At 59.3% G+C, this 55,331-nt stretch carries 56 protein-coding genes and 1 pseudogene (1 of these 57 cut by a window edge); 34 read left to right on the forward strand and 23 right to left on the reverse strand.

Annotated elements, in window-relative coordinates; all coding sequences use genetic code 11:
- The 4 genes in view from dapF to AC3IUA_RS29685 are tightly spaced (at most 13 nt apart) and all read left to right on the forward strand, a layout consistent with a single transcriptional unit that may run on beyond the window.
- On the forward strand, positions 1-70 hold the 3' portion of the coding sequence (gene dapF / locus AC3IUA_RS29670) for a diaminopimelate epimerase (protein ID WP_489358331.1). 761 nt of this gene lie to the left of the window's left edge; the window shows 70 of its 831 coding nt (coding positions 762-831); the start codon falls outside the window, past its left edge; it ends in the stop codon at positions 68-70.
- A 13-nt stretch (positions 71-83) separates the two neighbouring features.
- Positions 84-809 (forward strand): DUF484 family protein, encoded by a 726-nt coding sequence (locus AC3IUA_RS29675; protein WP_489358332.1) that lies wholly within the window; start codon positions 84-86, stop codon positions 807-809.
- 2 nt (positions 810-811) lie between these two features.
- Entirely contained in the window at positions 812-1,708 is an 897-nt protein-coding gene (gene xerC / locus AC3IUA_RS29680) for a tyrosine recombinase XerC (protein WP_489358333.1), read from the forward strand.
- Complete coding sequence (locus AC3IUA_RS29685) at positions 1,708-2,415, forward strand: HAD family hydrolase (protein WP_489358334.1); 708 nt, start codon at positions 1,708-1,710, stop codon at positions 2,413-2,415. The genes xerC and AC3IUA_RS29685 overlap by 1 nt, the downstream gene beginning before the upstream one ends.
- Positions 2,416-2,579: 164 nt before the next feature.
- Here AC3IUA_RS29685 and sutA read toward each other — a convergent pair whose 3' ends face one another.
- The 4 genes from sutA to glnK all read right to left on the reverse strand — a co-directional run bounded on the left by sutA (position 2,580) and on the right by glnK (position 5,364).
- The gene (gene sutA / locus AC3IUA_RS29690) at positions 2,580-2,903 is read right to left on the reverse strand and encodes a transcriptional regulator SutA (RefSeq protein ID WP_489358335.1); all 324 of its coding nucleotides are present in this window, start codon (positions 2,901-2,903) and stop codon (positions 2,580-2,582) included.
- 102 nt (positions 2,904-3,005) lie between these two features.
- Positions 3,006-3,431, reverse strand: a complete 426-nt coding sequence (locus AC3IUA_RS29695; protein ID WP_489358336.1) for a secondary thiamine-phosphate synthase enzyme YjbQ — start codon at positions 3,429-3,431, stop codon at positions 3,006-3,008.
- 222 nt (positions 3,432-3,653) lie between these two features.
- Positions 3,654-4,991 carry an ammonium transporter gene (locus AC3IUA_RS29700; RefSeq protein WP_489358337.1) on the reverse strand — a complete coding sequence of 446 codons (1,338 nt, stop codon included), beginning with the start codon at positions 4,989-4,991 and terminating at the stop codon, positions 3,654-3,656.
- Between the two features lie 34 nt (positions 4,992-5,025).
- Positions 5,026-5,364, reverse strand: a complete 339-nt coding sequence (gene glnK, locus AC3IUA_RS29705; RefSeq protein WP_002555808.1) for a P-II family nitrogen regulator — start codon at positions 5,362-5,364, stop codon at positions 5,026-5,028.
- A gap of 422 nt (positions 5,365-5,786) precedes the next feature.
- On the opposite strand from glnK, the gene AC3IUA_RS29710 reads away from it, so the two are divergent.
- The 6 genes from AC3IUA_RS29710 to AC3IUA_RS29735 all read left to right on the forward strand — a co-directional run bounded on the left by AC3IUA_RS29710 (position 5,787) and on the right by AC3IUA_RS29735 (position 10,914).
- A complete protein-coding gene (locus AC3IUA_RS29710; RefSeq protein ID WP_489358338.1) occupies positions 5,787-6,047 on the forward strand; it encodes an accessory factor UbiK family protein in 261 nt (86 codons plus the stop codon).
- 407 nt (positions 6,048-6,454) lie between these two features.
- Positions 6,455-6,982, forward strand: coding sequence for a BRO-N domain-containing protein (locus tag AC3IUA_RS29715; RefSeq protein ID WP_489358339.1), 528 nt, complete (start codon positions 6,455-6,457; stop codon positions 6,980-6,982).
- A 136-nt stretch (positions 6,983-7,118) separates the two neighbouring features.
- The gene (locus tag AC3IUA_RS29720) at positions 7,119-7,457 is read left to right on the forward strand and encodes a DUF6694 family lipoprotein (RefSeq protein WP_489358340.1); all 339 of its coding nucleotides are present in this window, start codon (positions 7,119-7,121) and stop codon (positions 7,455-7,457) included.
- Between the two features lie 75 nt (positions 7,458-7,532).
- The gene (locus tag AC3IUA_RS29725; RefSeq protein ID WP_489358341.1) at positions 7,533-8,510 is read left to right on the forward strand and encodes a hypothetical protein; all 978 of its coding nucleotides are present in this window, start codon (positions 7,533-7,535) and stop codon (positions 8,508-8,510) included.
- 157 nt (positions 8,511-8,667) lie between these two features.
- Positions 8,668-9,102 (forward strand): hypothetical protein, encoded by a 435-nt coding sequence (locus tag AC3IUA_RS29730; protein WP_489358342.1) that lies wholly within the window; start codon positions 8,668-8,670, stop codon positions 9,100-9,102.
- A 318-nt stretch (positions 9,103-9,420) separates the two neighbouring features.
- Positions 9,421-10,914, forward strand: a complete 1,494-nt coding sequence (locus AC3IUA_RS29735) for a YifB family Mg chelatase-like AAA ATPase (RefSeq protein ID WP_489358343.1) — start codon at positions 9,421-9,423, stop codon at positions 10,912-10,914.
- Between the two features lie 265 nt (positions 10,915-11,179).
- On the opposite strand, the gene AC3IUA_RS29740 is transcribed toward AC3IUA_RS29735, so the two are convergent.
- Positions 11,180-12,100 (reverse strand): LysR substrate-binding domain-containing protein, encoded by a 921-nt coding sequence (locus AC3IUA_RS29740; protein WP_489358344.1) that lies wholly within the window; start codon positions 12,098-12,100, stop codon positions 11,180-11,182.
- A 158-nt stretch (positions 12,101-12,258) separates the two neighbouring features.
- Here AC3IUA_RS29740 and AC3IUA_RS29745 point away from each other — a divergent pair, with 158 nt between their 5' ends.
- Positions 12,259-13,659: a NorM family multidrug efflux MATE transporter gene (locus tag AC3IUA_RS29745; RefSeq protein WP_489358345.1), complete on the forward strand. Its 1,401-nt coding sequence runs from the start codon at positions 12,259-12,261 to the stop codon at positions 13,657-13,659.
- A 60-nt stretch (positions 13,660-13,719) separates the two neighbouring features.
- Here the strand turns inward: AC3IUA_RS29745 and AC3IUA_RS29750 are convergent, their stop codons facing one another.
- Positions 13,720-15,387, reverse strand: coding sequence for a putative bifunctional diguanylate cyclase/phosphodiesterase (locus tag AC3IUA_RS29750; RefSeq protein WP_489358346.1), 1,668 nt, complete (start codon positions 15,385-15,387; stop codon positions 13,720-13,722).
- A 265-nt stretch (positions 15,388-15,652) separates the two neighbouring features.
- On the opposite strand from AC3IUA_RS29750, the gene rep reads away from it, so the two are divergent.
- The gene (gene rep / locus AC3IUA_RS29755; RefSeq protein WP_489358347.1) at positions 15,653-17,662 is read left to right on the forward strand and encodes a DNA helicase Rep; all 2,010 of its coding nucleotides are present in this window, start codon (positions 15,653-15,655) and stop codon (positions 17,660-17,662) included.
- A 64-nt stretch (positions 17,663-17,726) separates the two neighbouring features.
- Complete coding sequence (locus tag AC3IUA_RS29760; RefSeq protein WP_489358348.1) at positions 17,727-18,299, forward strand: xanthine phosphoribosyltransferase; 573 nt, start codon at positions 17,727-17,729, stop codon at positions 18,297-18,299.
- 653 nt (positions 18,300-18,952) lie between these two features.
- On the opposite strand, the gene AC3IUA_RS29765 is transcribed toward AC3IUA_RS29760, so the two are convergent.
- The 6 genes from AC3IUA_RS29765 to dadA form a co-directional block, all read right to left on the reverse strand.
- Positions 18,953-20,875, reverse strand: a complete 1,923-nt coding sequence (locus AC3IUA_RS29765; protein WP_489358349.1) for an acetyl-CoA hydrolase/transferase C-terminal domain-containing protein — start codon at positions 20,873-20,875, stop codon at positions 18,953-18,955.
- A gap of 136 nt (positions 20,876-21,011) precedes the next feature.
- A complete protein-coding gene (locus tag AC3IUA_RS29770) occupies positions 21,012-21,422 on the reverse strand; it encodes a c-type cytochrome (RefSeq protein WP_489362521.1) in 411 nt (136 codons plus the stop codon).
- Between the two features lie 181 nt (positions 21,423-21,603).
- The gene (locus tag AC3IUA_RS29775; protein WP_150640739.1) at positions 21,604-22,152 is read right to left on the reverse strand and encodes a cupin domain-containing protein; all 549 of its coding nucleotides are present in this window, start codon (positions 22,150-22,152) and stop codon (positions 21,604-21,606) included.
- Positions 22,153-22,280: 128 nt separating this feature from the next.
- Complete coding sequence (gene alr, locus AC3IUA_RS29780; RefSeq protein WP_489358350.1) at positions 22,281-23,357, reverse strand: alanine racemase; 1,077 nt, start codon at positions 23,355-23,357, stop codon at positions 22,281-22,283.
- 93 nt (positions 23,358-23,450) lie between these two features.
- The gene (locus AC3IUA_RS29785) at positions 23,451-23,804 is read right to left on the reverse strand and encodes a RidA family protein (protein ID WP_489358351.1); all 354 of its coding nucleotides are present in this window, start codon (positions 23,802-23,804) and stop codon (positions 23,451-23,453) included.
- A complete protein-coding gene (dadA, locus tag AC3IUA_RS29790; RefSeq protein WP_489358352.1) occupies positions 23,776-25,080 on the reverse strand; it encodes a D-amino acid dehydrogenase in 1,305 nt (434 codons plus the stop codon). Before dadA ends, AC3IUA_RS29785 begins: the two co-directional genes overlap by 29 nt.
- Before the next feature lie 156 nt (positions 25,081-25,236).
- On the opposite strand from dadA, the gene AC3IUA_RS29795 reads away from it, so the two are divergent.
- Entirely contained in the window at positions 25,237-25,725 is a 489-nt protein-coding gene (locus tag AC3IUA_RS29795; RefSeq protein WP_003206849.1) for an Lrp/AsnC ligand binding domain-containing protein, read from the forward strand.
- 91 nt (positions 25,726-25,816) lie between these two features.
- Here AC3IUA_RS29795 and AC3IUA_RS29800 read toward each other — a convergent pair whose 3' ends face one another.
- Positions 25,817-26,170: a YkgJ family cysteine cluster protein gene (locus AC3IUA_RS29800; protein WP_489358353.1), complete on the reverse strand. Its 354-nt coding sequence runs from the start codon at positions 26,168-26,170 to the stop codon at positions 25,817-25,819.
- A 147-nt stretch (positions 26,171-26,317) separates the two neighbouring features.
- Between AC3IUA_RS29800 and AC3IUA_RS29805 the strand changes: the two genes are divergently transcribed.
- Positions 26,318-27,631 (forward strand): NAD(P)/FAD-dependent oxidoreductase, encoded by a 1,314-nt coding sequence (locus AC3IUA_RS29805; RefSeq protein WP_489358355.1) that lies wholly within the window; start codon positions 26,318-26,320, stop codon positions 27,629-27,631.
- A 177-nt stretch (positions 27,632-27,808) separates the two neighbouring features.
- Here AC3IUA_RS29805 and AC3IUA_RS29810 read toward each other — a convergent pair whose 3' ends face one another.
- On the reverse strand, positions 27,809-28,054 hold the full coding sequence (locus AC3IUA_RS29810; RefSeq protein ID WP_489358356.1) for a DUF1127 domain-containing protein: 246 nt from the start codon (positions 28,052-28,054) through the stop codon (positions 27,809-27,811).
- Positions 28,055-28,235: 181 nt separating this feature from the next.
- On the opposite strand from AC3IUA_RS29810, the gene AC3IUA_RS29815 reads away from it, so the two are divergent.
- Together AC3IUA_RS29815 and AC3IUA_RS29820 are read left to right on the forward strand one after the other, a co-directional pair.
- Positions 28,236-29,669: an aminotransferase-like domain-containing protein gene (locus AC3IUA_RS29815; protein ID WP_489358357.1), complete on the forward strand. Its 1,434-nt coding sequence runs from the start codon at positions 28,236-28,238 to the stop codon at positions 29,667-29,669.
- A 57-nt stretch (positions 29,670-29,726) separates the two neighbouring features.
- Positions 29,727-31,295 (forward strand): phospholipase D family protein, encoded by a 1,569-nt coding sequence (locus AC3IUA_RS29820; protein ID WP_489358358.1) that lies wholly within the window; start codon positions 29,727-29,729, stop codon positions 31,293-31,295.
- On the opposite strand, the gene AC3IUA_RS29825 is transcribed toward AC3IUA_RS29820, so the two are convergent.
- Together AC3IUA_RS29825 and AC3IUA_RS29830 are read right to left on the reverse strand one after the other, a co-directional pair.
- On the reverse strand, positions 31,292-32,437 hold the full coding sequence (locus AC3IUA_RS29825) for an MFS transporter (protein WP_489358359.1): 1,146 nt from the start codon (positions 32,435-32,437) through the stop codon (positions 31,292-31,294). The two genes, AC3IUA_RS29820 and AC3IUA_RS29825, sit on opposite strands and share 4 nt — an antisense overlap.
- 194 nt (positions 32,438-32,631) lie before the next feature.
- The gene (locus AC3IUA_RS29830) at positions 32,632-34,125 is read right to left on the reverse strand and encodes an aldehyde dehydrogenase (protein ID WP_489358360.1); all 1,494 of its coding nucleotides are present in this window, start codon (positions 34,123-34,125) and stop codon (positions 32,632-32,634) included.
- Positions 34,126-34,360: 235 nt separating this feature from the next.
- Between AC3IUA_RS29830 and AC3IUA_RS29835 the strand changes: the two genes are divergently transcribed.
- A complete protein-coding gene (locus tag AC3IUA_RS29835; protein ID WP_489358361.1) occupies positions 34,361-34,723 on the forward strand; it encodes a cupin domain-containing protein in 363 nt (120 codons plus the stop codon).
- Positions 34,724-35,057: 334 nt separating this feature from the next.
- Here the strand turns inward: AC3IUA_RS29835 and rpmG are convergent, their stop codons facing one another.
- Both rpmG and rpmB read right to left on the reverse strand, forming a co-directional pair.
- Positions 35,058-35,213: a 50S ribosomal protein L33 gene (rpmG, locus tag AC3IUA_RS29840; RefSeq protein ID WP_003437824.1), complete on the reverse strand. Its 156-nt coding sequence runs from the start codon at positions 35,211-35,213 to the stop codon at positions 35,058-35,060.
- Positions 35,214-35,224: 11 nt separating this feature from the next.
- Positions 35,225-35,461 carry a 50S ribosomal protein L28 gene (gene rpmB / locus AC3IUA_RS29845; RefSeq protein WP_150803776.1) on the reverse strand — a complete coding sequence of 79 codons (237 nt, stop codon included), beginning with the start codon at positions 35,459-35,461 and terminating at the stop codon, positions 35,225-35,227.
- A 545-nt stretch (positions 35,462-36,006) separates the two neighbouring features.
- Between rpmB and AC3IUA_RS29850 the strand changes: the two genes are divergently transcribed.
- Positions 36,007-37,593 (forward strand): ABC transporter substrate-binding protein, encoded by a 1,587-nt coding sequence (locus tag AC3IUA_RS29850; RefSeq protein ID WP_489358362.1) that lies wholly within the window; start codon positions 36,007-36,009, stop codon positions 37,591-37,593.
- A 12-nt stretch (positions 37,594-37,605) separates the two neighbouring features.
- Here the strand turns inward: AC3IUA_RS29850 and radC are convergent, their stop codons facing one another.
- Complete coding sequence (radC, locus tag AC3IUA_RS29855; RefSeq protein ID WP_489358363.1) at positions 37,606-38,280, reverse strand: RadC family protein; 675 nt, start codon at positions 38,278-38,280, stop codon at positions 37,606-37,608.
- A gap of 132 nt (positions 38,281-38,412) precedes the next feature.
- Between radC and coaBC the strand changes: the two genes are divergently transcribed.
- From coaBC to argB, 4 genes and pseudogenes are all read left to right on the forward strand, one after another.
- Positions 38,413-39,621: a bifunctional phosphopantothenoylcysteine decarboxylase/phosphopantothenate--cysteine ligase CoaBC gene (coaBC, locus tag AC3IUA_RS29860; RefSeq protein WP_489358364.1), complete on the forward strand. Its 1,209-nt coding sequence runs from the start codon at positions 38,413-38,415 to the stop codon at positions 39,619-39,621.
- Positions 39,622-39,626: 5 nt separating this feature from the next.
- Positions 39,627-40,082, forward strand: a complete 456-nt coding sequence (gene dut / locus AC3IUA_RS29865; protein WP_489358365.1) for a dUTP diphosphatase — start codon at positions 39,627-39,629, stop codon at positions 40,080-40,082.
- A 256-nt stretch (positions 40,083-40,338) separates the two neighbouring features.
- Positions 40,339-41,742, forward strand: a pseudogene (locus AC3IUA_RS29870) (phosphomannomutase/phosphoglucomutase); the annotation flags it as partial.
- 29 nt (positions 41,743-41,771) lie between these two features.
- On the forward strand, positions 41,772-42,677 hold the full coding sequence (argB, locus tag AC3IUA_RS29875) for an acetylglutamate kinase (RefSeq protein WP_489358366.1): 906 nt from the start codon (positions 41,772-41,774) through the stop codon (positions 42,675-42,677).
- Between the two features lie 77 nt (positions 42,678-42,754).
- On the opposite strand, the gene pyrE is transcribed toward argB, so the two are convergent.
- Entirely contained in the window at positions 42,755-43,399 is a 645-nt protein-coding gene (pyrE, locus tag AC3IUA_RS29880; RefSeq protein ID WP_489358368.1) for an orotate phosphoribosyltransferase, read from the reverse strand.
- An 81-nt stretch (positions 43,400-43,480) separates the two neighbouring features.
- Between pyrE and crc the strand changes: the two genes are divergently transcribed.
- Positions 43,481-44,260: a catabolite repression control protein Crc gene (gene crc / locus AC3IUA_RS29885; protein ID WP_007934608.1), complete on the forward strand. Its 780-nt coding sequence runs from the start codon at positions 43,481-43,483 to the stop codon at positions 44,258-44,260.
- A gap of 127 nt (positions 44,261-44,387) precedes the next feature.
- Here crc and AC3IUA_RS29890 read toward each other — a convergent pair whose 3' ends face one another.
- Both AC3IUA_RS29890 and rph read right to left on the reverse strand, forming a co-directional pair.
- Positions 44,388-44,756, reverse strand: coding sequence for a DUF4870 domain-containing protein (locus tag AC3IUA_RS29890; RefSeq protein WP_489358369.1), 369 nt, complete (start codon positions 44,754-44,756; stop codon positions 44,388-44,390).
- Positions 44,757-44,788: 32 nt separating this feature from the next.
- Positions 44,789-45,511: a ribonuclease PH gene (gene rph, locus AC3IUA_RS29895; RefSeq protein ID WP_489358370.1), complete on the reverse strand. Its 723-nt coding sequence runs from the start codon at positions 45,509-45,511 to the stop codon at positions 44,789-44,791.
- Positions 45,512-45,791: 280 nt separating this feature from the next.
- On the opposite strand from rph, the gene AC3IUA_RS29900 reads away from it, so the two are divergent.
- From AC3IUA_RS29900 to AC3IUA_RS29930, 7 genes are all read left to right on the forward strand, one after another.
- A complete protein-coding gene (locus tag AC3IUA_RS29900) occupies positions 45,792-46,655 on the forward strand; it encodes a YicC/YloC family endoribonuclease (RefSeq protein ID WP_489358371.1) in 864 nt (287 codons plus the stop codon).
- A gap of 11 nt (positions 46,656-46,666) precedes the next feature.
- A complete protein-coding gene (gene gmk / locus AC3IUA_RS29905) occupies positions 46,667-47,287 on the forward strand; it encodes a guanylate kinase (RefSeq protein ID WP_489358372.1) in 621 nt (206 codons plus the stop codon).
- A 166-nt stretch (positions 47,288-47,453) separates the two neighbouring features.
- Entirely contained in the window at positions 47,454-47,717 is a 264-nt protein-coding gene (gene rpoZ / locus AC3IUA_RS29910) for a DNA-directed RNA polymerase subunit omega (RefSeq protein ID WP_150640823.1), read from the forward strand.
- 57 nt (positions 47,718-47,774) lie between these two features.
- Entirely contained in the window at positions 47,775-49,880 is a 2,106-nt protein-coding gene (gene spoT, locus AC3IUA_RS29915) for a bifunctional GTP diphosphokinase/guanosine-3',5'-bis pyrophosphate 3'-pyrophosphohydrolase (protein ID WP_489358373.1), read from the forward strand.
- Positions 49,881-49,918: 38 nt separating this feature from the next.
- On the forward strand, positions 49,919-50,299 hold the full coding sequence (locus tag AC3IUA_RS29920; RefSeq protein WP_003229509.1) for a RidA family protein: 381 nt from the start codon (positions 49,919-49,921) through the stop codon (positions 50,297-50,299).
- Between the two features lie 63 nt (positions 50,300-50,362).
- Complete coding sequence (locus AC3IUA_RS29925) at positions 50,363-51,103, forward strand: hypothetical protein (RefSeq protein ID WP_489358374.1); 741 nt, start codon at positions 50,363-50,365, stop codon at positions 51,101-51,103.
- 204 nt (positions 51,104-51,307) lie between these two features.
- Positions 51,308-52,054, forward strand: coding sequence for a hypothetical protein (locus tag AC3IUA_RS29930; RefSeq protein WP_489358375.1), 747 nt, complete (start codon positions 51,308-51,310; stop codon positions 52,052-52,054).
- 57 nt (positions 52,055-52,111) lie between these two features.
- Here the strand turns inward: AC3IUA_RS29930 and AC3IUA_RS29935 are convergent, their stop codons facing one another.
- Entirely contained in the window at positions 52,112-52,969 is an 858-nt protein-coding gene (locus tag AC3IUA_RS29935; protein WP_489358376.1) for an SDR family oxidoreductase, read from the reverse strand.
- A gap of 189 nt (positions 52,970-53,158) precedes the next feature.
- Here AC3IUA_RS29935 and exbB point away from each other — a divergent pair, with 189 nt between their 5' ends.
- From exbB to AC3IUA_RS29950, 3 genes are read left to right on the forward strand one after another with little or no spacing between them, the layout of a single operon-like run.
- Positions 53,159-54,139, forward strand: a complete 981-nt coding sequence (exbB, locus tag AC3IUA_RS29940; protein WP_489358377.1) for a tonB-system energizer ExbB — start codon at positions 53,159-53,161, stop codon at positions 54,137-54,139.
- A gap of 6 nt (positions 54,140-54,145) precedes the next feature.
- Entirely contained in the window at positions 54,146-54,574 is a 429-nt protein-coding gene (exbD, locus tag AC3IUA_RS29945) for a TonB system transport protein ExbD (protein ID WP_007894651.1), read from the forward strand.
- Positions 54,571-55,320: a TonB family protein gene (locus tag AC3IUA_RS29950; RefSeq protein ID WP_489358378.1), complete on the forward strand. Its 750-nt coding sequence runs from the start codon at positions 54,571-54,573 to the stop codon at positions 55,318-55,320. Before exbD ends, AC3IUA_RS29950 begins: the two co-directional genes overlap by 4 nt.
- The last annotated feature ends 11 nt before the right edge of the window (positions 55,321-55,331 follow it).

A 55,331-nucleotide genomic window follows, 5' to 3' on the forward strand; every position in this document is an offset into this window, starting at 1 on the left:
GGGCCCTGGCGAACCGGTAATGATGACCGGCCCGGCAGTGCGCGTTTACGAAGGACAGGTGCGTCTATGAGCGAGCGAAATCCATGACCGATCAGCCCCAGGTTCCAGCCCGACAGCCCGACGAATCCCCTTCCGAAAGCCTTGAGGCGGCGGCCATTGCCGCGTACCTGGAGGCTCATCCGGATTTCTTCGTCGAGCACGAAGAACTGCTCCCGGCCCTGCGCATCCCCCATCAGCGCGGCGACACCATCTCCCTGGTCGAGCGTCAGCTGAAACTGCTGCGTGAACGCAATATCGAGATGCGCCATCGCCTTTCGCAACTGATGGACGTGGCTCGCGACAATGACCGGCTGTTCGACAAGACCCGCCGGCTGGTGCTCGCGCTAATGGACGCCAGCAGCCTGGAAGACGTGGTGATCAGCGTCGAAGACAGCCTGCGCCAAGACTTCCAGGTGCCTTTTGTCAGCCTGATTCTGTTCAGCGACAGTGCCTTGCCGGTAGGCCGCTGGGTTACCACGGCGCAAGCCCAGCAAGCCATCGGCGGGTTGTTGTCGGAAGGCAAAACCGTCAGCGGCAGTTTGCGCGAACACGAACTGGACTTCCTGTTCGGCGAAGAGCAGCGCAAGGAAATCGGCTCCACGGCGGTCGTCGCCCTCAGCCATCAAGGCCTGCATGGCGTCCTGGCCATCGCCAGCCGCGATCCGCAGCACTACAAAAGCTCGGTGGGCACGCTGTTCCTCAGCTACATCGCCGAAGTCATGGGCCGCGTACTGCCGCGCATCAACAACTCCCTACGCTCGGTGCGCTGACCATGGAACGACAACTGGACGCCTACTGCGCTCACCTGCGCAGTGAGCGCCAAGTGTCACCCCATACCCTGGAAGCCTACCGCCGCGACCTGAACAAGGTACTGGCGTACTGCGAAAAACAGCAGATTTCCAGCTGGTCCGCCCTGGACATCCAACGCTTGCGCAGCCTGATCGCCCGCCTGCATTCACAAGGCCAGTCCTCGCGCAGCCTGGCGCGACTGCTCTCGGCGGTTCGTGGGCTCTACCATTACTTGAACCGCGAAGGCCTCTGCGACCACGACCCGGCCAATGGCCTGGCACCGCCCAAAGGCGAACGCCGGCTACCCAAGGCTCTCGATACCGACCGTGCACTGCAATTGCTCGACGGCGCGGTCGAGGACGACTTCCTGGCCCATCGTGATCAGGCGATTCTAGAGCTGTTCTACTCCTCCGGCCTGCGACTTTCAGAGCTGACCGGGCTCAATCTAGACCAGCTGGATCTGGCCGATGGCCTGGTTCAAGTGCTCGGCAAAGGCAGCAAGACCCGGGTTCTGCCAGTTGGCCAGAAGGCCCGCGAAGCACTGCAACTGTGGCTGCCCCTGCGCACCCTGGCCAACCCGGCAGACGACGCGGTGTTTGTCAGCCAGCAAGGTCGACGCCTTGGCCCGCGGGCGATCCAGTTGCGGGTCAAGGCCGCCGGCGAGCGCGAGCTGGGGCAGAACCTGCATCCACACATGCTGCGGCACTCCTTCGCCAGCCACTTGCTGGAATCTTCCCAGGACCTGCGCGCCGTCCAGGAGTTGCTCGGCCACTCGGACATCAAGACCACGCAGATTTACACTCATCTGGATTTCCAGCATCTGGCGTCGGTCTACGACAGTGCCCATCCACGGGCTAAACGCACCAAAGGCGGTGAGTAATGACGATCAAACTGATCACTTTCGACCTCGACGACACCCTGTGGGACACCGCCCCGGTCATCGTCAGCGCGGAAGCGGTACTGCGCCAGTGGCTGGCGGAACACGCATCGGACCTCGGTGGTGTGCCTGTCGAGCACCTCTGGGCGATTCGTGAGCGCGTTCTGAGCAACGAGCCCGGGCTCAAGCACCGGATCAGCGCCCTGCGACGCAAAGTGCTGTTCCACGCCCTGGAAGAAGCCGGCTACACACAATCGCACGCGTCGGATCTGGCCGAGCAGGCCTTTGAAGTGTTTCTGCATGCGCGGCATCAGCTCGAAATCTTTCCGGAGGTGCAACCGACCCTGGAAGTGCTGGCGCGGCACTACACCCTGGGAGTGGTCACCAATGGCAATGCCGATGTGCGTCGACTGGGGTTGGCGGACTACTTCAAGTTTGCCCTTTGCGCGGAAGATATCGGGGTTGGCAAGCCGGATTCGCGGTTGTTTCAGGAAGCCTTGCAGCGAGGAGGCGTCAGCGCTGAAGCCGCCGTGCATATCGGCGATCACCCGGGCGACGACATCGCCGGGGCTCAGCAGGCGGGGTTGCGGGCAATCTGGTTCAACCCTGGCAGCAAAGCCTGGGAAGCCGAAAAACAACCGGATGCCGAGATTCGCAGTTTGAGCGAGTTGCCTGAGCTGTTGGCGCGGTGGAACGCAACGAAGTCCTGAGGCGCTCCGAAAAGATCGCAGCCTGCGGCAGCTCCTACAGGATTTGCGCCCAGTCGGCGTAGGAGCTGCCGCAGGCTGCGATCTTTTGACTTTGCTTTCACCCGCCCATGAAAAAGCCCGCAGCGACGGCGGGCTTTTTCAGCAAGCAAGCAAGTAGCAGGAGCTCAGATAGGCCGGCTGCCGTACTTGTTGTCAGGCTTTTTTGGTGGATCGGCCACCACGTTGGCCTCGACTTCCTGCACCTTGCCGCCTTTGGCAAGGAACTCTTCCATAGCGCGAGCCAGAGCATCACGCTCTTTGTTCTTGGCCTCGACACTCGGCAGCTCATCGACCGAAACAGCAGCCTTGGCCTTGCCTTTGGCGGTCGGAACAGGCACATCGCCGCCATCGTCGTCAGCGACGTCTTCGGCCGCTGCTTCAAGACCTTCTTCGGTCTCGTCTTCGTCACCTACTTCGAGGTCGTCGTTTTCCAGATCATCGTCGCTCATGTTCTACCTCATGACTTGCGAAAAGCAGATTAGTTATAGCCCAGCTTCGCCGACTGTCGAAGGCCGCCGGAGAAAAATCATCATCCGCTGGTAACCAGCGGCTTATGCCCCACCACCGTGCAAGGTGGCGAGGACTTTACGGGCACCGCCATGATCACGATGCTCGCCCAGATAAACACCTTGCCAGCTACCCAGCGCCAGTCGACCTGCCGTGACCGGCAAACTCAACTGACAGCCCAGCAAACTGGCCTTGAAGTGCGCCGGGAGATCGTCCGCGCCTTCGTCCTCGTGTTCATATCCGGCCAGGCCTTGTGGGACCAGCCGATTGAAAAACCGTTCGAAGTCACGACGTACCGCCGGATCGGCGTTCTCGTTGATGGTCAACGACGCCGAGGTGTGCTGCAGCCACAAATGCAACAGACCGACCCGACATGCCTTCAGTTCAGGCAGGCCGGCGAGTAACTCGTCCGTTACCAGATGAAAGCCCCGGGGCCTCGCCCGCAGGGTAATCAAAGTCTGTTGCCACATACAGTTCTCCGCACCTACGGCGCGCATTCTAGCGCGCTCTGGGAAAAAACAAAGGGCCTAATATTCCTTCAATGCTGTAAGCCATTGGCCCGAAAAAAATAGCAGCAAAGAACACACCCACAACTGCAAGAAAAAACCTTTCAGCTGTTCCATTACAGACAAAAGCCAGACAAAAAAATGCCCGGCAAGCCGGGCAATTTTTTATTCGTATTTGCCGAATGCTTACAAGTTGTAGCCCCGTTCGTTATGTAGCGCCAGATCGATGCCGACCGCCTCTTCCTCTTCGGCGATACGCAGCCCCATCACGGCGTCCAGCACCTTGAGAATGATGAAGGTCACGATCGCGGTGTAGATCACCGTGAAACCGACGCCTTTGCACTGAATCCAGACTTGGGCCGCGATATCAGTCACAGTGCCGAAACCGCCCAGCGACGGAGCGGCGAACACACCGGTGAGGATCGCGCCGAGGATACCGCCGATACCGTGCACGCCGAAGGCATCCAGGGAGTCGTCGTAGCCGAGCTTGCGTTTGAGGGTGGTTGCGCAGAAGAAGCAGACCACACCCGCGGCCAGACCGATCACCAGAGCGCCCATCGGGCCGACGGTGCCCGCCGCTGGAGTAATTGCCACCAGACCGGCTACAACACCCGAAGCGATACCCAGTGCACTTGGTTTGCCGTGGGTGATCCACTCGGCGAACATCCAGCCCAGCGCTGCAGCAGCGGTCGCGATCTGAGTCACCAGCATGGCCATGCCGGCCGTGCCGTTGGCCGCTGCGGCGGAACCGGCGTTGAAACCGAACCAGCCGACCCACAGCATCGCGGCACCCATCAAGGTGTAGCCGAGGTTGTGCGGAGCCATCGGGGTGGTCGGGAAGCCCCGACGCTTGCCCAGCACCAGGCAGGCGATCAGACCGGCAACCCCGGCGTTGATATGCACCACGGTGCCGCCGGCGAAGTCCAGCACGCCCCAGTCCCACATCAGGCCGCCGTTACCGGACCAGACCATGTGCGCGATCGGCGCGTAGACCAGGGTGAACCAGATGCCCATGAAGATCAGCATCGCGGAGAACTTCATCCGTTCGGCGAAGGCACCGACGATCAGCGCAGGCGTAATGATCGCGAACGTCATCTGGAAGGTGATGAACACCGCCTCAGGGAACAATGCCGCAGGCCCGGTCAGGCTCGAAGGGGTGACACCGGCAAGGAACGCCTTGCCCATGCCGCCAAAGAACGAGTTGAAGTTGACGACGCCCTGCTCCATACCGGTGGTGTCGAACGCGATGCTGTAGCCATAAATGACCCACAGGACGCTGATCAGACCGGTAATGGCGAAGCACTGCATCATCACGGAAAGAATGTTTTTCGAACGAACCATGCCGCCGTAGAACAGCGCAAGGCCGGGAATAGTCATGAACAGCACAAGTGCTGTCGAGGTTAACATCCAGGCGGTATCGCCGGAATTGAGGACTGGGGCTGCCACCTCGTCTGCCGCCATAACCAGGCCGGGCATTACGAGGGACAACAGGGCTCCTAGCCCTGCGAATTTACGCAGAGTCATATTGTTTTTCTCCTGGGGCGTTGGGTTTGGCGGCTTAGATTGCGTCGGTATCGGTTTCGCCGGTACGGATGCGAATAGCCTGTTCCAGATTGACCACGAAGATCTTGCCGTCACCAATCTTGCCGGTGTTGGCCGCCTTGGTTATCGCCTCGATCACCCGATCAAGATCCTTGTCGTCAATGGCGACATCAATCTTCACCTTGGGCAGAAAATCGACCACATACTCCGCGCCGCGATACAGCTCGGTGTGACCCTTCTGCCGCCCGAAGCCTTTGACCTCAGTAACGGTAATGCCCTGCACGCCGATCTCGGACAGCGACTCGCGTACGTCGTCCAGTTTGAACGGCTTGATGATGGCAGTGACTAGCTTCATGAAAACTCTCTCCCGAATTGGTGGACTTGCCCCAGGAAAACAAACCCGACTCAAGTCTAAGCGCAGTGCCTGGCTTTGTAACGCATCGTCGGCCTTGCTCGGCCAGTCCGACGCCTGCTAACCACTGCTGACGAAACACTTCCCCGCTCCGCCTGCCGCACTGCATTCGTCACAGCGACTGCATCAGTGCATGGGTTATCAAGGACTAAGCAGAAAGCTTGCCATCTCCTGAAAACCCTCTGATATCAACCTCTTGGTCGTTTCCGCAAGCGTCTGCACGGCAATGGCACAACAGATACGCACAACAACGGTGCGCGACTGCCCGGCGGCATGCGCGAAAAGCGTGCAGCCTGCCTGCGCCAATGACTATAGCCACTGCGTGATACACTGCCCGCATCTGTAACTCAGGACACCTGACTCCCATGCTCGCGCCCAAAGACCTCCTCGACGCCCTGAGCGGCCACGCTTCGCGCCTGTTCAGCGGCGACACCGCGCTGCCGCGCAACGAAATCGAAAGCCAGTTCAAAGCCCTGCTGCAAAGCGGCTTCAGCAAGCTTGATCTGGTGAGTAGAGAAGAATTCGACAGCCAGATGGTGGTCCTGGCGCGCACCCGAGCCAGGCTGGAAAGCCTGGAAGCCAAGGTCGCCGAGCTTGAAGCGAAGCTGAGTTCGCCTGCGGAATAACATCGCCGCTCTCAAAAACACCACAAACCCTCTGTGGGAGCGAGCCTGCTCGCGATAAGGTCGGAACGACCTTTCTAAAATCTTGAACACTGCGATACATCCAGGCTGATTCTTACAAAAGCAATCCCCGCTTTCCGATTGCGCCGCTAGCCCCGGGTCTCTACGCTCATCCTCAGCTGAATATTCAGCACTGGGTTTGGCGACCTGGAAAGCTAAAGGCGCACGACGCCCACCATGCGATAGCGGGCGTTTTTTATGTCCGTCGACTCGTATCATGGCGGCTGTGCGTGGGAGACCTTCGGGTCTGCCGGGTTCCTTTTGCTCCGGTTCGCCAACCCGCGTACAGCTGCCACCCAATCGTTTGGCGACGATTGCTGGCAGCCCCATAAGCAAAAGGAGCTGTATCAATGAATAGCAATGACGCTTACCTGACACCCCACGTCTTCACCCGCCACAAACTCAACCTCCATGCACTCCTGCTGGAAAACCAGGCATGGTTCAGCGCCCGCGATCTTGGGCGTCTGCTTCGGCTTTTTCTGGATGAGCGCGCATTGCGCAAACTGGACTCCGATCAGCGCCAGACCTTGCGCCTGCTTTACCACGGCACAGTCGAACACACGCTAATGATCAGCGAGTCCGGGGTCTATGCATTGCTCATCTATCACTACTGCCCGGAGTACCGGGGTTTGCGGGAATGGCTCACTCATGTAGTGGTCCCCGCGCTGAGAGATGCCCAGCAAGCGACTTCGAGCGAACGCCCAATTTTAAGCCTGCTGGATTGGCCGGAGATGTCCCTGAGCCTTTTGCACTGGAACAATCAGCCATGGATTCGGCTGCAAGACGTTCCACATATGCTGCCGGAGGGAGAGCGGCCCCGAAGTGCAACCCATGCACCTTGGTGGAAAAAGGCCTCGCGGTTGCTTCAATCGTTCTGAATCCCTGAAGCGCCACCACGCCCGACTTCAACTCGAACGACCTCGCCTGTATCGCCCGGACTAGAGCTATTCGAGGGGATTTTTGCGTGATTTTTTGTATTGGGCTGAGTACAATTTTGAATGAAGGCAAAATGACATGTCATCATTTAAAAATTCAGAACGAAAAAAGGAAATTTTTGTGCAATTTGTAAAGCTCATCTCTGCTGTCACCCTGTGTGCGATGTTGTCAGGGTGCGGTGATAGCACCATCGATGCCACAACTGAGGAAAGCTTCAACGAGTCTGCGCAAGCTATTTATGAAGGGCTGCCAGATGCACAAAAAGGCAAGTTCCAACAAGCAATTACCATGGGCAAAATCATGGGCATTCACGAAAAAGGCATATCTTTTCAGCAATCGATTGACGGCAAAACAGCCGAACAGGTTATTAGCTATGTCAAGCAGGGTATTGATGAAAAAACGACCTTAAGATACTAATAAGCCACACACAAAAGCTTGGGTATCTCTAGATAGGCGCAAGCCAATTCAAATTCAAAAACCAGGAAGTTTTCAATGCAATTTAAGTACATGATTGCGTGCATAAGCGCGCTCGCCATTTTATCTGGTTGTTCCGATAACGACGGGGGCACAGTAAAGAGTCCCGACCAGAAGCCTACAAGAACAATGACTCCGGATGAGGTTGCCAAAGAGAAAGCTCGAAGGGTGTACAATCCGACCCCAGAAGAGCGTGCTCAAGATCAGGCAGAACGGGAGAAAGAAGAAGCTAAACTGCGTGAGAAAGACCCCGTTACCTGGAACCTGGAACGTCCGGGAGAGGCGCCCGACTTTGGAGCATACAAACTTGTAACATCAGGAACTCAGCTGGTTTATATTTATAATGGAAACAAAAAAGAGGGTCGGGACGATTCAATGTCAATCGCCAAGTCATTTGGCTATCGCCCGACGCACTACGAATTAGGCGATCCTCAGCTAATGGAGCTGCTCGAGAAATTCGCCCAGACTAATGACCAATTTGAGCAACGTGATATTGCACAAATGCTTGACCCTGTGATTGAAAAACATGTTGCGGAAAACAAAAACACACGTTATGTCAGGGTACAACTTCCAAGCACGCTGCACTTGTCAGCGTACAATTTTGAAAAGAAAGGCTTCTCTTACGAGCCTGGTTTCTTTAACGCTGTAAGCAAAATGTCAAGCAGTGAGCAATCAAAGTCTTACGCTCGCGGGAATCAAATCAAGGATCGAGGCGATCTAAAGTTTGGAGATAATCCAGCCTATACGATGACTTTTTCCAATGGCCCGGACTTCCAGTTTATTCCTGTCGAGGATGAGGCCTCCGCTCGAGTACTGGAGAGTTACGTGCAAAAAAACAAACCCTATACCGTCACTGCGTATGGATACGTTGACTCCTTAACGCAAGGGGACAATGAGAAAGCTGACTCACGTCGCGCAACCATTGTAACGGTTCAAAAATTAGTAGTAGCCGACAAGGGAAATCCTGATTTAGTGCTGGCCGTCCTTTCAAAATAAAGGATTCCAACAAGCAAATTTTCACGAGCGAGACTGACTAGCTCTATATTTAAGACCTTATCTGTCCGCTGGATATAATTAGCCGCCAGCCTCTAGGGTTCATCAAATAGGGTGCCCCCTGGTGGCTAACCGGCGCAGTCAACTATAGGATTTTTTCATGCTAAAAAATATACTAACCAGCACCGCCTTGGTTACTCTGGCCGCATGCTCCAGCCATCCAGCGAGCCCACCTGATATCGTGGGCACATGGAAAGGAAATCTCAACTGCCCCTCCAAGCGACTTAGTGCTCAGGAAATGACGATTAGTCTTGAAGAAGGGTTATTTTCTGGGCTTATTAATGGTGAGATTAAAAACGATATTATCCGCGACGGCCACCGGTATCATCTGCACTACACCGTGGCTGGGGCGACGCTTGGTGGTAAAGTCAGGCTCAAACCACAAAAAATGCTTCAAGACACCAGTAATGGATTACTGTATGCGGAAATGTTTGAAGCCAATCTGACTGAACCCAATATCATGGCGGTGAACTTCAATTATTGCCAGCAAGTTAAGCTTTTCAAGCGGGTATCCACACCGAATCCCCAGCGCTGAGGAACCTTAAGCAAGGGCGGCCAGGTTAAACTTTTGCAGTAACCGATGCTAACGATAGGTTTGACGGACTTGAGTAACCACGGGGCGACGAAAACGCGAAAACGGGAACAGGGGGGTTATTCTCTGTGCGTCACTCACTTCGAAAGACTAATGATCGACGAACAATAGCGAAAAACTCCAGTTAAATCCGCTAATAACCTCACCACATTCGCAACATCCTGCGCAAATTTGACGGCCACTGTCACAGGTTAACTCGTCACCTCGTTGCTATCCTTCCAAAACCGCAGGACGCGGTTCTCGCCCCTCTAGGAATGATCTATGTCTCTGGCCATCGTCCACAGCCGCGCCCAAATCGGCGTGGAAGCGCCTGCCGTTACCGTTGAGGTTCATATGGCCAACGGCTTGCCATCCCTGACGCTGGTGGGTTTGCCAGAAGCGGCCGTCAAGGAAAGCAAAGACCGGGTGCGCAGCGCGATACTCAATTCAGGCCTCCAGTATCCGGCACGTCGCATCACCTTGAATCTCGCCCCTGCCGATCTGCCAAAGGACGGCGGGCGCTTTGACCTGGCGATTGCCCTGGGGATTCTCGCGGCCAGCGTGCAGGTTCCGACCTTGACCCTGGACGATGTGGAGTGCCTTGGGGAGCTGGCGTTGTCTGGCGCCGTCCGAGCGGTACGCGGCGTACTGCCGGCGGCCCTGGCCGCACGTAAAGCCGGACGAACGCTGGTGGTACCGCGCGCCAATGCCGAAGAAGCCTGCCTCGCTTCGGGGTTGAAGGTCATCGCGGTCGACCACTTGCTGCAGGCAGTCGCACACTTCAATGGCCACACGCCTATCGAACCTTTTGTTTCCAACGGCTTGCTGCTGGCGAACAAACCTTATCCCGACTTGAGTGAAGTCCAGGGCCAGCTGGCCGCCAAACGAGCCTTGCTGATCGCCGCAGCGGGCGCTCACAACCTGCTGTTCAGCGGCCCGCCGGGCACGGGTAAAACGCTTCTGGCCAGTCGTTTGCCCGGCTTGCTTCCGCCGCTGGACGAAAACGAAGCGCTGGAGGTTGCAGCGATTCAATCGGTCGCTAGCCATGTGCCCTTGAGCCACTGGCCCCATAGACCGTTTCGCCAACCCCATCATTCGGCCTCCGGCCCGGCACTGGTGGGCGGTGGCTCGAAACCACAGCCGGGGGAAATCACCCTCGCCCACCATGGCGTGCTGTTTCTCGATGAATTGCCGGAGTTTGAACGCAAGGTGCTGGAGGTTTTAAGAGAGCCACTGGAGTCCGGCCATATCGTAATTTCCCGGGCCCGTGATCGAGTCAGTTTTCCGGCGCGTTTCCAATTGGTTGCGGCGATGAACCCCTGCCCTTGCGGCTACCTCGGCGACCCCAACGGCCGTTGTCGTTGCACGCCAGAGCAGATCCAGCGCTACCGCAACAAACTCTCCGGCCCGCTGCTGGACAGCATCGACCTGCACCTGACCGTCGCCCGCGAAACCACTGCGCTCAACCCCACGCCCCAACCCGGGGATGACACCGCCAGCGCCGCCTTACTGGTCGCCAACGCCCGCGAACGGCAGCAACGGCGGCAGGGCTGCGCGAATGCCTTCCTCGACCTGCCGGGACTGCGCAAGCATTGTCAGTTATCCACAGCCGACGAGAACTGGCTGGAGTCAGCTTGCGAGCGTTTGACCCTGTCGTTGCGGGCCGCCCATAGGCTGCTCAAGGTGGCGCGCACATTGGCGGACCTTGAGCAGGTCGACATGATCAGCCGGGAACATCTGGCTGAGGCGTTGCAGTATCGGCCGACGAGTCAGTGAGCCGCGCTTGTAATCATTTTTTCGCCAAGCGAACCCTTGGCAACAGTTCTGCGACCGCAGTCATTTCCGGGGATTTGAGTTGCTTTGCCTGCGGCAGCTCCTACGCCGAGCCAATTCACCCTTGTATAACGGGTGTGCGCAAAACTTGTAGGAGCTGCCGCAGGCTGCGATCTTTTTGGGGTATCCAGTGCTTAACTGGCTGGCATTGGGGCAAACCCGCTCCCACCGGGTTGATACACTCCGTAATTACCAGAGCGTCATCGTTTCAGCTCAACCGCTCGACGGCAGGCAATACCATCGCCTGGACTTCGCTCTGGAGAAAATCGCTGAGCCGGCGCAGGCGTTCACCGCCGGGGCGGGTTTTCGGCCAGACCAGGTAATAGTTCTCGCCACTGGCCACCGCCGTCGGCCACGGCAGGCTCAAGCGCCCTTGGGCGACGTCTTCGGCGACCATCAGCAGGTCGCCCATGGACACCCCGTAACCTCGGGCGGCGGCGATCATGCCCAGCTCCAGGGTATCGAAGACCTGCCCGCCCTTGAGCGACACCTGCGCGGACAGGCCCATGCGCTCCAGCCAGTTGCGCCAGTCACGACGATCCGGTGTCGGGTGCAGCAGTTCGGCGCTGGCCAGCCGTGCGGCGTCCCATGGCTGATCGCTCAACAGGTTCGGCGCGCCCACCGGGATCAACAGTTCGGGAAACAGGTAGCTGGCCTCCCAATCCGGCGGGAAATGCCCATTGCTGAGCAGCACCGCGCAGTCGAACGGTTCCTGGTTGAAATCGACCGAATCGATGTCCATCCAGGCGCTGGTCAGTTGCACCTCGTTTCCCGGCTGCAAATGCCGGAAACGGCTGAGGCGCGCTAGCAGCCAGCGCATGGTCAAGGTCGAAGGAGCCTTCATGCGCAGGATGTCATCCTCGGCGCGCAAGGTATTGCAGGCACGCTCCAGTGCCGAGAAGCCTTCCCGGATGCCGGGTAGCAGCAGACGCGCGGCTTCGGTCAATTGCAGATTGCGGCCACTGCGTTGAAACAGGCGGCAGGCGAAGTGATCTTCCAGGGTGCGAATGTGCCGGCTGACCGCACTCTGGGTGATCGACAGTTCCTCGGCCGCACGGGTGAAGGAGCTATGCCGCGACGCCGCTTCAAAAGCGCGCAAGGCGTAAAGAGGAGGAAGACGACGGGACATAAGGAAAGCTCCTATAGCGCAATGTGAAAACCCTACCAGAAACTCTCAAGCATGAGTTTTAATCATGTGACCAATCGTTTTTATCCCTTTGTGCGAACCGCTGCGAGCGCCGAGAATCAACCCTTCCAAGCCCCTCTGAATAATCGAGCCTGATGATCATGCAGCATCCAGCACGTATCGAACTCTGGGCCATCCTGCGGCTGGCCGGGCCGCTGATCGCCTCGCAGTTGGCCCACATGCTGATGGTGCTCACCGACACCTTGATGATGGCCAAACTCAGCCCGGAAGCCCTCGCCGGTGGCGGTTTGGGCGCGGCCAGCTATTCGTTCGTGTCGATCTTCTGCATTGGTGTGATTGCCGCGGTGGGCACCCTGGTTGCCATTCGCCAGGGCGCTGGCGATATCGAAGGCGCCGCCCGCCTGACCCAGGCCGGACTCTGGCTGGCCTGGTTGATGGCGCTGGCGGCCGGGTTGCTGCTGTGGAACCTCAAGCCGGTGCTGCTGCTGTTCGGCCAGACCGAAAGCAACGTTCACGCGGCCGGCCAGTTCCTGCTGATCCTGCCGTTCGCCCTGCCCGGCTACCTGAGTTTCATGGCCTTGCGCGGGTTCACCAGCGCCATTGGCCGCGCGACTCCGGTGATGGTCATCAGCCTTGGCGGCACCGTGGCCAACTTCCTGCTCAACTATGCGTTGATCACCGGCATGTTCGGGCTGCCGAAGATGGGGTTGATCGGGATCGGTCTGGTCACCGCGATCGTTGCCAACTGCATGGCCCTGGCGCTGGCCTGGCATATCCGCCGGCATCCGGCCTACGACGCTTATCCGCTGCGTCAGGGCCTGTCGCGGCCTAACCGCCACTACCTGCGCGAGCTGTGGCGCCTGGGCCTGCCGATCGGTGGTACCTATGCGGTAGAGGTCGGCCTGTTTGCCTTCGCCGCGCTGTGCATGGGCACCATGGGCAGCACGCAATTGGGGGCGCATCAGATTGCCCTGCAGATCGTCTCGGTGGCGTTCATGGTTCCAGCGGGTATTTCCTACGCAATCACCATGCGTATTGGTCAACACTACGGTGCCGGACAACTGCTCGATGCGCGCCTGGCCGGTCGGGTCGGAATTGCCTTCGGCGGGGCCGCGATGCTCGGTTTCGCCATGGTCTTCTGGCTGTTGCCGAACCAGCTGGTCGGGCTGTTCCTCGACCACAATGACCCGGCCTTTCGCGAGGTGATCAATCTGGCTGTGAGCCTGTTGGCGGTGGCGGCCTGGTTCGAGTTGTTCGACGGCACGCAAACCATCGCCATGGGCGCGATTCGCGGGCTCAAGGATGCCAAGACCACCTTTCTGGTAGGGCTGGGCTGCTATTGGTTGATCGGCGCACCTGCCGCATGGCTGATGGCCTTTACCCTCGACTGGGGCCCGACTGGCGTCTGGTGGGGGCTGGCGCTGGGCCTGGCCTGCGCGGCAGTGAGCCTGACGCTGGCGTTTGAATGGCGGATGAAGCGGATGATCAAAAGCGAGCCGCCAGGGCAGCAGCTGCAGTTTCGGACGGCTCAGCCGGATTAGGTAGGTGGTGAAGCCTTAAAAGATCGCAGCCTGCGGCAGCTCCTACGCAGGCTGCGATCTTTATGCTTGGGTCACCGTGTGCTGGCTGGTGCCGAAGGTCAGGTATTCCACCAGTTCCGCCAACGGCAGCGGCTTGCTGATCAAGTAACCCTGCGCCTGATCGCAGCCAAATCCGCGCAGCAACGCCAGTTGCTCCGGCGTTTCGACGCCTTCGGCCACCACTTCGAGGTTGAGGTTGTGGGCCAGGTTGATCATCGCGTGCACCAGCTTGCGATTCTCTTCGCGCTGCTCCATGCCACCGACAAAGCTTTTGTCGATCTTCAGCAGCGCGATCGGCAGGCTATTGAGGTGGACGAACGAGGAGAAACCGGTGCCGAAATCATCCAGCGAGAAACGCACGCCCAAACGACCCAGCGCGTCCATGGTCTGCTTGACCAGATCACTGCGACGCATCACCGCGGTTTCCGTCAGTTCGAACTCCAGCCACTGCGCCTCGACGCCTCGCTCGGCAATCAATCGGCTCAAGGTCGAGAGCAACTGACTGTCCTGAAACTGTCGGAACGACAGGTTGACCGCCATGTGCAACGGCGGCAGACCGCGTTCACGCAAAGCCTGCATATCGCGCAGGGCGCGGGAAATCACCCAGTAGCCGAGCGGCACGATCAAGCCGCTCTGCTCGGCCATCGGCACGAACTCGCTCGGCGGCAACAGCCCGCGCTCGCCATGGCGCCAGCGCACCAATGCTTCGAGGCCGACAATCTGCCCGTCTTCCAGGTTCAGCCGCGGCTGGTAGTGCAGTTCCAGCTCGTCGCGACGCAAGGCCCGGCGCAGCTCGCTTTCCAGGTCTGCAAGGCTGCGGGCGTTGCGATTGATGCGTTCATTGAAGATGTGGAAGGTGCAGCCCTGAGTGCTCTTGGCCTGTTGCATGGCGATATGCGCATGCCACATCAACGGATCGGCACCGGCCTGAGCGCGTGCGTGGGCGACACCCAGACTGCAGCCAATCAACAAGCTCTCGCCATCGACCCAGTAAGGTTCGGACATCGCTTCGGTAATCCGCTCAGCCATCCACTCGGCACGCTGCGGTGCCCGGCGGGTGTCGATCAGCAAGGCAAACTCATCGCTGCCCAGGCGCGCCAACTGATCGCCGGCCTCCAGCTGGCTTTTGAGCCGCGCGACCACCTGCAGGATCAGCCGGTCGCCAGCCTGGTGCCCGAGAGCGTCGTTGGCGTGGCGGAAGTTGTCGAGGTCCAGGTGGCCCAAGGCCAAACCCCGGCCTTCATTCTCAGCCAGGCGGGCCGCCAGCAAGGTCTGAAAACCCTGACGATTGGCGATGCCGGTCAGTGGATCCTGTTCGGCCAGGCGTTGCAGGGTGTTTTCCAGCACACCCCGTTCGCGAACGTGGCGCAAGCAACGGCGCAAGGTCGCGAAATCCAGGACGTCGCGGACCAGCCAGTCGCTGACACCGTCCGGCGCAGCAAGCGGTTCGTGCTCGAGCAGCAATACCGTGGGCAAACTGCAGCGACCCGGAGCGGGTTGCAGGGCTGGAATCGTCAATAACACCGCGCTGCGGTCGTCATCGAACAAATGACTCACCGACTCCCAGGTCGGCGCACTGATCAGCACAGCCGAGCTCCCCATCGGAGCCAGACACTCGCGCAACAACGCTGCCCACGCCGGCTCTTCGGCCAGCAGCAGCAAACGCAAGGGTTCGACAGGCGTAGACAAGCTAGCTCCCTAGACTCTGCAATAGATGTTGGCGGCGGGCATTATGCCGCGCAGATAAACAATGACCAATGCAATTGATTATCAAACACGTTTTTGTACCGCTCAAACACGAACATTAGACGCAACTTCAGCGCGCATCCTGCGGGAAAGTAACAAAACCGGCAAATTTAGATCGAGTGCTACGTCACAAGTCGCACAGAGGCAGCAGAATCTTTCCAGCCTGTTAAAATGCCCGCCCATTTCGCAAGCGACACCCAATTTCGTCATGTCCCGACTCAATCCCCGGCAGCAAGAAGCCGTGAACTACGTCGGCGGCCCTCTTTTGGTGCTCGCCGGCGCTGGCTCCGGCAAGACCAGCGTGATCACCCGCAAAATCGCCCATCTGATCCAGAGCTGCGGCATCCGCGCGCAGTACATCGTCGCCATGACCTTTACCAACAAGGCCGCACGCGAGATGAAGGAGCGGGTCGGCACGTTGCTCAAGGGCGGCGAAGGCCGTGGCCTGACTGTGTGTACGTTCCACAATCTGGGGCTGAACATCATCCGCAAGGAGCATACGCGGCTGGGCTACAAGCCAGGTTTCTCGATTTTCGACGAGACCGACGTCAAAGCCCTGATGACCGACATCATGCAGAAGGAATACGCGGGCGACGACGGCGTCGACGAGATCAAGAACATGATCGGCTCGTGGAAAAACGACCTGATCCTGCCGCCCGAAGCCCTGGAAAACGCGCGTAATCCCAAGGAACAGACCGCCGCCATCGTCTACACCCACTACCAGCGCACGCTCAAGGCGTTCAACGCGGTGGACTTCGACGACCTGATCCTGCTCCCGGTAAAGCTGTTCCAGGAACACGACGACATCCTCGACAAGTGGCAGAACAAGGTTCGCTACCTGCTGGTGGACGAATACCAGGACACCAACGCCAGCCAGTATCTGCTGGTGAAACTGCTGATCGGCAAACGCAACCAGTTCACCGTGGTGGGCGACGACGACCAGTCGATCTACGCCTGGCGCGGCGCCCGTCCGGAAAACCTGATGCTGCTCAAGGACGACTATCCGTCCCTGAAAGTAGTGATGCTCGAACAGAATTACCGCTCCACCAGCCGTATCCTGCGTTGCGCCAACGTACTGATCTCGAACAATCCCCACGAGTTCGAAAAACAGCTGTGGAGCGAGATGGGGCACGGCGACGAGATTCGCGTAATCCGCTGCCGCAACGAAGATGCCGAAGCCGAACGCGTGGCCGTGGAACTGCTTACCCTGCACCTGCGCACCGATCGGCCGTACAGTGATTTCGCGATCCTTTATCGCGGTAACTATCAGGCCAAGCTGATCGAGCTGAAGCTGCAGCACCACCAGATTCCCTATCGCCTGTCCGGCGGCAACAGCTTTTTCGGACGTCAGGAAGTCAAGGACCTGATGGCCTACTTCCGTCTGCTGGTCAATCCGGACGACGACAACGCCTTCCTGCGGGTGATCAACGTCCCACGCAGGGAAATCGGTTCGACTACCCTGGAAAAGCTGGGCAACTACGCCACCGGGCGCAAAATCTCGATGTATGCCGCCACCGAAGAAATCGGCCTCGGCGAGCATCTGGACAGCCGCTTCACGGATCGTCTGGCGCGCTTCAAGCGCTTCATGGACCGCGTACGTGAACAGTGTGCGGGCGAAGACCCGATTTCCGCCCTGCGCAGCATGGTCATGGACATCGATTACGAGAACTGGCTGCGCACCAACAGTTCGAGCGACAAAGCCGCGGACTATCGCATGGGCAACGTCTGGTTCCTGATCGAGGCGCTGAAGAACACCCTGGAAAAAGACGAAGATGGCGAGATGACCATCGAAGACGCCATCGGCAAGCTGGTCTTGCGTGACATGCTCGAACGTCAGCAGGAAGAGGAAGACGGCGCCGAAGGTGTACAGATGATGACCTTGCACGCCTCCAAGGGTCTGGAATTTCCCTACGTGTTCATCATGGGCATGGAGGAGGAAATTCTCCCCCACCGCTCCAGCATCGAAGCCGACACCATCGAAGAAGAACGCCGCCTGGCCTACGTCGGCATTACCCGCGCCCGTCAGACCCTGGCCTTCACCTTCGCTGCCAAGCGCAAGCAATACGGTGAGATCATCGACTGCGCGCCCAGCCGCTTCCTCGATGAACTGCCGCCGGACGACCTGGCCTGGGAAGGCACCGACGATATCCCGACCGAAGTCAAAGCCGTTCGCGGTAACACCGCATTGGCGGATATACGCGCAATGTTAAAGCGCTAGAATTGACTACTTTTTAACCGAACACTTTTTATCAGAGCTTAGGCGCAAAAAAAGAGGAAATTCCGTGGAAGCACTGCACAAGAAAATTCGCGAAGAAGGCATCGTGCTTTCCGATCAGGTCCTGAAAGTCGACGCCTTTCTGAACCACCAGATCGACCCGCAGCTGATGAAGCTGATCGGCGACGAATTCGCCACGCTGTTCGCCGATTCGGGCATCACCAAGATCGTCACCATCGAAGCCTCGGGCATTGCGCCGGCGATCATGACTGGCCTGAACCTCGGCGTGCCGGTGATTTTTGCCCGCAAGCATCAGTCCCTGACCCTGACTGAAAACCTGCTGTCGGCGACCGTGTACTCGTTCACCAAGCAGACCGAAAGCACTGTGGCGATCTCCCCACGGCACCTGACCAGCAGCGACCGGGTGCTGATCATCGATGATTTCCTGGCCAACGGCAAAGCTTCGCAGGCGCTGATCTCGATCATCAAACAAGCTGGCGCCACTGTGGCGGGCCTGGGTATCGTCATCGAAAAGTCATTCCAGGGCGGCCGCGCGGAGCTGGACTCCCAAGGCTATCGCGTCGAATCCCTGGCCCGGGTGAAATCCCTGGCCGGTGGTGTCGTGACCTTTATCGAGTAATGGCTGTAGCCGCCAAAAGATCGCAGGCTGCGATCTTTTGATCTTGATTTTCGGCACTCTCCAGAACCGCTAAAAGATCGCAGGCTGCGCCAGCTCCTACGCCGACCGGGGACACCCGCACTCTCCGGTTAACGCCATTCCTCGACCGCACGCACCCCGGATTTCACGGATTCACCCAATCCCCCGGTAGGAGCTGCCGCAGGCTGCGATCTTTTGATCTTGATTTTCGGCACTCTCCAGAACCGCCAAAAGATCGCAGGCTGCGCCAGCTCCTACGCCGACCGGGGACACCCGCACTCTCCGGTTAACGCCATTCCTCGACCGCACGCACCCCGAATTCACGGATTCACCCAATCCCCCCGGTAGGAGCTGCCGCAGGCTGCGATCTTTTGATCTTGATTTTCGGCACTCTCCAGAACCGCTAAAAGATCGCAGGCTGCGCCAGCTCCTACGCCGACCGGGGACACCCGCACTCTCCGGTTAACGCCATTCCTCGACCGCACGCACCCCGAATTCACGGATTCACCCAATCCCCCGGGTAGGAGCTGCCGCAGGCTGCGATCTTTTGATCTTGATTTTCGGCACTCTCCAGAACCGCTAAAAGATCGCAGGCTGCGATCTTGGCGATATTCCCGACACTGAAGACGGAACTCTCAAACCACCGTCGCCTTCAGCCCCGCCAGCAGCAATCGCTGATACAGGTCCTCGCGCAGCCCTTCAGGTTTCGTCAGCTGCATCCGCTCAAGATGAGCCGGGTATTGCGATGGCTCCGGCGCATCGAGCGTCGCCTTGCCCAGCTCAAGAATCTCGGTGAGCTTGAACTTGCTCTTCAGCCAGTTCAACGCCCGCAGTAAGTCCCGCTCTTGCGGGCTGAAATCACTCCCCAACGGATACTCCGGAAACAGCTGCGGATGCCGTGCCTGAATATCCTGCAAACGCTGTGGGCGGTTGTCGGCAAAACGGGGATCGAGACGGAAGTCCTTGGGCAATTTGCCGACTGTCTGTGCCAGCTCGATCAGACCCTGCTGGAAGCGTGAGTCGCTGATGTTGAGCAGCGCTTCGATCACCGCCGCATCGGTTTTGCCACGCAGGTCGGCGATACCGTACTCGGTCACTACGATGTCACGCAGATGCCGCGGAATGGTGCAGTGCCCATATTCCCAAACAATATTCGAACTGACCTCGCCACCCGCCTCTCGCCAACTGCGCAAAATCAGTATCGAACGCGCGCCCTCCAGCGCATGACCCTGAACGACAAAGTTGTATTGCCCGCCGACACCGCTGAGTACCCGCCCATCCTCCAGTTGATCCGCCACCCCGGCCCCCAGCAGAGTCATGGTAAAGGCACTGTTGATGAAACGCGCATCGCGCCGCTGCAAACGCTTGAGCTGCTCGTTGCCGTACAGTTCATTGATGTAGCTGATGGCCGTCATGTTGAACTCGGCCAGTTTGTTCAACGGCAGCTCGCGCAAGCGCTGATAGAAGCTGCGCGGGCCGAGGAAGAACCCGCCATGCACCGAAATGCCCCCAGACTGCGTCGCCTCATCCAGCGTTCCGGCGTTCGCCTGCTCTTGCAGAGCGACATCCGCATAAACCTTGCGCCGCACGATTCCAGCGTCGGCCAGAACCAGCAACCCGTTGACGAACATTTCGCTGCAACCGTAAAGCCCTTCAGCGAAGGGTTCGACGCCACCTTCACGTTCGATCAGGCGCTGCCATTGAGTGAGATCGATATCCGCCAGCAGCGCACGATAACCCTCGTTATCCGCCTGCCGCGCCAGCAGTGCGGCGGTCAGCGCATCGCCCATGGAACCGATGCCGATCTGCAAGGTGCCGCCATCGCGCACCAGCGTGCTGGCATGCAGACCGATGAAATGGTCCTGCAGGCCCACCGGCATATTCGGCGTGGAAAACAGCGTGGTGCGGTCCTCCTCATCGATCAGCAGATCGAAGGCGTCACTGCCGATTTCTGCATGGCCCGGCATATAGGGCAGGTCGTGGTGAACCTGGCCGAGCAGCAGAATGGTCTCTCCCGCTGCGCGGCGCTTGGCAATCATCGGCAGCAAGTCGAGGGTGATGTCCGGGTTACAGCTCAAACTCAGACGATCGACCTGCAATGGATCACGCGCGACCAGCTGCGCGACCAGGTTCAAGCCAGCAGCGTTGATGTCCCGGGCGGCATGACTGTAGTTACTGCTGACGTAGTCCTGCTGAGCGGCTGCACTGTTGAGCAGACTGCCTGGCTGCAGGAAAAACTGTTCGACCCGGATATTGGCTGGCAGGCTATTGCGATGCAGATCGGCGAGGAAGTCCAACTCGGGATAATCGCCGAATACCCGCTCGATAAAAGGTTCGAGAAAGCGCCGTTGCAAGCCATCGCCGAGTGCTGGGCGGCCGAGAGTCAAGGCGGTGTAGATCGTCAGCCGCCGCTCGGGCAACTGCGCAATACGCTGGTATAGCGCATTAACAAAAGCATTGGGTTTGCCCAACCCGAGTGGCAAGCCCATATGGATATGCGCCGGCAAACGCGCGAGCACGTCATCGACGGCATGCTCGATTGAACAGGACTGCACCATCTGACTCTCCCTGAACTTCCTTGAATTGAGGTTAGCCCGAGCTTGCCGGGTCTTGCCTGCAAAGAACAGTCTCAGGACCAAATCCCGGGCACAAAAAAGCCGCTCGTAAGCGGCTTTTTCCAGAGGATCGAGCTTGTTACAAGCCAGACATCTCCTTGATAGCGGCTTTCAAGTCGTCATCCGAGCAATCTGCGCAGGTGCCTTTTGGCGGCATCGCGTTCACGCCGGTAATGGCTTTGGCGAGGATACCGTCGAGACCACCCTGGTGGTCGGCACGTTCTTTCCAGGCGGCTTTGTCACCGATTTTCGGCGCGCCCAACAGGCCGGTGCCATGGCAAGCATTGCAATGCTTGGCAATCACGTCTTTCGGAGTTTTTGCACCGCCGCCGCCAGCCGAAGCAGCAACTTCCATCCCCTTGCATTCCTGACCTTGCACACAGACCTGGCCGACTGGCTCAAGACGTTTGGCAATTTCGTCTGTAGTCGCAGCTTGAGCGCTGACTGCCCAAAGGGCCAATACGGTTGCTGGTGCAGCCAGCATTTTCATAATTAGGTTCACGCGTACACCCTCAATGGTGGCTAGTCACGCCCACGGCCACGGTTCGCAGGCGGGCGCAAGTATAACGGTTAGCCGGCCACACTGAAACAACCCTAAAGTCGAAGGGGTATTAGTAGTGGCCGGAAAGTAACCAGGGCGCCTCCGCAAACCTTGCTGGACGCCTCTTCTGTCAGAAATTCGCTGGTGTAGCTGCGCTGATTAGTCGCGCTGGCGCGTCGAACGGATTACGGAAACGGTGCGGCTTGGTGCTTTCAAAGTAGTAACTGTCACCGGCTTCGAGCACGAAGGTCTCAAGCCCGACCACCAGTTCCAGTCGCCCTTCCAGGAGAATCCCGGTCTCCTCACCCTCATGGGTGAGCATTTCGCCACCAGTATCGGCGCCTGGCGGGTAAATTTCGTTGAGAAACGCGATCGCCCGGCTCGGATGTGCCCTGCCGACCAGCTTCATGGTCACTGCACCATCGGAAATATCGATCAGCTCGTGGGCTTTGTAGACGATCTGAGTCGGCTTTTCCTGGAGGATTTCTTCAGAAAAGAACTCCACCATGGACATGGGGATACCGCCAAGAACCTTCCTCAGCGAACTGATCGAGGGGCTGACGCTATTTTTCTCGATCATCGAAATGGTGCTATTGGTGACGCCCGCACGCTTGGCGAGTTCACGCTGGGAAAGACCTTTCAGTTTACGGATGGATTGCAGTCGTTCACCGACGTCCAATGCATTAGCCTCCCAGGATTCAGGTTGTATGGATATTGAGCGTTATCATGGCGACAGCGTTCAGTATTTACAACACTTCGGGCTGAATCCTGTTCGGCGAGGCGACTTTCGGTACTCTCCGCTAGCCGTCAGCTCCCGCAATAGACCAGTGGCACTCGGCGCAGGTTGCAGAAAATCTGATAAGGAATGGTCTCGGCGGCCATCGCCACGTCGCTGGCGAGGATGTTTTTTCCCCACAATTCGACCGTGGAACCAAGGCCCGCCTGCGGTACATCGGTCAGATCGATGCACAGCATGTCCATCGATACCCGCCCGAGCAGCTGACTGCGTTGACCCGCAACCAACACTGGCGTGCCAGTCGGTGCGTGGCGCGGATAGCCATCGGCATAGCCCATGGCAACCACGCCGATGCGCATCGGTTTCTGGGTGATGAATTTCGCGCCGTAGCCCACCGGTTCGCCGGCCGGCAGTTCACGTACGCAGATCACTTTCGATTCCAGGGTCATCACCGGCTGCAGCCGCGCGGCCAGCGCATTGGCTTCTTCGAACGGGGTCGAACCGTAAAGCATGATTCCGGGGCGCACCCAATCACTGGGAATGTTCGGCCAGCCGAGAACGGCCGGCGAGTTGCGCAGGCTGACCTGAGCCGACAAGCCCTGACGAGCCGCCTCGAACACCGCGACTTGCTCGGCACTGCGGGTGCAATGGAGTTCATCGGCGCGGGCGAAGTGACTCATCAAGACGATCTTCGCCACTTTGCCGCTGGCCAGCAGGCGTTGATAGGCCGCCTGATAATCCGCCGGATGCAAACCGACGCGGTGCATGCCCGAGTCGAGTTTGAGCCAGATGGTCAACGGTTTCGCCAGTGCGGCTTTCTCGATCGCCTCGAGTTGCCATAACGAATGCACTACACACCAGAAATCATGCTCGACGATCAATCCCAGCTCATCGGCTTCGAAAAAGCCTTCAAGCAGCAGCACCGGCGCACGAATGCCGGCGGCGCGCAGCTCCAGCGCTTCTTCGATACAGGCGACGGCAAAACCGTCCGCCTCAGCTTCCAGGGCCTGGGCGCAGCGCACCGCGCCATGGCCATAGGCATCGGCCTTGATCACGGCAAGAGCCTTGGCTCCTCCCGACACTTCGCGGGCCAATTGATAGTTGTGACGCAGGGCTTGAAGATCGATCAGGGCACGGGCTGGACGCATGGCGGCAGACTTCTAGGCGGTCATGAGGAAAAAAAACCGGTGCTGGCTGACGACGTGAACCGCCAACAGCACCGGGAGAGGGATCTTTCTTGCTTAAGGCAGAGCAGCCACAACCGACAGCTCGACCAGGATTTCCGGCTCGCAGAGTTTCGACTCTACGGTTGCGCGCGCAGGTGCCACACCTTTTGGCAGCCACTTGTCCCACACGCTGTTCATGCCGACAAAATCAGCATCAATGTCTTTCATGTAGATCGTCACCGACAACAAACGGCTCTTGTCGGTACCCGCCAGATCCAGCAAGCGCTCGATGTTGGCGAGGGTTTCACGGGTCTGCTGTTCAATCCCGGCGTTCATATCGTCGCCGACTTGCCCTGCCAGATACACGGTACCGTTATTAACAACGATCTGGCTCATGCGCTCATTGGTGAGCTGGCGCTGGATTGACATGTTTAGCTGACTCCTTGGGATTATTACCGTAACGAGAAATATCGAGGCCTTCGGCGCTGATCTGTGGCGATTTCTTCGCCATCAGGTCAGCCAGCAAGCGACCAGAACCGCAGGCCATGGTCCAGCCGAGAGTACCGTGGCCGGTGTTCAAGAACAGATTGCGGAACGGTGTGGCACCGACAATCGGTGTACCGTCCGGGGTGGTCGGGCGCAGGCCGGTCCAGAAACTGGCTTGGGACAGGTCACCGCCCTGAGGATAAAGGTCGTTGACGATCATCTCCAGGGTTTCACGCCGACGCGGATTGAGCGACAGGTCAAAACCGGCAATCTCGGCCATGCCACCGACACGAATGCGGTTGTCGAAACGGGTGATGGCGACCTTGAAGGTCTCATCGAGAATAGTCGACGTCGGGGCCATTGCCGGATTGGTGATCGGCACGGTCAACGAATAGCCCTTGAGCGGATACACCGGCGCCTTGATACCCAGCGGCTTGAGCAACTGCGGCGAGTAGCTTCCGAGTGCCATCACGTAGCGGTCAGCGGTTTCCAGCTTGCCGTCGATCCACACACCATTGACGCGCTCACCCGCATAGTCGAGACGCTGAATATCCTGACCGAAGCGGAATTCCACACCCAGCTTCACGGCCATTTCGGCCAGGCGGGTAGTGAACATCTGGCAGTCGCCGGTCTGGTCGTTCGGCAGGCGCAAGGCACCGGCGAGAATATCGGTGACGCTGCCCAGCGCCGGTTCGACGCGGGCAATACCAGCGCGGTCGAGCAGCTCGAAAGGTACGCCGGACTCTTTGAGTACCGCGATGTCTTTTGCCGCGCCGTCGAGTTGCGCTTGAGTGCGGAACAACTGGGTAGTTCCCAGGCTGCGGCCTTCGTAGGCAATGCCGGTTTCGGCACGCAATTCGTCGAGGCAGTCGCGGCTGTACTCGGACAGACGGACCATGCGCTCTTTGTTCACGGCATAACGACTGGCGGTACAGTTGCGCAGCATCTGCGCCATCCACAGATATTGGTCGATATCGGCGGTAGCCTTGATCGCCAGCGGCGCGTGGCGCTGCAACAGCCACTTGATGGCCTTGAGCGGCACACCCGGCGCGGCCCACGGTGAGGCATAGCCTGGGGAGACCTGCCCGGCGTTGGCAAAACTGGTTTCCATGGCAGCGGCCGGTTGACGATCAACCACAACCACTTCGAACCCGGCCCGAGCCAGGTAGTAAGCACTGGCGGTACCGATGACGCCGCTACCCAAGACCAGAACGCGCATTTTCATATCCCTCATCGCGGCTTACCGCTGACGTTTGTTGTTTCGAGCATTGATGCGCGCAGTGTAAAAAACATTAGCCAGTGCTTTTCACTATATAAGTGCCTATATTTGGCGAGAATTCTCGGTAAAAACGCTTTTCACGGAGGCGCATCCCCTATGCGTACCAACACCCAAACCAAACGTGAGCTGGACAAGATCGACCGAAACATCCTGCGCATCCTGCAGGCGGACGGGCGCATATCCTTCACTGAGCTGGGGGAAAAGGTCGGCCTGTCGACCACCCCTTGTACTGAACGGGTGCGACGTCTGGAGCGCGAAGGGATCATCATGGGCTACAACGCCCGGCTCAATCCGCAACACCTCAAGGGCAGCTTGCTGGTGTTCGTCGAGATCAGCCTCGACTACAAGTCCGGCGACACCTTCGAAGAATTCCGACGCGCCGTGCTGAAACTGCCCCATGTGCTGGAGTGCCATCTGGTGTCAGGGGACTTCGATTATCTGGTCAAGGCGCGGATTTCCGAGATGGCCTCGTACCGCAAGCTATTGGGCGACATCCTGCTCAAACTGCCCCATGTGCGAGAGTCCAAGAGCTATATCGTGATGGAAGAGGTGAAGGAGAGCCTGAATCTGCCGATTCCGGATTGAAGATCAAAAGATCGCAACCTTGGGCAGCACCACGGCGTTGTGAACGCCCGTAGGAGCTGCCGATAGGCTGCGATCTTTTCGGGGCAAACGCTTAAACCAACACTTGCCGCGTGCTGGCCATGTACTCATGAATCTGCTTTTCGACCCGCGGATGAATCATCTCCACCGGGCGTCGGCCATTGGGGCACGGCAAGGTCGGCGTGGTACCGAACAGGCGACAGATCAGCGGCCGCTCGTCGTACACCGTACAGCCGTTCGGGCCCAGGTGGACGCAGTCCAACTCATCCATCGCCGCCTCTTGCTCGGCAGCAGTCTTGCGTGGCAAGCGGGACATTTCTTCAGGCGAAGTGGTCACCGGACCACAGCAGTCATGGCAGCCAGGTACGCACTCGAATGAGGGAATCTGCTGCCGGAGCAAACGGATTTTCTGGCTGTTGCAGCTCATCGAGGCGAATACCGGAAAGTGGATGGACCGGAATTTTGCCTTAAAAGCCACGTTCCAGACAGCGCCAGCCGACCAGTGTTGCCGAGACTGAAAGGTCCGGCTTATGCTCCGTAAAGTTTTTCAAACGCAATAATCAGGATTACGCACATGAACGCCCGTGCTCAGCAACCTGTCCCGAGCAACCAGCACACCGCCTCGTACTACGCCGCCAGCAGCCTGCCACAGCCCGATCATCCGGTGCTCAGTGGCGAGTTGGTGGCCGACGTATGCGTGGTCGGTGGCGGTTTCTCCGGGCTGAACACGGCGCTCGAACTGGCCGAACGCGGCCTCGGCGTGGTGCTGCTGGAAGCACGCAAGATTGGCTGGGGCGCCAGCGGGCGCAACGGCGGGCAGTTGATCCGCGGAGTCGGCCATGGCCTCGATCAGTTTGCCAATGTGCTCGGCACCGATGGCGTACGCCAGATGAAGCTGATGGGGCTGGAAGCGGTGGAGATCGTCCGCCAGCGAGTCGAACGTTTTCAGATCCCCTGCGACCTGACCTGGGGTTACTGCGACCTGGCTAACAAGCCCCGCGATCTTGAAGGATTCGCCGAAGAGGCCGAAGTGCTGCGCAGCCTCGGTTATCGCCACGCAACCCGCCTGCTGCAGGCCGATGAGATGCACAGCGTGGTCGGCTCCGACCGTTACGTCGGTGGGTTGATCGATATGGGTTCGGGGCACCTGCATCCATTGAACCTCGCGCTGGGCGAAGCCGCCGCCGCGCAGCAACTCGGTGTGAAGCTGTTCGAACAATCGGCGGTGACCCGCATCGATTACGGCCCTGAAGTTCGCGTTCACACCGCTCAGGGTTCGGTCCGTGCCAAGACCCTGGTGCTGGGCTGCAACGCCTACCTCAACGAACTCAACCCGGAACTCAGCGGCAAGGTGTTGCCCGCCGGCAGCTACATCATCGCCACCGAACCCTTGAGCGAAGCCCTGGCCCATTCCTTGTTGCCACAGAACATGGCGGTCTGCGATCAACGGGTAGCACTGGATTACTACCGCCTCTCGGCGGACCGGCGCTTGCTGTTTGGCGGAGCCTGCCACTATTCCGGGCGCGATCCACAGGACATCGGCGCTTACATGCGGCCGAAAATGCTCGAAGTATTCCCGCAACTGGCCGAAGTGAAAATCGACTATCAATGGGGCGGCATGATCGGTATCGGCGCCAATCGCTTACCGCAGATCGGTCGCCTCAAGGACCATCCCAACGTGTATTACGCCCAGGCCTACTCAGGTCATGGCCTGAATACCACGCACCTGGCCGGCAAGCTGCTGGCCGAAGCCATCAGCGGCCAGCAGAGCGGCGGTTTCGATCTGTTCGCCAAGGTGCCGCACATCACTTTTCCTGGCGGCAAACATTTGCGCTCGCCGTTGCTGGCGTTGGGGATGTTGTGGCATCGGCTTAAAGAGCTGGTCTGAGTGGGTTGGCGGATCACATTTCCCGTGTAGCAGCTGCCGACAGGCTGCGTTCGGCCGCGCAGCGGTCGTGAAACCTGACGCCACGATATTGAAGGTAGATTGGGGAAACCGGATTACGACTGCTGCGCAGCCGAACGCAGGCTTCGCCAGCTGCTACACAGGAATGTGCTTTACCTCCTAAATCCGCCAAAACGGTTTCAACCCCTCCTCCCGCGCCTGCTCACGGCTCAAGCCGATATCGCGCAGTTGCTCGGTCGTCAGCTCGAGCAAGGCCTTGCGCGTGTGCAGGCGATGCCACAGCAAGCCCCAGCACCCCAGGCCGGACGGCGCATGACGGGCCGTCGCCGCATGTGACCGATTTTCCTGCCCTGCCGCCAGTTCCTGACTGTGTAACGCGAGCCGCACATCGCTCAAGCCGTTCATTTCTGTCGCTCCTGTTTACTTGGGTTGCCATGAGCAGACATCATGCGCGGGCACCCAAAACCATTACAGATTCAAAATGGATGTATTATCTCCATACAGAATTTTCGATCCCGGCACTGAATCCTGTATTTTTGCTTCATCTGTACTGGTTATCTGAATCACTCTCCACCGAGGCCCCGCCATGACCCTTTACGTCAATCTCGCCGAGCTGCTCGGCACGCGTATCGAACAGGGCTTCTACCGCCCCGGCGACCGGTTACCTTCGGTGCGGGCCTTGAGCGTCGAACACGGGGTCAGCCTGAGCACCGTGCAGCAGGCCTATCGAATGCTGGAGGACAGCGGCCTGGCGACGCCGAAGCCGAAATCCGGCTACTTCGTCCCGGTCGGGCGCGAGCTGCCGGCGCTGCCCGCAGTCGGGCGCCCCGCCCAACGACCGGTGGAAATATCCCAGTGGGATCAGGTGCTCGAATTAATCCGGGCGGTCCCGCGCAAAGACGTGGTCCAACTGGGTCGCGGCATGCCGGACATCACCACACCCACCCTCAAACCCCTGCTGCGCGGCCTGGCCCGAATCAGCCGTCGGCAAGACATGCCAGGCCTGTATTACGACAACATCTACGGCACCCTCGAACTGCGCGAACAAATTGCCCGCCTGCTGCTCGATTCCGGCTGTCAGTTGAGCGCCAACGACCTGGTGGTCACCACCGGTTGCCATGAAGCGCTGTCCACCAGCATTCGGGCCACCTGCGAACCAGGCGATATCGTCGCCGTGGACTCGCCGAGCTTTCACGGCGCCATGCAAACCCTCAAGGGGCTGGGCATGAAGGCTCTGGAAATCCCCACCGATCCGCTGACCGGGATCAGCCTCGATGCCCTGGAACTGGCCTTGGAACAGTGGCCGATCAAGGCCATACAGTTGACCCCCAACTGCAACAACCCGCTGGGCTACATCATGCCGGAATCGCGCAAACGGGCCTTGTTGACCCTGGCGCAGCGCTTCGACGTGGCGATTATCGAGGACGATGTGTATGGCGAACTGGCCTACACCTACCCAAGACCTCGGACCATCAAATCCTTCGACGAAGACGGTCGGGTCCTGCTCTGCAGTTCGTTCTCGAAAACCTTGGCGCCGGGCCTGCGCATCGGCTGGGTAGCACCAGGGCGTTATCTGGAGCGGGTGCTGCACATGAAATACATCAGCACCGGCTCCACCGCGCCGCAGCCGCAGATCGCCATCGCCGAGTTCCTCAAGGCCGGGCATTTCGAGCCGCACTTACGGCGCATGCGCGGCCAGTACCAGCGTAACCGCGACTTGATGATCGACTGGGTCAGCCATTACTTCCCCACCGGCACCCGCGCCAGCCGCCCGCAAGGCAGCTTCATGCTGTGGGTGGAACTGCCGGACGGCTTCGATACCTTGAAACTGAATCGTGTTCTGCTCGATCAAGGCGTACAGATCGCCGTCGGCAGTATCTTTTCGGCTTCCGGCAAATACCGCAATTGTCTGCGGATGAACTACGCTGCCAAACCAACGGCACAGATTGAAGAGGCAGTGCGCAAGGTCGGCGCCGCGGCGATCAAACTGCTGGCCGAAACCGAGGCTGCCATCGACTGACCTTTATCCGCAAACCAGCGTCCATATGCAGACAGCCGCCAATCAGGACGATCCGACATGAGATTCAGACGGGCTCTGCCCCTGCTTATGCTGGTCAGCCTGATTCTGGGCAGTTGCGCCACGTTCAACGCTCCACGCGAGCCCAGTCAAGCCTTGCCTGCAACGGATTCGGCGTTTGGCCGCTCGATCAAGGCCCAGGCGGCGCCTTACGAGGGGCAGTCCGGTTTTCGCCTGTTGTCCGACAGTGGCGAAGCCCTCACGGCCCGCGCCGAACTGATTCGCAACGCACAAAGCAGCCTCGACTTGCAGTACTACATCGTCCATGACGGCATCAGCACGCGGATGTTGGTGGAAGAGTTGCTCAAGGCTGCCGATCGCGGCGTCCGCGTGCGCATACTGCTCGATGACATGGCCAGTGCAGGTCAGGATCAGGTCATGGCTACGCTCGCCGCCCACCCACGCATCCAGATTCGCGTGTTCAACCCGCTGCACCTGGGCCGCAGTACCGCTGTGACCCGAACCGCGGGCCGGCTGTTCAACCTGTCGCTGCAACATCGGCGCATGCACAACAAGCTGTGGCTGGCGGATAACAGCGCGGCCATCGTCGGCGGGCGCAATCTGGGCGACGAATATTTCGATGCCGAGCCGGACTTGAACTTCACTGACATTGACCTGCTTGGCATGGGGCCGGTGGCCGAGCAGCTTGGGCACAGTTTCGATCAATACTGGAACAGTGCCCTGAGCAAACCGATCGACAATTTTCTGGCCACCAAACCAACAGCCAAGGATCTGGCTGACACCCGGGCAAAGCTGGAGCAGTCCCTGAACGAAACCCGGCAACAGAACCATGCGCTGTATCAGCAACTGATGACCTTTCGGACCCAGCCGCGCATGGACATCTGGCGTAAAGAATTGATCTGGGCGTGGAGCCAGGCACTGTGGGATGCCCCGAGCAAGGTGCTGGCCGATGGCGAACCCGATCCGCAGTTGCTGCTTACCACTCAACTGGCGCCGGAACTCGAGGGCGTCAACAAAGAACTGATCATGATCTCGGCCTATTTCGTTCCCGGTCAGCCCGGCCTGCTGTACCTGACCGGGCGCGCTGACGCCGGGGTCGCGGTGAGCTTACTGACCAACTCCCTGGACGCCACCGATGTGCCGGCGGTACATGGCGGTTACACACCGTACCGCAAAGCCTTGCTGGAACATGGTGTGCGACTGTTCGAACTGCGGCGCCAACCCGGGGAGGGCAATGGTAACGGACCGTACATGTTCCGCAGTGGCTCTTACGGTGAATCCGACTCCAGCTTGCACAGCAAGGCGATCATCTTCGACCGGCAAAAGTCCTTCATCGGCTCATTCAATTTCGACCCGCGTTCTGTGCTGTGGAACACCGAAGTCGGGGTGCTGGTCGACAGCCCTGAACTTGCCGGGTACGTTCGCGACCTGGCCCTGCAAGGTATGGCTCCGACTTTGAGTTATCAGGCCAGGCTGGAGAATGGCCGGGTAGTCTGGGTCACTGAAGACAACCAGCAACTGCATACCCTGCGCCGGGAGCCGGGGAGCTGGTGGCGGCGCTTCAATGCCTGGTTCAGCACCACCGTGGGCCTGGAGCGGATGCTTTAGACCGCTTCGGCGACCGTACCAAAAGCTCCCTGGCGCGACACCAGAATCACCAGGCCGAAAGCCCCGGCCGCCATCAACAACGGCAGCGCATGTCCACTGATCCACTGACTGCCCGCCCCCGCCACCAACGGCCCGACAAGGCAACCGATACCCCACAGCTGCGCGACGTGGGCATTGGCGCGGACCAGTGCGTCATCGCGATAACGCTCGCCGATCAGAATCAACGACAGGGTAAACAAGCCGCCGGCACTGGCCCCGAACAGCACCCACAGCGGCCAGATCAGCAAGGTGTCGATCAGCAGTGGAATCGCCAGGCTCGACAGCATCAGGATCACTGCACAGCCGGTAAACAGTGTGCGGCGCGAGAGCCGATCGGCCAGCGCACCAATCGGCAGTTGCAACAACGCATCGCCGACCACCACGGTGCTGACCATCGCCAGGGCAATTTCGGTGGTGAAGCCCTGGCGCAGGCAATAGACCGGTAGCAAGGTGAGGATCATCGCTTCGAACGCGGCGAACAGCGCTACCGCCCAGGCAATCGCCGGCAATCCTCGGCAAAAACCCAACAAATCACCTAAAGTTACGCCGAGCGCCTCACTGGTCGGCGCCCCGCTACGCCCCAGCAGCAGGAAAGGCGAGATTACCAGCAGCCCGACACCGACCCAAAAACCATAATCACCTTCGGTTCCCAGAGCGCCCAGCAGCAACGGCCCGGACAGTTGGCTCAAGGCATAGCTGCTGCCATACAGCGCCACCAAACGGCCGCGCCATTGTTCCACCACCAACTGGTTGATCCAGCTTTCGCCGAGAATGAAGACGATGGTCAGGATCACCCCGATCATCAGGCGCAATACCAGCCAGACCGGGTAGCTCGGCAACAGCGCCAGCAGGCCGATCGATACCGCCCCGCCCCACAGGCACAAGCGCATCAAGCCCGCGGTACCGAAATGCGCCGCCAGACGGTTCGAGATCTTGGCGCCGAGGAGAACACCCAGCGCCGGCATCGCCGCCATCACGCCAATGGCGAACGAACCATAACCCCAGCTTTCCAGGCGCAATGACACCAACGGCATGCTGACGCCCAGGGCCAGACCGACACTCAGGACAGAAGCCAATACGGCGAAATAAGTCGCCCAACGCATTTCCACGCTCCTGTGGATGGTTTTTATTCGATGACTGAAACAACACAGCCGGACCTTCCTGGAGGAAAGTCCGGCTGCGAGATGGATCTAATGTGGGAGGGGCTTGCTCGCAGCGAACATCACACTCAGCATTGATGTGACTGTCAGACCGCTATCGTCGGAACGCTGCCCGGAGCAAGCTCGCCCACAGGGAGTTACAACTTGATCCAGGTCGCCTTCAGCTCGGTGTACTTGTCGAATGCGTGCAGCGATTTGTCACGACCATTGCCCGATTGCTTGAAGCCACCAAACGGCGCGGTCATATCGCCGCCATCGTACTGGTTGATCCAGACGCTACCGGCACGCAATGCCTTGGCGGTCAGGTGAGCCTTGGAAATGTTGGAAGTCCACACCGCCGCGGCCAGGCCATAGGGCGTGTCGTTGGCAATCTGAATGGCGTCTTCCACGGTGTCGAAGGCAATGACCGACAGCACCGGACCAAAGATTTCTTCCTGGGCGATCTTCATCGCATTGCTCACGCCATCGAAGATCGTCGGCTCAACGTAGGTACCACCGGTTTCCTCGAGGATGCGCTTGCCACCCGCCACCAGTTTGGCGCCATCGCTATGACCGGACTCGATGTACGACAGCACGGTGTTCATCTGCTGGGTATCCACCAGCGCACCGACGTTGGTCGCCGGGTCCAGCGGGTTGCCGGGTTTCCAGCCTTTGAGGGCTTCGATCACCAGCGGCAGGAAGCGGTCCTTGATCGAACGCTCGACCAGCAGACGCGAACCGGCGGTGCAGACTTCGCCCTGGTTGAAGGCGATGGCACCGGCCGCGGCTTCGGCGGCGGCTTGCAGGTCCGGCGCATCGGCGAACACGATGTTCGGGCTCTTGCCACCGGCTTCAAGCCAGACGCGCTTCATGTTCGATTCGCCGGAGTAGATCAGCAATTGCTTGGCGATCCTGGACGAACCGGTGAATACCAGCGTGTCGACGTCAATGTGCAAGGCCAGTGCCTTGCCGACGGTATGGCCGTAACCGGGCAGCACGTTCAGCACACCCGCCGGAATACCGGCTTCAACGGCCAGAGCGGCAATGCGGATGGCGGTCAGCGGCGATTTTTCGGACGGCTTTAGGATCACCGAGTTACCGGTGGACAATGCCGGGCCGAGTTTCCAGCAGGCCATCATCAACGGGAAGTTCCAGGGCACGATGGCAGCCACTACACCAACTGGCTCGCGGGTCACCAGACCCAGCTGATCGTGCGGCGTGGCAGCGACTTCGTCGTAGATCTTGTCGATAGCTTCGCCGCTCCAGCTCAGCGCTTGCGCTGCTCCCGGAACGTCGATGCCCAGGGAATCGCTGATCGGCTTGCCCATGTCGAGGGTTTCAAGCAGTGCCAGTTCTTCGGCGTGCTTTTTCAGCAGGCCGGCGAAACGAATCATCGTGGATTTGCGTTTGCTCGGTGCCAGTCGCGACCAGGCACCGGAATTGAAGGTGGTGCGGGCGTTTTCAACTGCACGCTGGGCGTCGGCGACGTCACAGCTGGCGATCTTGCCCAGCAGGCGACCATCAACCGGGCTGATGCACTCGAACGTCTCGCCGGAGACTGAATGGGTGTATTCGCCATTGATGTAAGCGCGGCCTTCGATCTTCAGATCGCGGGCGCGTTGTTCCCAGTCGGCACGAGTCAGGGTGGTCATACGAGTGTCCTCCTCTTATTGAATACAGGCGCTACGCTTCAACGCAGGCACCCTCAGGAATTCTGCCCGGCCAGCCTTCACTTCGGCCCAAGGCAACCATCACCCTAAACCAGCGGCACCTCAAGTTTCAATATATTTGACACAAGGCCTTCAATCGGCCTTGCGATGTTCATTTTAATAAACATAGACTTTGGGCTTCCAGGCACTCGCGTTGCAATCACGGGGGATAAAAAGAATGAGCATCCAGGACATCGTCGACTTCAACCAGGCCACTACCCAGGCGGAGCGCTTTCGCCCGGCCCAGGAAAAAGTCCTCAAGGGCGACCCCGAGCAAGTCATCCACAACCACTACAACAGCCCTTGCGGCCAGATGAACGCGGGCGTGTGGGAAGGCGCCGTAGGCCAGTGGACAGTCAACTATACCGAGCATGAATACTGCGAGATCGTGCAGGGGGTCTCGGTATTGCGCGATTACGACGGTAATGCCAAGACCCTGCGCGTGGGCGACCGTTTTGTCATCCCCGCCGGCTTCAGAGGGACCTGGGAAGTACTGGAGACCTGCCGCAAGATTTATGTGGTGTTCGAGCAAAAGGCCTGAGGCACTGCCGGCTTCTACTTACGCACCAGGAAACACTTTGGCAGGGGCTGCGAGAGGACGTTTGCGCATTCACCAGCCAGACTCCTGTCAGGCGCCCTGCAACGGTCACCCGAAGCGGGTCATCACAGGATGTGGTGCTCAATCCGGGGCGCGCAACGGCCAACGGGGCGACAGTTCGCGCCACCGGCGCCCGACACGCATCAATCTGCTGACCGATGCGGACAACATCATCCGCAGCATCAACTGCGGTGGAGGTTCACGGAGTAAAAATCCGGCACAAAGAAAAAGGCCCGTATCTCGCGATACGGGCCTTTTTCTTAAGAGACAAAACCAATTACTTGATTTTGGCTTCTTTGTAGATCACGTGCTTGCGAACCCGCGGATCGAATTTTTTGATTTCGATTTTATCCGGAGTGGTGCGCTTGTTCTTATCAGTGGTGTAGAAGTGGCCAGTACCGGCACTCGACACCAAACGGATCAATTCACGCATGATTCTCTCCTTTAGACCTTAGCGCCATTGCGGCGAATTTCGACCAGCACGACATCAATGCCACGCTTGTCGATGATACGCATGCCTTTGGCAGATACGCGCAGACGCACAAAACGCTTCTCGGACTCGACCCAGAAGCGGTGATGCTGCAGGTTCGGCAGGAAACGACGACGGGTTTTGTTGTTTGCGTGGGAAATGTTATTCCCAGTCACCGGACCCTTACCGGTAACTTGACAGACTCTCGACATGCCTCAGCCCTCTAAAACCACATGCCCAACCCGGCATGGGTTGGCCGCTTAATCTCTCAGTCAATTTGGCGCCAGGCGCCGCGTTTCTTTAAGGGTCTTACCGGCTACACCTACAAGCGAAGGAACCGGGCCCCTAGAAAAGAGCGCTGCTTTATACCAGAAAGACCCCATTGCAACAACAGGCGATGTGATCTGCCTTTCTTGAAGTCCCGGTTTTCTTGCTCCGGGGGCCTCATTCAAAGGCTGCCGATGGAAATTACCGCTCGTCGCTGAACATGTGACTTGTTGCCGTTTCACGCGGTTCAGCTATACAGATTACCCGTAATTGCCCCTGATCAAACGAGGCAATTGAGGTGTTTTTCAGAAAAAACGCCTCTGGCCGTGTCAGAAAAAACCTCTCATATGCCAATTTACCGCTTGAAAGACCACAAGCCTGAAACGCCAAAGCGAAAAATTGGATAGTCATTTTCAAAAGAGGCCACTAGGGTAAGCCTTTTCCAGACTGCACTCGCAGATGGGCCTTCGATCTGCAAAGGAAACCGAATATGCGCCTCGCTGCCCTACCGCTACTGCTCGCTCCCCTTCTGAGCCCGCTGGCCCATGCCGCCGCCCTGAGCGTTTGCACCGAGGCCAGCCCGGAAGGTTTCGACGTGGTGCAATACAACTCGCTGACCACCACCAACGCGTCCGCCGACGTGCTGATGAACCGACTGGTGGACTTCGATACTGCCAGCGGCAAAGTGGTGCCCAGCCTCGCTGATAGCTGGGAAGTCTCCAGTGATGGCCTGATGTATGTCTTCAAGCTGCATCCGCAGGTGAAATTTCATCGCACCGAGTACTTCAGCCCCAGCCGCGAGCTGACCGCAGAAGATGTGAAGTTCAGCTTCGAGCGGATGCTTGACCCCGCCAACCCATGGCATAAGGTCGCCCAGAGCGGTTTCCCCCATGCGCAATCGATGCAGTTGCCGGCGCTGATCAAAAAGATCGACGCGCTCGACCCACTGACTGTGCGGTTCACCCTCGACCACCCGGATTCGACCTTCCTCGCGACCCTGAGCATGGGCTTTGCCTCGATCTATTCGGCAGAGTATGCCGACCAGCTACTCAAGGCCGGCACCCCGGAGAAGCTCAACAGCCAGCCGATCGGCAGCGGCCCGTTCATCTTCGGGCGTTTCCAGAAGGACGCATCGGTTCGCTACAAGGCCAACCGCGATTACTTTGGTGGCAAGCCTGGGGTGGACACCCTGGTGTTCGCCATTACCCCGGACGCCAACGTGCGCCTGCAGAAACTGCGGCGCAACGAGTGCCAGATCGCCCTGTCGCCCAAACCCCTGGACGTGCAAGTCGCCGGCAAGGAGCCGACGCTGAGCGTCGAGAGCACTGCGGCCTTCATGACGGCGTTTGTCGCCATCAACAGCCAGCACCCGCCGCTGGACAAACCTGAAGTACGCCAGGCAATCAACCTCGCTTTCGACAAGTCCAGCTACCTCAAGGCCGTCTTCGAAGACACCGCCGAAACCGCCAACGGCCCTTACCCGCCCAATACCTGGAGCTACGCAAAGGAGCTACCGGGCTACCCCCATGACGTCGCCAGGGCGCGGGAGCTGCTGGCCAGGGCCGGACTCAAGGACGGCTTCAAAACGACCCTCTGGACTCGCCCTTCGGGCAGCCTGCTCAACCCCAACCCAAGCCTGGGCGCCCAGTTGCTTCAGGCGGATCTGGCCGAGATTGGCATTCAGGCCGAGATTCGGGTCATCGAGTGGGGCGAGCTGATTCGCCGGGCCAAAGCCGGTGAGCACGACCTGCTGTTCATGGGCTGGGCTGGCGATAACGGCGACCCGGATAACTTCCTCACACCGCAGTTTTCCTGCGCCGCAGTGAAATCCGGGACCAACTTCGCCCGCTACTGCGATCAGGGCCTGGACAAACTGATCAGTGCCGGCAAGACCACCAGCGAGCAAGGGGTGCGCAGCAAGCTCTACCAACAGGCGCAGGCGCAGATCCAGCACCAGGCACTCTGGCTGCCACTGGCACACCCGACCGCCTTCGCCCTGACGCGCAAGGAAGTGCAGGGCTACCAGGTCAGCCCCTTCGGTCGCCAGGACTACTCAAAGGTCAGCATTAAGCCCTGAAGCGCTGTATGGCTACATCCATCCGTACTCGGACATCGACAGCGGGTCGCCTTCACCAATGATGAAATGGTCAAGCACCCGCACATCGATCAGATCCAGCGCCTTTTGCAGGCGCTTGGTCAATATGCGGTCAGCCTGACTCGGCTCGGCGATACCCGAAGGGTGGTTGTGACACAGGATCAAGGCCGCCGCGTTGTACGCCAACGCGCGCTTGACCACCTGCCGGGGATAGACGCTGGTGGTGTCAATCGAACCTCTGAACAACGCCTCGAACCCCAGCACGCGATGTTTGGTATCCAGAAACAGACAGCCAAACACTTCATGGGGCTCATGCCGAAGTAACGCCTTGAGGTAGTCGCGCACGACTAACGGACTTTCCAGCACCGAGTCCCGCCGTAACCTTTCGGCCAAATGCCGCCGGGCCATCTCCAGCACGGCCTGCAATTGCGCGAACTTCGCCGGGCCCAGCCCCAACTGGCGGCTGAATGTCAGCTGATCCGCTTCCAGCAATGCCCGCAGGCTGCCAAATTGAAGCAGCAAGTGTCGCGCAAGATCGACTGCGCTTTTGCCGCGGACTCCGGTTCGTAGGAAGATCGCCAGCAACTCGGCGTCGGAAAGACTGGCCGAACCCTGCTCCAGAAGTTTCTCTCGCGGACGCTCCGCCGCAGGCCAATCGCGAATACTCATAGCACCTCCATGTGTGTGTGGGCGCCGCTGTTCCGTGGCGGTCGCTGTGCTATCTTAGCCCATCTTTTTTGCATGCGATTTCACCTGGGGAGGGGTATCGCATGCGGTCATCACTGAACTAAAGGCAAGCCTATGCAGCGTCTGTATCGGAAACGCATTGTTCTCGGCGTCGGCGGCGGCATTGCCGCTTACAAGAGCGCCGAACTGGTTCGCCGACTCCTCGACCAGGGCGCTGAAGTGCGCGTGGTCATGACCCGTGGCGGCAGTGAATTCATTACCCCGCTGACCATGCAGGCCCTGTCCGGGCACCCGGTCCATATGGACCTGCTCGACCCTGCAGCCGAAGCCGCAATGGGTCATATCGAGCTGGCGAAGTGGGCTGATCTGGTGCTGATCGCCCCCGCCACCGCGGACCTGATCGCGCGATTGGCCCAGGGTATCGCCGATGACCTGTTGACCACCCTGGTACTGGCCACCGACGCCACCGTCGCTATTGCCCCGGCCATGAACCAGGCCATGTGGCGCGACCCGGCGACCCAGGCCAACACCCAATTGCTCGAAAGCCGTGGCCTGCGGGTGTTCGGCCCGGCCTCCGGGAGCCAGGCCTGTGGCGACGTCGGCATGGGCCGCATGCTCGAAGCCGACGACCTCGCGCTCTGTGCCGCCGAGTGTTTCAAACGCCAGTCGCTGACCGGCAAACACGTGCTGATCACCGCCGGCCCGACCCAGGAAAACATCGACCCGGTGCGCTACATCACCAACCACAGCTCCGGAAAAATGGGCTTCGCCCTCGCGGAAGCGGCTGTCGAGGCCGGCGCCCGAGTGACCCTGATCACCGGCCCGGTGCATTTGCCGACCCCGGATCGGGTGACCCGAATCGATGTGGTCAGCGCCCGGGACATGCTTGCCGCCTGCGAAGCCGCGATCCCCTGCGACCTGTTCATCGCCTCCGCGGCGGTCGCCGACTACCGACCCGAAGTCGTCGCTCCACAAAAACTCAAGAAAGACCCTACGAACGGCGACGGCTTGTTACTGCAGATGGTGCGCAACCCGGACATTCTGGCCAGCATCGCCACCCGTCCCGACCGTCCGTTCAGTGTCGGCTTCGCGGCTGAAACCGAACATCTGCTCGACTACGCTGCACGCAAATTGAAAGACAAAAACCTCGATTTGATCGTTGCCAACGATGTCGCCAACCCGAGCATTGGCTTCAACAGCGAGGAAAACGCCTGCAGCGTGATTGACCGGGAGTTGCACGCAACTCTCTTCGCCCAGACCAGCAAGGGCAAGATTGCCCGCCAGCTGATCACCTTTATCGCCGAACGTCTGAACCAGGTTTAATTTACATGCACGCTTTGCAAGCCAAGATCCTCGATCCACGCATCGGTACCGAATTCCCGCTGCCGCAGTACGCCACACCGGGCTCCGCCGGCCTCGACCTGCGGGCGATGCTGGAAAAAGACACCGTCATCAAGCCAGGCGAAACCCTGCTGATCCCTACCGGCCTGTCGGTGTACATCGGCGATCCGGGCCTGGCGGCGCTGATTCTGCCGCGCTCCGGCCTGGGCCATAAGCACGGCATCGTGCTGGGCAACCTGGTCGGCCTGATCGACTCCGATTACCAGGGCCCGCTGATGGTGTCGTGCTGGAACCGTGGCCAGACCGATTTCAACATCGTGGTTGGCGAACGCCTGGCCCAGTTGGTGCTGGTGCCCGTGGTTCAAGCGCACTTCGAGCTGGTCGAAAAATTCGACGAAAGCCAGCGCGGCGTAGGCGGTTTCGGACACACCGGCAGTCACTAATCACAGAAAGGCCGGGCGCCCTGCCCGGCCTGAAACCCGCACTTTGTATTTCAGGGACGAAATAATTGCGCAGACTTCATTCGGAAGCTTTACCACCGAAAATCAAGGCATTGACGGGCCATTCGGTTGCGGATTCTGGTGACATGGCCTTTGCACACCACGAACTCTCTGCCGAATACGCCGTCATATCCTTCACTTTGAGACTGCCGACGAGTTTTTCGCAGGCAGGCCCAGCCACTTTCGAGATGGAGCATTTCCAGAAATGAGCACCCCAGGTCAAGTCGCACCGACGTTCCCCGACAGCATTTTCCGCGCCTACGACATCCGCGGCACCGTCCCGGAATTCTTGAACGCTGAAACCGCTTACTGGCTCGGCCGCGCCATCGGCTCCCAGAGCCTGGCCCAGGATGAACCAAACATTTCCGTTGGCCGCGACGGCCGCCTGTCCGGTCCAGAGCTGGTGGAACGACTGATCCAGGGCCTGGCCGACAGCGGATGCCACGTCAGCGATGTCGGCCTGGTACCAACGCCTGCGCTGTATTACGCCGCCAACGTACTGGCCGGCAAATCCGGGGTGATGCTTACCGGTAGCCACAACCCGTCGAACTACAACGGCTTCAAGATCGTCATTGCCGGTGACACCCTGGCGAACGAACAGATCCAGGCCCTGCACGAACGCCTCAAGACCAACAACCTGAGCAGCGGCAAGGGCAGCATCACCAAGGTCGAGATCCTCGATCGCTACAACACCGAAATCGTCCAGGACATCAAACTGGCTCGCCGCCTGAAAGTGGTAGTCGATTGCGGCAACGGCGCCGCCGGCGTGATCGCCCCTCAACTGATCGAAGCCCTGAACTGCGAAGTCATCCCGCTGTTCTGCGAAGTCGACGGCAACTTCCCGAACCATCACCCGGATCCGGGCAAGCCTGAAAACCTCGTTGACCTGATCGCCAAGGTCAAGGAAACCAATGCCGACCTGGGCCTGGCCTTCGACGGCGATGGCGACCGTGTAGGCGTCGTCACCAACACCGGCAGCATCGTCTTCCCGGACCGCCTGCTGATGCTGTTCGCCCGCGACGTCGTGGCGCGCAACCCGGATGCGGAAATCATCTTCGACGTCAAATGCACCCGTCGCCTGACCCCATTGATCAAGGAATACGGTGGTCGTCCGCTAATGTGGAAGACCGGTCACTCGTTGATCAAAAAGAAAATGAAGCAAACTGGCGCCCTGCTCGCAGGCGAAATGAGCGGACACATCTTCTTCAAGGAACGCTGGTTCGGTTTCGACGACGGCATCTACAGCGCCGCGCGGCTGCTGGAGATCCTCAGCAAGGAAAAATCCACTGCGGAAGAATTGTTTGCGACCTTCCCGAACGATATTTCTACGCCGGAAATCAATATCCATGTGACCGAAGAGAGCAAATTCAGCATCATTGATGCACTGCACGACGCGCAGTGGGGCGAAGGTGCCAAACTGACCACCATCGATGGTGTGCGAGTCGACTACGCCGAAGGCTGGGGCCTGGTTCGCGCCTCCAACACCACACCGGTGCTGGTACTGCGTTTCGAGGCTGATAGCGAGGCCGAGTTGCAGCGCATCAAGGACGTGTTCCACGCCCAGCTGAAACGCGTTGCCCCTGACCTACAACTACCGTTCTGATTGACTAGATAGTTTCACCGGAGCCCTGAATGACCCTCGAACGCGATGCCGCCGCCAACACCGCCAAGGTTCTATCCGAAGCGCTACCTTATATTCGCCGCTACGTCGGCAAGACGCTGGTGATCAAATATGGCGGTAACGCTATGGAAAGCGACGAGCTGAAAACCGGCTTTGCTCGCGATATCGTGCTGATGAAGGCCGTGGGCATCAACCCGGTGGTCGTTCACGGTGGCGGCCCGCAGATCGGTGATCTGCTCAAGCGGCTGTCGATCGAGAGCCATTTCGTCGATGGCATGCGCGTTACCGATGCGCAGACCATGGACGTGGTGGAGATGGTTCTCGGCGGCCAGGTGAACAAAGACATCGTCAACCTGATCAACCGTCACGGCGGCAGCGCCATCGGCCTGACCGGCAAGGACGCCGAGCTGATTCGCGCGAAAAAGCTCACCGTCACCCGGCAGACGCCGGAAATGACCACGCCGGAAATCATCGACATCGGCCACGTTGGCGAAGTAGTCGGGATCAACACCGACCTGCTGAACCTGCTGGTCAAAGGTGATTTCATCCCGGTCATCGCACCTATCGGTGTCGGCGCCAACGGCGAGTCGTACAACATCAACGCCGACCTGGTAGCCGGCAAAGTCGCTGAAGCCCTCAAGGCCGAGAAGCTGATGCTGCTGACCAACATTGCCGGCTTGATGGACAAGTCCGGCAAAGTCCTGACCGGCCTGACCACCGAGCAGGTCAACGAGCTGATCGCTGACGGGACCATCTACGGCGGCATGCTGCCGAAGATCCGTTGCGCACTGGAAGCGGTGCAAGGCGGCGTGACCACCTCGCACATCATCGACGGTCGTGTACCGAACGCGGTGCTGCTGGAAATCTTCACCGACACCGGTGTGGGTACATTGATCAGCAATCGCAAGCGTCACTAAGCGATGCATATAAAAAGACCCCGCTCAGCCTGGCTGAGCGGGGTCTTTTTGTTTGTGCTTTCCCTATGGGATTGCCGTCAGACGCCGAATTGTGCGCGGTAGGCTTCAACCGCAGGCAAATGCTGCTTGAGCTGCGGATCGTCAGCCAGGAATTCGAGCACCTGGTTAAGCGAAACAATGCTGATCACTGGGATGCCGAAGTCACGCTCCACTTCCTGGATGGCCGACAATTCACCATTGCCACGCTCCTGACGGTTCAGGGCGATCAGCACGCCAGCAGCCTTGGCGCCGTCCTGGGAAGCGATGATCTGCATCACTTCACGGATGGCGGTGCCCGCGGTGATCACGTCGTCGATGATCAGCACATCACCCGCCAGCGGAGCGCCAACCAGGCTGCCACCCTCACCGTGGGCCTTGGCTTCCTTGCGGTTAAAGCACCATGGCAGATCGAGCTGATGGTGCTCAGCCAGTGCCACAGCCGTCGTCGCCGCCAAAGGAATGCCTTTGTAGGCCGGGCCGAACAGTACGTCGAAAGAAATGCCGCTTTCAACAATGGCTGCCGCGTAGAAACGACCGAGCTGCGCCAGGGCCGAACCGCTGTTGAACAGACCGGCATTGAAGAAGTAAGGACTGGTACGCCCGGACTTCAGGGTGAACTCACCGAAGCGCAAAACGCCGCGATCGATGGCAAAACGAATGAAATCGCGCTGATACGCCTGCATGAAAAAAGCCCCAATATCACGGATTTAGCTAATTAGGTAGACCTCGGGTATCATACACGCACGCGATTTTTGGGGCCATTTATGCGGATCATCAGTGTGAACGTCAATGGTATTCAGGCTGCAGTCGAGCGTGGTTTGCTCAGTTGGCTACAAGCACAGAATGCCGACGTCATCTGCCTGCAGGACACCCGCGCCTCCGCCTTTGAACTGGACGACCCAGCCTTCCAACTGGATGGCTACTTCCTTTATGCCTGCGAAGCTGAAGTCCCCGCCCAAGGTGGCGTGGCTTTGTATTCGCGGCTGCAACCGAAGGCTGTCATCAGCGGTCTCGGTTTCGAGACGGCGGACCGCTACGGGCGCTACCTGCAAGCCGATTTCGACAAGGTCAGCATCGCAACCTTGCTGCTTCCATCAGGGCAGAATGGCGATGAAGACTTGAACCAGAAGTTCAAGCTTATGGACGACTTCGCCCGTTATCTGGATAAACAGCGGCGCAAACGGCGCGAGTACATTTATTGTGGCTCGCTCTACGTGGCGCAACAGAAGCTGGATATCAAGAACTGGCGCGACAGCCAGCAATCTCCGGGTTTCCTGGCACCTGAACGGGCCTGGATGGACGAGATTGTCGGCAACATGGGCTATGTCGATGCACTGCGTGAAGTCAGCCGTGAAGGTGACCAGTACAGCTGGTGGCCAGACAACGAACAGGCCGAGATGCTCAACCTGGGCTGGCGTTTCGACTACCAGCTGCTGACTCCGGGCCTGCGTCGTTTCGTCCGTAGCGCACGCTTGCCACGTCAGCCACGCTTCTCGCAGCATGCACCACTGATTGTGGATTACGACTGGACGCTGACTATCTAAGCGTCTTTTCGCAGCCACAAAAAAGCCGACAACGATGTCGGCTTTTTTGTGTCCGCTGTCCCGTCCTGAATAAGGTTTACACCTTCTGGCTTCTTTTCAGGAAGGCGCAAGGGATTGCGGTGAGCGCTTACTTGATCAGCCGCCAGGTGAACGGATAGCGATACGGCTGCCCTTCATTGGCCTTGACCCCGGCGATGATCGTCAGCACCAAAGCGCCGATCGCCACCAGTCCGAGCAGGAAGAACCCGATCACCACCACCATCAGCAAGAAGCAGATCGCCGAGGCAATGGCGACGGTGATCTGGAAGTTCAGCGCTTCCTTGCCCTGCGCATCGATGAACGGGTCCGTCTCGCGCTTCATCTGCCAGAGAATCAGTGGCCCGATCAAGGTACCGAATGGAATCCAGATTCCCAGCAACGCGGAGAGGTGACAAAACATCGCCCACTGGCGAACCTCGCGGCTCGGCGCAGGCAGTGGTAGTTGATCCTCACTCATGGTGATGCTCTCCTTGCTGGAAGTCAGGACAATCAGTCAGCCAGAGCAGCTTTCTGCAGCTCGAAAATCTCGTTCATGCCTTTGTTCGCCAACGCCAGCATCGCGTTCAGCTCTTCAGGCTGGAACGGTGCGCCTTCGGCAGTGCCCTGAACCTCAATGAAGCCACCGGTGCTGGTCATCACGACGTTGAGATCAGTCTCGGCAGCCGAGTCTTCCAGGTAGTCCAGATCAAGCACTGGCTCGCCCTGATACATACCCACCGAAACAGCCGCGATCATTTGCTTGAGCGGGTCACCGCCTTTCAGGCCGCCACGCTTCTTGATCACTTTCAAGGCATCGATCAGGGCAACCATGGCGCCGGTGATCGACGCAGTGCGAGTGCCGCCATCGGCCTGGATCACATCGCAATCGACGAACAGGGTGACATCGCCCAGCGCGGACATGTCCAGTGCGGCGCGCAGGGAACGGCCGATCAAACGCTGGATCTCCAGAGTGCGACCGCCTTGCTTGCCACGGCTCGCTTCACGCTGGTTACGCTCGCCAGTGGCGCGCGGCAGCATGCCGTACTCAGCAGTCAACCAACCCTGGCCCTGACCCTTGAGGAAGCGCGGCACGCCATTTTCGACGCTGACCGTGCAAATCACCTTGGTATCACCGAACTCGACCAGTACAGATCCCTCGGCGTGTTTGGTGTAGTTGCGGGTGATGCGGATCGAGCGGAGCTGATCGGCAGCGCGACCACTTGGACGTTTCATAGGGAATACCTGTACGGGGACGGAAATCTGCCGAGCATTATAGAGCCCGCAGCACCGACTGGGCACTTCTAAAAAATCCGCGTCGCGACCGAAGGCTCTGAACAGGGGCCTGAAGCTGACCGTCGGGCGCCTGCAGCGCTTTGTCACACGCCGGGTTTGGGAGCATTCGCTGCACTGCGTTACAATCCTGCGCCTTTGCAGCCTGTCGGCTTTAATTTATCCATCAGGCCCGCTCAAACCCTCTGAGGTTGGGAGCGGGCCCGAATCGCGAGGTACCTCCATGGTGCATAGCATGACCGCCTTCGCCCGCGTCGAAAAAGCCGGCACCCAAGGCACCCTGAGCTGGGAGTTGCGCTCGGTCAACAGCCGCTACCTGGAACCGCACTTGCGTCTGCCAGAGTCTTTTCGCGACCTTGAGGGCGCCGTGCGCGAAGCGCTGCGCCAGGGTTTGTCTCGCGGAAAACTCGAATGCACCCTGCGCTTCACCGAAGAAACCACCGGCAAGCCGTTGCAGGTTGATCGCGAGCGCGCCGCGCAACTGGTCGCCGCAGCAGAGACCGTGGCCAGCCTGATCAAGCACCCTGCAGCCCTGAACCCGCTGGAAGTCCTGGCCTGGCCAGGCGTGCTGGTGGCCGACGCGAGCGACCCGCAAGCGCTGAACGCTGAAGCCCTGAACCTGTTCAACCAAGGCTTGAAAGAACTGAAGAATGGCCGCGAGCGCGAAGGCGCAGAGCTGGCCCGGCTGATCAACGAACGCCTGAACTCCATAGAAGAAGACGTGGTGACCCTGCGCGTGCTGGTCCCGCAAATGCTCGCGAACCAACGCCAGAAAGTCCTCGACCGCTTTGCCGACATGAAGGCCGAGCTGGACCCGCAGCGCGTGGAACAGGAAATGGTCATGCTCGCGCAAAAAAGCGACGTGGCTGAAGAGCTGGACCGGTTGAGCACCCACATCATCGAAGTTCGCCGCGTGCTCAAGTCCGGCGGCGCCGCCGGTCGGCGCCTGGACTTCCTGATGCAGGAGCTCAACCGCGAAGCCAACACACTGGGCTCCAAAGCCTTCGACCCGCGCAGCACCCAGGCTGCGGTCAACCTCAAAGTGTTGATCGAGCAGATGCGCGAACAAGTGCAGAATATTGAGTAAGGCTACCCGACATGACCCACAGCACCGGCACCCTCTACATCATTTCCGCGCCTTCGGGCGCGGGCAAGACCAGCCTGGTCAAGGCTCTGATCGACGCGCAGCCGCAAATCCGCGTATCGGTCTCCCACACCACCCGCGCCATGCGCCCGGGTGAAGTCGACGGCGTGAATTACAACTTCGTCGACCGTTCCGAGTTCGTGCGGATGATCGAACACGGTGATTTCCTCGAGCGCGCCGAAGTCTTCGGTAACCTCTATGGCACCTCGCAAAGCCATTTGCAGCAGACCCTGGATGAAGGCCACGACCTGATTCTGGAAATCGACTGGCAAGGCGCCGAGCAAGTACGCAAGTTGATGCCCCAGGCCCGCTCGATCTTCATTCTGCCGCCGTCCCAGCAGGCCTTGCGCCAGCGCCTGACCAATCGCGGCCAGGACAGCGACGAAATCATCGAAGGCCGGATGCGTGAAGCGGTCAGCGAGATGAGCCATTACGTCGACTACGACTACCTGATCATCAACGATGACTTCGCTACTGCGCTGGAGGATCTGAAAGCGATTTTCCGCGCCCACCAGCTCCATCAAAAGCGCCAGCAGCAGCGTTCCGGCAAATTACTGGCCGAACTGTTGGGCTAAAGAGCACTTCCCAAAACCGCTGCAAGGGCTTTACATTGGCACTTGTAGCGCAATGGAGAGCTCGGCGAAAAATCAGCGCTTCCCTAAACGCTGGTGATTTTTTAAACTGTTGAGTCCGCTCGCCCATCCGGGCAGCGCGCATATTGCATTTGCTACGAGGAATACCATGGCCCGCGTAACCGTTGAAGACTGCCTAGATCACGTGGCTAACCGCTTTGAGCTGGTCATGCTCTCTACCAAACGTGCTCGTCAATTGGCGACCGGCGGCAAAGAGCCAAAGCTGGCCTGGGAAAACGACAAACCTACAGTAATGGCGTTGCGTGAAATCGCAGCGGGCCTGATGAGCTATGAAGTCATCGCTGAAGCTGAAATCGTTGAAGACGAACCGCTGTTCGCGGCGTTCGAGGACGAGTCCAACGAGGCCGTCTAAGCCTATGCCTGGTCGACGTAGCACGGCGCAGGGTCAAAGCTATCGGCAGGAGCCATCATGCCGAGCATAGACGCCCTCGCCGATCGCTTATCGACCTATCTCGGCAAGGACCAGGTCAACCTGGTTCGCCGAGCGTACTTCTACGCCGAACAAGCCCACGACGGGCAACGCCGGCGTAGCGGTGAAGCCTACGTCACGCACCCGCTGGCGGTGGCGAATATTCTTGCCGACATGCATATGGACCATCAGAGCCTGATGGCGGCCATGCTGCATGACGTGATCGAAGACACCGGTATTGCCAAGGAAGCGCTCTCGGCGCAGTTCGGTGAAACCGTGGCCGAACTGGTCGACGGGGTCAGCAAACTGACCCAGATGAACTTCGAGACCAAGGCCGAAGCCCAAGCCGAAAACTTCCAGAAAATGGCCATGGCCATGGCCCGCGATATTCGCGTGATCCTGGTCAAGCTGGCCGACCGCCTGCACAACATGCGGACCCTGGAAGTGCTGTCCGGCGAGAAACGCCGGCGGATCGCCAAGGAAACCCTGGAGATCTATGCTCCCATCGCCAACCGCCTGGGCATGCACAGCATCCGCATAGAGTTCGAAGACCTCGGCTTCAAGGCCATGCACCCGATGCGTTCCGCGCGAATCTACCAGGCGGTCAAACGCGCCCGGGGCAACCGCAAGGAAATCGTCAACAAGATCGAAGAATCCCTCAGCCACTGCCTGGCCATCGACGGCATTCAGGGCGAGGTCAGCGGTCGACAGAAACACATCTACGGCATCTACAAGAAGATGCGCGGCAAGCGTCGGGCGTTCAACGAGATCATGGACGTCTACGCGTTCCGCATCATCGTCGACAAGGTCGATACCTGCTACCGAGTGCTCGGGGCTGTACATAACTTGTATAAACCATTGCCGGGGCGCTTCAAGGATTACATCGCGATTCCCAAGGCCAACGGCTATCAGTCACTGCATACCACGCTGTTCGGCATGCACGGCGTACCGATCGAGATCCAGATCCGCACCCGTGAAATGGAAGAGATGGCGAACAACGGCATCGCCGCCCATTGGCTGTACAAATCCACCGGCGACGAGCAGCCCAAGGGCACTCATGCCCGTGCTCGCCAATGGGTCAAGGGCGTGCTGGAGATGCAGCAGCGCGCTGGCAATTCCCTCGAATTCATCGAAAGCGTGAAGATCGACCTGTTCCCGGACGAGGTCTACGTCTTCACGCCCAAAGGCCGGATCATGGAGCTGCCCAAAGGCTCCACGGCGGTCGACTTCGCTTACGCGGTCCACACCGACGTCGGCAACAGCTGCATCGCCTGCCGGATCAACCGTCGACTGGCACCGCTGTCCGAACCGCTGCAAAGTGGCTCGACCGTGGAAATCGTCAGCGCTCCGGGCGCGCGACCAAACCCGGCCTGGCTCAACTTCGTGGTCACCGGCAAGGCCCGCACGCATATTCGTCACGCCCTGAAACTGCAGCGCCGCTCCGAGTCCATCAGCCTTGGCGAGCGCCTGCTGAACAAGGTGCTCAATGGTTTCGACAGCTCGCTGGAAAAAATCCCGGCCGAGCGCATCAAGGCGATGCTCACCGAATACCGACTCGAATTGATCGAAGACCTGCTCGAAGACATCGGCCTGGGCAATCGCATGGCCTATGTCGTCGCCCGCCGCCTGATCGGCGAAGGCGAGCAGCTACCGAGCGCCGAAGGGCCGCTGGCGATTCGTGGCACTGAAGGCCTGGTCCTCAGCTACGCCAAATGTTGCACGCCGATCCCTGGCGACCCGATTGTCGGCCACCTGTCCGCAGGCAAAGGGATGGTGGTGCACCTGGACAATTGCCGCAACATCAGTGAAATCCGCCACAACCCGGAAAAATGCATCCAGCTTTCCTGGGCCAAGGATGTCACTGGCGAATTCAACGTTGAACTGCGCGTCGAGCTGGAACACCAGCGCGGCCTGATCGCCCTGCTGGCCAGCAGCGTCAATGCCGCCGACGGTAACATCGAAAAAATCAGCATGGACGAACGTGATGGTCGCATCAGCGTGGTCCAACTGGTTGTCAGCGTGCACGACCGCGTACACCTGGCCCGCGTGATCAAGAAACTGCGCGCCCTGACCGGGGTCACCCGCATCACTCGCATGCGTGCATAGCTCCCCCAAATAGCCCAGCCCATTACAAGGAGTCATAAATGACCAAGACTGTTATCACCAGCGACAAGGCACCTGCTGCCATCGGCACGTATTCCCAGGCAATCAAGGCTGGCAATACGGTCTACATGTCCGGCCAGATCCCGCTGGACCCGAAAACCATGGAACTGGTCGAGGGCTTCGAAGCCCAGACCGTTCAAGTTTTCGAGAACCTCAAGGCCGTGGCTGAAGCCGCCGGTGGTTCGTTCAAGGACATCGTAAAACTGAACATCTTCCTCACCGACCTGAGCCACTTCGCCAAGGTCAACGAGATCATGGGCAAATACTTCGACCAGCCTTACCCTGCCCGCGCCGCCATCGGTGTTGCGGCACTGCCAAAAGGCTCGCAGGTCGAGATGGACGCCATTCTCGTCATCGAGTAACTCTGGTCACAGGTCTGGCGCAGCCATCGTGCTGCGCCATTTTCGTTTTGAAAGGATTCCCTCATGCGCAAAGCGCTTGCTCTCTCGTTGCTCGCCGTTTTTCTCGGCGGCTGTGCCAGCGACCCCGCCGACCGCGACATCAGCGGCACCTGGATCAACCAGTCGGCAATCGATGCTGCTGCCAAAGGCGGCCCCTTGCGTGAAGCCCTCCAGGCCTATGGTCCAAACCTGGAATGGGACATCAACACCCGAGCCGGTCAGGCGCGATACACCAACGGTTTTGAAAACGTCGATGGCAAGCTGCTGGGTGAAGAGTCCGGCGCCTGGAAGGTCGACTTTTATGGCAGCTCCGCCAGCGAGCTGAGTCGCGACGGCAAACAACTGCAACAAGCGGCATCCGACTCCGAACCGGAACAGGTTTTCGATCGGGCACAAGACACGGTTCCCGCAGGCGCACCGATCGGCGCCAGCTTCGAACGAGCCCTGTACTCCGCCTACATGGGCGGCGGCTGGAAAATCCTCAGCGGCCCTGGCGAAGGCAACACCGCTCGGTTCCAGGCCGATGGCCGGATTGAAGGCTTGCCAGGCGCAGATCGCTACGCGCTATGCCTGGCTGGCGATTGCGCGTCCATGAGCGGTGGCTATGACAATGTCTGGCTGCAGCAAGGCGAACAGGGCAATCCGTGGATTTTCACCCGCAAAGGCGATCAACTGGAGATCTTCCAGGCGGTCAACGGGTCCCGGGCCGATGAAGTACCCTCGCTTACTCCGGGTACTCGACAGTGGTTACTGGAAAAGCAGTGATCGCAAAAACAAAAAGGAGCCCGATGGCTCCTTTTTTTTGCCTGAGCGCCACCCCAGCACCTATATCAAACGCTCAGGCCGTCTGCAGGCGCTCAAGATCGGCAACACTGTTTTCCGGGTCCACCCCCCCACAGCCTTCATATACTGGAACCTGTCAAAGCCCCCGATTACAAATTGTCTGGAGGCTCGTTCAAGGATGCCTCCATGCGCAAAGCGCTTATAGCTTCTACATTGCTCGCCATACTCCTCGGCGGCTGTGCCCATGCCCCCACAGACCCTGATATCAGCGGCATCTGGATCAACCAGCAGGCCATTGATGCGGTGGCCAAAGGCGGCCCGCTACTCAATTCGCTGTATGCCTATGGTCCAAACCTGGAATGGAACATCAACACAAAGGACGGCCAGGTTCGCTACTTCTCCAATGGTTTTGAGAACATCGAAGGAAAGCTGCTTGGCGAGCAAGCGGGCCTCTGGCGAATCGATTTTTCTAGCCACTACACCACCGAACTCAAGCGCATGGATGGGCAACTGAAGCAAAACGCCAACCCCTACGAACCCGAACAGGTGTTTAACCTGGCCCAGCATCCAGCGCCCGCCGGCGCCCCACTGGGAACCACGTTCAAACACGCGCTCTACACAGCCTATATGGGTGGCGCGTGGAAAATCATCAAAGGTCAGGACACAGGCAACACTGTGCACTTCACAGCCGGTGGCACGGTTTCCGGCCTGCCCGGCGCCGACCGGTACGCTTTATGCCTTGGCGGTGATTGCGCGAACATGAACGGCGACTATCAGAACCTTTGGCTTGCGAAAGGAGCGAAAGAAGACGCTTGGCTTTTTGCCAGAAAGGGCAAGCATTTAGAAATATTCAAATACATCAACACCTCCCTTCCAGACGAGCAACCCACGTATGTCGCCACAACTCTCCAATGGCTGCTGGAAAAACAGTGACCCAAAACAAAGGAGCCCGCGGACCCCTTTTTCTTCAGGCATAAGCGCACAAGTAGCTCAACGACCACCTTCAAGAATTGCCACATAACCTTCACGGAAACTCGGATAACGCGGCACCCAGCCCAACGCCCGGGCCCGGGCATTGCTGCAACGCTTGCTGCCGTTGCGGCGGACACTGGCATCGGCCGCCCACTCGGTCACTCCCAGATACTCGCGCAACCAGCCGAGCACTTCCGCCAGCGGCACAGGCGCATCGTCGACGCCGATGTAGCAGTCCTGCAGTGCCACCCCCCGATGCTCTGCCTGGAGCAGGAACGCCAGCAGACCAGCAGCGTCATCGACGTGAATCCGGTTGCCATACAGCGGCGGGTCGATCGCCACGCGATAACCCTGGCGCACCTGGGTTAACAACCACTCGCGGCCCGGCCCGTAAATGCCGGTCAAGCGCACCAGACTGGCCGGCATGCCGCTCTGCAAAGCCACTTGCTCAGCCTCGAGCATCAAGCGTCCGGAGTAACCACCGGCTTCGGTTGGCGAATTTTCATCGACCCATTCGCCCGTCTGCTGGCCATACACGCTACTGCTGGAGACGAACAACAGGCGCTTCGGCTGCTGCCCATGCTGCTTCATCCAGCCCAGCACATGCTGCAGGCCTTCGACATAGGCGACGCGATAGCCCGCCTCGTCGTGTACCGTGGCCGCCGCGCAATACACCAGGTAATCCACCGGTGCAGTCGGCCAGTCAGCCGGGCATTGCTCACTGAACAGATCGCCCGCTATCCCTTCGACACCGCTCGGCAGGCGTGAAATGTTGCGCCGCAGCCCGTAAACCCGCCAATCCTCGGCCAGCAATTGCGTGGCCAGGCGGCTGCCGACATCACCGCAGCCAGCGATCAAAACAGAAGGGGTGGTCATCACAAAACTCCTTTCAGAAGCACATAGCCTGGCGTCAAGAACGGACCGGCGGCTAGCAATCAAAGAAAAAAAGATACTCTATTACTTTTGTTAACAAGAATTACTTGCAATAATGCCTGCCTATTTTGTTCTCGGCCCTGCGAGGCCTGGAAGGACATCCACCCTCTATTTCTCTCAGGTCCGGCCAGCATGACAAGTAATCAACTCCCCGCTTCGCCAACCAAACTTCCGAGCCCGTCAGGCACATGGCGCATGGTAACAGCGCTGCTGTTCAGCCTGCTGCTGGCGCCGACCGCCGTTTTTGCCGATGAACCTGTGCCAGCCACCCCGCCTGCCGCTGCTCATGGCAACGCCGAGCCTGCTGCTCCGGTTGTGACTCCGGTCGCTGCCGACCCGGCGCTGGCCGCTGAAGGCGCGCCACTCGAAGACTTGCCTGAAGTACTCGAAGCGGACAACTCGCTGGGCATGGCCCACGATCTGTCGCCTTGGGGCATGTACCAGAATGCTGACATCATCGTGAAAATCGTGATGATCGGCCTGGCCATCGCTTCGATCATCACCTGGACCATCTGGATCGCCAAGGGCTTTGAGCTGCTGGGCGCCAAGCGTCGTCTGCGCGGTGAAATCGCCCACCTGAAAAAAGCCACCACCCTCAAAGAAGCCAGCGCCACCGCCGCCAAGGCAGGCACCCTTGCCAACCTGCTGGTCCACGACGCACTGGAAGAAATGCGCCTGTCGGTCAACAGCCGTGAAAAAGAAGGCATCAAGGAACGCGTCGCCTTCCGCCTCGAGCGCCTGGTTGCAGCCTGTGGCCGCAACATGAGCAGCGGCACCGGCGTGCTGGCAACCATCGGTTCCACCGCGCCCTTCGTCGGCCTGTTCGGTACCGTGTGGGGCATCATGAACAGCTTCATCGGTATCGCGAAGACCCAGACCACCAACCTCGCCGTGGTTGCTCCCGGTATTGCCGAAGCCCTGCTGGCAACGGCACTGGGCCTGGTAGCAGCGATCCCCGCGGTAGTGATCTACAACGTCTTCGCCCGCTCCATCGCCGGTTACAAGGCACAGGTTTCCGATGCTTCGGCAGAGGTCCTGCTGCTGGTCAGCCGCGACCTCGACCACCTGCCTACCGAGCGCAGCTCGCAACCGCACATGGTGAAAGTGGGGTAATCGGCCATGGGCCTGCATTTGAAAGAAGGCGCTGACGACGATCTCGCCGAGAACCATGAAATCAACGTAACGCCGTTTATCGACGTGATGCTGGTGTTGCTGATCATCTTCATGGTCGCCGCACCGCTGGCGACTGTGGACATCAAAGTCGACCTGCCGGCCTCGACCGCCAAACCGGCGCCGCGGCCAGAGAAACCGGTGTTCCTCAGCGTCAAGGCTGATCAGCGCCTGTTCCTCGGTGAAGACGAAGTCAAAGCCGAAACCCTCGGCGCGACTCTCGATGCCAAGACCCAGGGCAAGAAGGACACCACAATCTTCTTCCAGGCCGATAAAGGCGTGGACTACGGTGACTTGATGAGCGTGATGGATGCCCTGCGGGCAGCCGGCTACCTCAAAGTCGGCCTGGTCGGACTTGAGACGGCAGCCAAGAAATGATCACGACGCGCCAAAAGCTGACGCGTTACAGCGGTAGCCTGGCCGTGGTGCTGGGCGTCCACGCGGTCGCGATTCTCCTCGCGCTCAACTGGTCCTCGCCACAACCGGTCGAACTGCCACCGCTGGCGATGATGGTCGAACTGGCGCCGCTACCGGCACCACCTCCACCGGCACCGCCCAAAGTCGTGACGCCACCGCAACCACCGGCACCGGTGGAAGAACTGCCGCTGCCAAAACTCGCGGAAGCGCCGAAGCCGACTATCTCCGTACCCAAGCCGGTAAAACTCAAGCCAAAGCCACAACCACCCAAGCCTGTGGAGAAAAAGCCGGAGCTGCCAAAGGAAAAACCTTCCGAGGAAAAACCTAGCGACGCTCCGCCGACTCCTGCGCCCACGGAGAAATCCGCGGCGCCTGCACCCGGCCCTACCATGGCGCAAAAGGCCGCGAAGGAAAGCTGGCAAGGTACGTTGTTGGCGCACCTGCAAAAGTACAAAAAGTATCCGGCTGGGGCTCAAGCGCGCGGCAAGGAAGGTCTGAACCGTCTTCGCTTCGTAGTCGATGCCGAAGGCAACGTGCTGTCCTTTGAGCTAGTGGGACGTTCGGGCAATGCCGATCTGGACCGGGCCACCCTGGAAATGATTCGCCGCGCCCAACCACTGCCCAAACCGCCGGCCGACATGCTGAGCAATGGCTCGATTGAAATCGTCGCCCCCTTCGTTTATTCCCTGGAAAAACGTCGCCGCTAAGACAGAACCCT

The organism is Pseudomonas sp. KH_050 (assembly GCF_057838875.1).

What these genes read in the sequence shown, in the direction of transcription:
- rep (WP_489358347.1), top strand. Translation starts at nt 15,653, where the DNA reads ATGTCCCGACTCAATCCCCGGCAGCAAGAAGCCGTGAACTACGTCGGC.
- crc (WP_007934608.1), top strand. Translation starts at nt 43,481, where the DNA reads ATGCGGATCATCAGTGTGAACGTCAATGGTATTCAGGCTGCAGTCGAG.
- AC3IUA_RS29715 (WP_489358339.1), top strand. Translation starts at nt 6,455, where the DNA reads ATGAATAGCAATGACGCTTACCTGACACCCCACGTCTTCACCCGCCAC.
- sutA (WP_489358335.1), bottom strand. Translation starts at nt 2,903, where the DNA reads ATGAGCGACGATGATCTGGAAAACGACGACCTCGAAGTAGGTGACGAA.
- AC3IUA_RS29695 (WP_489358336.1), bottom strand. Translation starts at nt 3,431, where the DNA reads ATGTGGCAACAGACTTTGATTACCCTGCGGGCGAGGCCCCGGGGCTTT.
- AC3IUA_RS29835 (WP_489358361.1), top strand. Translation starts at nt 34,361, where the DNA reads ATGAGCATCCAGGACATCGTCGACTTCAACCAGGCCACTACCCAGGCG.
- rpmB (WP_150803776.1), bottom strand. Translation starts at nt 35,461, where the DNA reads ATGTCGAGAGTCTGTCAAGTTACCGGTAAGGGTCCGGTGACTGGGAAT.
- AC3IUA_RS29730 (WP_489358342.1), top strand. Translation starts at nt 8,668, where the DNA reads ATGCTAAAAAATATACTAACCAGCACCGCCTTGGTTACTCTGGCCGCA.
- AC3IUA_RS29930 (WP_489358375.1), top strand. Translation starts at nt 51,308, where the DNA reads ATGCGCAAAGCGCTTATAGCTTCTACATTGCTCGCCATACTCCTCGGC.
- coaBC (WP_489358364.1), top strand. Translation starts at nt 38,413, where the DNA reads ATGCAGCGTCTGTATCGGAAACGCATTGTTCTCGGCGTCGGCGGCGGC.
- AC3IUA_RS29745 (WP_489358345.1), top strand. Translation starts at nt 12,259, where the DNA reads ATGCAGCATCCAGCACGTATCGAACTCTGGGCCATCCTGCGGCTGGCC.
- AC3IUA_RS29935 (WP_489358376.1), bottom strand. Translation starts at nt 52,969, where the DNA reads ATGACCACCCCTTCTGTTTTGATCGCTGGCTGCGGTGATGTCGGCAGC.
- exbD (WP_007894651.1), top strand. Translation starts at nt 54,146, where the DNA reads ATGGGCCTGCATTTGAAAGAAGGCGCTGACGACGATCTCGCCGAGAAC.
- glnK (WP_002555808.1), bottom strand. Translation starts at nt 5,364, where the DNA reads ATGAAGCTAGTCACTGCCATCATCAAGCCGTTCAAACTGGACGACGTA.
- argB (WP_489358366.1), top strand. Translation starts at nt 41,772, where the DNA reads ATGACCCTCGAACGCGATGCCGCCGCCAACACCGCCAAGGTTCTATCC.
- rpmG (WP_003437824.1), bottom strand. Translation starts at nt 35,213, where the DNA reads ATGCGTGAATTGATCCGTTTGGTGTCGAGTGCCGGTACTGGCCACTTC.
- AC3IUA_RS29890 (WP_489358369.1), bottom strand. Translation starts at nt 44,756, where the DNA reads ATGAGTGAGGATCAACTACCACTGCCTGCGCCGAGCCGCGAGGTTCGC.
- AC3IUA_RS29850 (WP_489358362.1), top strand. Translation starts at nt 36,007, where the DNA reads ATGCGCCTCGCTGCCCTACCGCTACTGCTCGCTCCCCTTCTGAGCCCG.
- AC3IUA_RS29725 (WP_489358341.1), top strand. Translation starts at nt 7,533, where the DNA reads ATGCAATTTAAGTACATGATTGCGTGCATAAGCGCGCTCGCCATTTTA.
- exbB (WP_489358377.1), top strand. Translation starts at nt 53,159, where the DNA reads ATGACAAGTAATCAACTCCCCGCTTCGCCAACCAAACTTCCGAGCCCG.
- AC3IUA_RS29720 (WP_489358340.1), top strand. Translation starts at nt 7,119, where the DNA reads ATGTCATCATTTAAAAATTCAGAACGAAAAAAGGAAATTTTTGTGCAA.
- AC3IUA_RS29710 (WP_489358338.1), top strand. Translation starts at nt 5,787, where the DNA reads ATGCTCGCGCCCAAAGACCTCCTCGACGCCCTGAGCGGCCACGCTTCG.
- spoT (WP_489358373.1), top strand. Translation starts at nt 47,775, where the DNA reads ATGCCGAGCATAGACGCCCTCGCCGATCGCTTATCGACCTATCTCGGC.
- AC3IUA_RS29815 (WP_489358357.1), top strand. Translation starts at nt 28,236, where the DNA reads ATGACCCTTTACGTCAATCTCGCCGAGCTGCTCGGCACGCGTATCGAA.
- AC3IUA_RS29805 (WP_489358355.1), top strand. Translation starts at nt 26,318, where the DNA reads ATGAACGCCCGTGCTCAGCAACCTGTCCCGAGCAACCAGCACACCGCC.
- AC3IUA_RS29820 (WP_489358358.1), top strand. Translation starts at nt 29,727, where the DNA reads ATGAGATTCAGACGGGCTCTGCCCCTGCTTATGCTGGTCAGCCTGATT.
- AC3IUA_RS29950 (WP_489358378.1), top strand. Translation starts at nt 54,571, where the DNA reads ATGATCACGACGCGCCAAAAGCTGACGCGTTACAGCGGTAGCCTGGCC.
- gmk (WP_489358372.1), top strand. Translation starts at nt 46,667, where the DNA reads ATGACCCACAGCACCGGCACCCTCTACATCATTTCCGCGCCTTCGGGC.
- pyrE (WP_489358368.1), bottom strand. Translation starts at nt 43,399, where the DNA reads ATGCAGGCGTATCAGCGCGATTTCATTCGTTTTGCCATCGATCGCGGC.
- AC3IUA_RS29830 (WP_489358360.1), bottom strand. Translation starts at nt 34,125, where the DNA reads ATGACCACCCTGACTCGTGCCGACTGGGAACAACGCGCCCGCGATCTG.
- dadA (WP_489358352.1), bottom strand. Translation starts at nt 25,080, where the DNA reads ATGCGCGTTCTGGTCTTGGGTAGCGGCGTCATCGGTACCGCCAGTGCT.
- rph (WP_489358370.1), bottom strand. Translation starts at nt 45,511, where the DNA reads ATGAAACGTCCAAGTGGTCGCGCTGCCGATCAGCTCCGCTCGATCCGC.
- rpoZ (WP_150640823.1), top strand. Translation starts at nt 47,454, where the DNA reads ATGGCCCGCGTAACCGTTGAAGACTGCCTAGATCACGTGGCTAACCGC.
- alr (WP_489358350.1), bottom strand. Translation starts at nt 23,357, where the DNA reads ATGCGTCCAGCCCGTGCCCTGATCGATCTTCAAGCCCTGCGTCACAAC.
- AC3IUA_RS29900 (WP_489358371.1), top strand. Translation starts at nt 45,792, where the DNA reads ATGGTGCATAGCATGACCGCCTTCGCCCGCGTCGAAAAAGCCGGCACC.
- dut (WP_489358365.1), top strand. Translation starts at nt 39,627, where the DNA reads ATGCACGCTTTGCAAGCCAAGATCCTCGATCCACGCATCGGTACCGAA.
- AC3IUA_RS29920 (WP_003229509.1), top strand. Translation starts at nt 49,919, where the DNA reads ATGACCAAGACTGTTATCACCAGCGACAAGGCACCTGCTGCCATCGGC.
- AC3IUA_RS29685 (WP_489358334.1), top strand. Translation starts at nt 1,708, where the DNA reads ATGACGATCAAACTGATCACTTTCGACCTCGACGACACCCTGTGGGAC.
- AC3IUA_RS29800 (WP_489358353.1), bottom strand. Translation starts at nt 26,170, where the DNA reads ATGAGCTGCAACAGCCAGAAAATCCGTTTGCTCCGGCAGCAGATTCCC.
- AC3IUA_RS29700 (WP_489358337.1), bottom strand. Translation starts at nt 4,991, where the DNA reads ATGACTCTGCGTAAATTCGCAGGGCTAGGAGCCCTGTTGTCCCTCGTA.
- AC3IUA_RS29785 (WP_489358351.1), bottom strand. Translation starts at nt 23,804, where the DNA reads ATGTCAATCCAGCGCCAGCTCACCAATGAGCGCATGAGCCAGATCGTT.
- xerC (WP_489358333.1), top strand. Translation starts at nt 812, where the DNA reads ATGGAACGACAACTGGACGCCTACTGCGCTCACCTGCGCAGTGAGCGC.
- AC3IUA_RS29810 (WP_489358356.1), bottom strand. Translation starts at nt 28,054, where the DNA reads ATGAACGGCTTGAGCGATGTGCGGCTCGCGTTACACAGTCAGGAACTG.
- AC3IUA_RS29735 (WP_489358343.1), top strand. Translation starts at nt 9,421, where the DNA reads ATGTCTCTGGCCATCGTCCACAGCCGCGCCCAAATCGGCGTGGAAGCG.
- AC3IUA_RS29770 (WP_489362521.1), bottom strand. Translation starts at nt 21,422, where the DNA reads ATGAAAATGCTGGCTGCACCAGCAACCGTATTGGCCCTTTGGGCAGTC.
- radC (WP_489358363.1), bottom strand. Translation starts at nt 38,280, where the DNA reads ATGAGTATTCGCGATTGGCCTGCGGCGGAGCGTCCGCGAGAGAAACTT.
- AC3IUA_RS29765 (WP_489358349.1), bottom strand. Translation starts at nt 20,875, where the DNA reads ATGGTGCAGTCCTGTTCAATCGAGCATGCCGTCGATGACGTGCTCGCG.
- AC3IUA_RS29925 (WP_489358374.1), top strand. Translation starts at nt 50,363, where the DNA reads ATGCGCAAAGCGCTTGCTCTCTCGTTGCTCGCCGTTTTTCTCGGCGGC.
- AC3IUA_RS29675 (WP_489358332.1), top strand. Translation starts at nt 84, where the DNA reads ATGACCGATCAGCCCCAGGTTCCAGCCCGACAGCCCGACGAATCCCCT.
- AC3IUA_RS29795 (WP_003206849.1), top strand. Translation starts at nt 25,237, where the DNA reads ATGCGTACCAACACCCAAACCAAACGTGAGCTGGACAAGATCGACCGA.
- AC3IUA_RS29825 (WP_489358359.1), bottom strand. Translation starts at nt 32,437, where the DNA reads ATGCGTTGGGCGACTTATTTCGCCGTATTGGCTTCTGTCCTGAGTGTC.
- AC3IUA_RS29740 (WP_489358344.1), bottom strand. Translation starts at nt 12,100, where the DNA reads ATGTCCCGTCGTCTTCCTCCTCTTTACGCCTTGCGCGCTTTTGAAGCG.